This is a genomic window from Pseudomonas syringae pv. cilantro (genome assembly GCF_001293775.1).
In the GTDB taxonomy this organism is placed as follows: Bacteria; Pseudomonadota; Gammaproteobacteria; order Pseudomonadales; family Pseudomonadaceae; genus Aquipseudomonas; species Aquipseudomonas syringae_P.
Window position 1 is genome coordinate 109,177 of the sequence record NZ_LGLN01000067.1, and the last position, 56,810, is coordinate 165,986.

The 56,810-nt window shown below is 60.0% G+C and carries 53 protein-coding genes (1 of these 53 running past the window's edge); 22 read left to right on the top strand and 31 right to left on the bottom strand.

Going from position 1 to position 56,810, the window contains the following annotated elements; genetic code table 11:
* Positions 1-216 (top strand): hypothetical protein (locus tag ABJ99_RS29265; RefSeq protein WP_230081050.1); only part of this gene is annotated, 216 nt, incomplete at its 5' end.
* A gap of 23 nt (positions 217-239) precedes the next feature.
* Here ABJ99_RS29265 and ABJ99_RS17750 read toward each other — a convergent pair.
* From ABJ99_RS17750 to ABJ99_RS17775, 6 genes are all read right to left on the bottom strand, one after another.
* On the bottom strand, positions 240-1,193 hold the full coding sequence (locus tag ABJ99_RS17750; protein ID WP_054086926.1) for a sugar-binding transcriptional regulator: 954 nt from the start codon (positions 1,191-1,193) through the stop codon (positions 240-242).
* Between the two features lie 81 nt (positions 1,194-1,274).
* Positions 1,275-2,075 (bottom strand): SDR family oxidoreductase, encoded by an 801-nt coding sequence (locus tag ABJ99_RS17755; protein ID WP_054086927.1) that lies wholly within the window; start codon positions 2,073-2,075, stop codon positions 1,275-1,277.
* Between the two features lie 30 nt (positions 2,076-2,105).
* Positions 2,106-2,870, bottom strand: coding sequence for an SDR family oxidoreductase (locus ABJ99_RS17760; protein ID WP_054086928.1), 765 nt, complete (start codon positions 2,868-2,870; stop codon positions 2,106-2,108).
* A 31-nt stretch (positions 2,871-2,901) separates the two neighbouring features.
* Positions 2,902-4,431: a sugar ABC transporter ATP-binding protein gene (locus ABJ99_RS17765; RefSeq protein WP_054086929.1), complete on the bottom strand. Its 1,530-nt coding sequence runs from the start codon at positions 4,429-4,431 to the stop codon at positions 2,902-2,904.
* 15 nt (positions 4,432-4,446) lie between these two features.
* Positions 4,447-5,379: a sugar ABC transporter substrate-binding protein gene (locus tag ABJ99_RS17770; RefSeq protein ID WP_007249764.1), complete on the bottom strand. Its 933-nt coding sequence runs from the start codon at positions 5,377-5,379 to the stop codon at positions 4,447-4,449.
* 66 nt (positions 5,380-5,445) lie between these two features.
* Positions 5,446-6,447, bottom strand: coding sequence for an ABC transporter permease (locus tag ABJ99_RS17775; protein ID WP_054086930.1), 1,002 nt, complete (start codon positions 6,445-6,447; stop codon positions 5,446-5,448).
* 362 nt (positions 6,448-6,809) lie between these two features.
* Between ABJ99_RS17775 and ABJ99_RS17780 the strand changes: the two genes are divergently transcribed.
* Genes ABJ99_RS17780 through ABJ99_RS17790 form a run of 3 tightly spaced genes read left to right on the top strand, consistent with a single transcriptional unit; the run spans position 6,810 to position 10,074 of the window.
* The gene (locus ABJ99_RS17780; RefSeq protein ID WP_054086931.1) at positions 6,810-7,646 is read left to right on the top strand and encodes a transketolase; all 837 of its coding nucleotides are present in this window, start codon (positions 6,810-6,812) and stop codon (positions 7,644-7,646) included.
* On the top strand, positions 7,636-8,568 hold the full coding sequence (locus tag ABJ99_RS17785; protein WP_054086932.1) for a transketolase family protein: 933 nt from the start codon (positions 7,636-7,638) through the stop codon (positions 8,566-8,568). Before ABJ99_RS17780 ends, ABJ99_RS17785 begins: the two co-directional genes overlap by 11 nt.
* Positions 8,569-8,598: 30 nt before the next feature.
* A complete protein-coding gene (locus ABJ99_RS17790) occupies positions 8,599-10,074 on the top strand; it encodes an FGGY family carbohydrate kinase (RefSeq protein ID WP_054086933.1) in 1,476 nt (491 codons plus the stop codon).
* 314 nt (positions 10,075-10,388) lie between these two features.
* Here the strand turns inward: ABJ99_RS17790 and ABJ99_RS17795 are convergent, their stop codons facing one another.
* On the bottom strand, positions 10,389-10,748 hold the full coding sequence (locus tag ABJ99_RS17795; RefSeq protein ID WP_054086934.1) for a PAS domain-containing protein: 360 nt from the start codon (positions 10,746-10,748) through the stop codon (positions 10,389-10,391).
* A gap of 140 nt (positions 10,749-10,888) precedes the next feature.
* Between ABJ99_RS17795 and ABJ99_RS17800 the strand changes: the two genes are divergently transcribed.
* Together ABJ99_RS17800 and ABJ99_RS17805 are read left to right on the top strand one after the other, a co-directional pair.
* Positions 10,889-11,260, top strand: coding sequence for a hypothetical protein (locus tag ABJ99_RS17800; protein WP_054086935.1), 372 nt, complete (start codon positions 10,889-10,891; stop codon positions 11,258-11,260).
* A gap of 220 nt (positions 11,261-11,480) precedes the next feature.
* Entirely contained in the window at positions 11,481-12,053 is a 573-nt protein-coding gene (locus ABJ99_RS17805; protein ID WP_054086936.1) for a hypothetical protein, read from the top strand.
* Between the two features lie 214 nt (positions 12,054-12,267).
* Here ABJ99_RS17805 and ABJ99_RS17810 read toward each other — a convergent pair whose 3' ends face one another.
* The 7 genes from ABJ99_RS17810 to ABJ99_RS17840 form a co-directional block, all read right to left on the bottom strand.
* Entirely contained in the window at positions 12,268-13,425 is a 1,158-nt protein-coding gene (locus ABJ99_RS17810) for a hypothetical protein (protein ID WP_054086937.1), read from the bottom strand.
* A 111-nt stretch (positions 13,426-13,536) separates the two neighbouring features.
* Entirely contained in the window at positions 13,537-15,210 is a 1,674-nt protein-coding gene (locus ABJ99_RS17815) for a dipeptide ABC transporter ATP-binding protein (protein ID WP_054086938.1), read from the bottom strand.
* A 2-nt stretch (positions 15,211-15,212) separates the two neighbouring features.
* Positions 15,213-16,049 (bottom strand): ABC transporter permease, encoded by an 837-nt coding sequence (locus ABJ99_RS17820; protein WP_054086939.1) that lies wholly within the window; start codon positions 16,047-16,049, stop codon positions 15,213-15,215.
* The gene (locus ABJ99_RS17825; protein ID WP_054086940.1) at positions 16,046-16,999 is read right to left on the bottom strand and encodes an ABC transporter permease; all 954 of its coding nucleotides are present in this window, start codon (positions 16,997-16,999) and stop codon (positions 16,046-16,048) included. The genes ABJ99_RS17820 and ABJ99_RS17825 overlap by 4 nt, the downstream gene beginning before the upstream one ends.
* A 74-nt stretch (positions 17,000-17,073) precedes the next feature.
* Positions 17,074-18,708, bottom strand: coding sequence for an ABC transporter substrate-binding protein (locus tag ABJ99_RS17830; protein WP_054086941.1), 1,635 nt, complete (start codon positions 18,706-18,708; stop codon positions 17,074-17,076).
* Between the two features lie 93 nt (positions 18,709-18,801).
* The gene (locus tag ABJ99_RS17835; protein ID WP_054086942.1) at positions 18,802-20,031 is read right to left on the bottom strand and encodes a M24 family metallopeptidase; all 1,230 of its coding nucleotides are present in this window, start codon (positions 20,029-20,031) and stop codon (positions 18,802-18,804) included.
* Positions 20,032-20,085: 54 nt separating this feature from the next.
* Positions 20,086-20,967, bottom strand: coding sequence for a HalD/BesD family halogenase (locus tag ABJ99_RS17840; protein WP_054086943.1), 882 nt, complete (start codon positions 20,965-20,967; stop codon positions 20,086-20,088).
* Between the two features lie 140 nt (positions 20,968-21,107).
* Between ABJ99_RS17840 and ABJ99_RS17845 the strand changes: the two genes are divergently transcribed.
* Entirely contained in the window at positions 21,108-22,022 is a 915-nt protein-coding gene (locus tag ABJ99_RS17845; RefSeq protein WP_054086944.1) for a LysR substrate-binding domain-containing protein, read from the top strand.
* Here the strand turns inward: ABJ99_RS17845 and ABJ99_RS17850 are convergent.
* On the bottom strand, positions 21,960-23,195 hold the full coding sequence (locus tag ABJ99_RS17850) for an MFS transporter (protein ID WP_054086945.1): 1,236 nt from the start codon (positions 23,193-23,195) through the stop codon (positions 21,960-21,962). The genes ABJ99_RS17845 and ABJ99_RS17850 overlap by 63 nt on opposite strands.
* A gap of 371 nt (positions 23,196-23,566) precedes the next feature.
* Between ABJ99_RS17850 and ABJ99_RS17855 the strand changes: the two genes are divergently transcribed.
* From ABJ99_RS17855 to ABJ99_RS17875, 5 genes are all read left to right on the top strand, one after another.
* Positions 23,567-24,499 carry a LysR substrate-binding domain-containing protein gene (locus tag ABJ99_RS17855; RefSeq protein ID WP_054086946.1) on the top strand — a complete coding sequence of 311 codons (933 nt, stop codon included), beginning with the start codon at positions 23,567-23,569 and terminating at the stop codon, positions 24,497-24,499.
* A gap of 124 nt (positions 24,500-24,623) precedes the next feature.
* Positions 24,624-26,048: an aldehyde dehydrogenase gene (gene aldA, locus ABJ99_RS17860; protein ID WP_054087080.1), complete on the top strand. Its 1,425-nt coding sequence runs from the start codon at positions 24,624-24,626 to the stop codon at positions 26,046-26,048.
* Between the two features lie 79 nt (positions 26,049-26,127).
* Positions 26,128-27,450 carry an MFS transporter gene (locus ABJ99_RS17865; RefSeq protein ID WP_054086947.1) on the top strand — a complete coding sequence of 441 codons (1,323 nt, stop codon included), beginning with the start codon at positions 26,128-26,130 and terminating at the stop codon, positions 27,448-27,450.
* 18 nt (positions 27,451-27,468) lie between these two features.
* The gene (locus ABJ99_RS17870; RefSeq protein WP_054086948.1) at positions 27,469-28,686 is read left to right on the top strand and encodes a mandelate racemase/muconate lactonizing enzyme family protein; all 1,218 of its coding nucleotides are present in this window, start codon (positions 27,469-27,471) and stop codon (positions 28,684-28,686) included.
* A 58-nt stretch (positions 28,687-28,744) separates the two neighbouring features.
* Positions 28,745-30,352 carry a GMC family oxidoreductase gene (locus tag ABJ99_RS17875; RefSeq protein ID WP_054086949.1) on the top strand — a complete coding sequence of 536 codons (1,608 nt, stop codon included), beginning with the start codon at positions 28,745-28,747 and terminating at the stop codon, positions 30,350-30,352.
* A gap of 46 nt (positions 30,353-30,398) precedes the next feature.
* Here ABJ99_RS17875 and ABJ99_RS17880 read toward each other — a convergent pair whose 3' ends face one another.
* Positions 30,399-30,734, bottom strand: coding sequence for an ArsR/SmtB family transcription factor (locus ABJ99_RS17880; RefSeq protein ID WP_054086950.1), 336 nt, complete (start codon positions 30,732-30,734; stop codon positions 30,399-30,401).
* 59 nt (positions 30,735-30,793) lie between these two features.
* On the opposite strand from ABJ99_RS17880, the gene ABJ99_RS17885 reads away from it, so the two are divergent.
* From ABJ99_RS17885 to ABJ99_RS17895, 3 genes are all read left to right on the top strand, one after another.
* The gene (locus ABJ99_RS17885) at positions 30,794-31,885 is read left to right on the top strand and encodes an NADH:flavin oxidoreductase/NADH oxidase (RefSeq protein ID WP_054086951.1); all 1,092 of its coding nucleotides are present in this window, start codon (positions 30,794-30,796) and stop codon (positions 31,883-31,885) included.
* A 159-nt stretch (positions 31,886-32,044) separates the two neighbouring features.
* The gene (locus ABJ99_RS17890; protein WP_054086952.1) at positions 32,045-32,491 is read left to right on the top strand and encodes an Rrf2 family transcriptional regulator; all 447 of its coding nucleotides are present in this window, start codon (positions 32,045-32,047) and stop codon (positions 32,489-32,491) included.
* Between the two features lie 135 nt (positions 32,492-32,626).
* Positions 32,627-33,271 carry an NADPH-dependent F420 reductase gene (locus tag ABJ99_RS17895; protein ID WP_054086953.1) on the top strand — a complete coding sequence of 215 codons (645 nt, stop codon included), beginning with the start codon at positions 32,627-32,629 and terminating at the stop codon, positions 33,269-33,271.
* A gap of 35 nt (positions 33,272-33,306) precedes the next feature.
* Here ABJ99_RS17895 and ABJ99_RS17900 read toward each other — a convergent pair whose 3' ends face one another.
* The 11 genes from ABJ99_RS17900 to urtA all read right to left on the bottom strand — a co-directional run bounded on the left by ABJ99_RS17900 (position 33,307) and on the right by urtA (position 43,194).
* Positions 33,307-34,164 (bottom strand): urease accessory protein UreD, encoded by an 858-nt coding sequence (locus ABJ99_RS17900; RefSeq protein ID WP_054086954.1) that lies wholly within the window; start codon positions 34,162-34,164, stop codon positions 33,307-33,309.
* Positions 34,161-34,829: an urease accessory protein UreG gene (gene ureG / locus ABJ99_RS17905; RefSeq protein WP_054086955.1), complete on the bottom strand. Its 669-nt coding sequence runs from the start codon at positions 34,827-34,829 to the stop codon at positions 34,161-34,163. Before ureG ends, ABJ99_RS17900 begins: the two co-directional genes overlap by 4 nt.
* A 26-nt stretch (positions 34,830-34,855) precedes the next feature.
* Complete coding sequence (gene ureC, locus ABJ99_RS17910; RefSeq protein WP_054086956.1) at positions 34,856-36,568, bottom strand: urease subunit alpha; 1,713 nt, start codon at positions 36,566-36,568, stop codon at positions 34,856-34,858.
* Between the two features lie 3 nt (positions 36,569-36,571).
* Positions 36,572-37,267, bottom strand: coding sequence for an urease subunit beta (locus tag ABJ99_RS17915; RefSeq protein WP_054086957.1), 696 nt, complete (start codon positions 37,265-37,267; stop codon positions 36,572-36,574).
* 15 nt (positions 37,268-37,282) lie between these two features.
* Complete coding sequence (locus ABJ99_RS17920; RefSeq protein WP_054086958.1) at positions 37,283-38,014, bottom strand: urease accessory protein UreF; 732 nt, start codon at positions 38,012-38,014, stop codon at positions 37,283-37,285.
* Complete coding sequence (gene ureE, locus ABJ99_RS17925; RefSeq protein ID WP_054086959.1) at positions 38,011-38,451, bottom strand: urease accessory protein UreE; 441 nt, start codon at positions 38,449-38,451, stop codon at positions 38,011-38,013. Before ureE ends, ABJ99_RS17920 begins: the two co-directional genes overlap by 4 nt.
* Before the next feature lie 22 nt (positions 38,452-38,473).
* Positions 38,474-39,163, bottom strand: coding sequence for an urea ABC transporter ATP-binding subunit UrtE (gene urtE / locus ABJ99_RS17930; protein ID WP_054086960.1), 690 nt, complete (start codon positions 39,161-39,163; stop codon positions 38,474-38,476).
* Between the two features lie 2 nt (positions 39,164-39,165).
* Positions 39,166-39,903 carry an urea ABC transporter ATP-binding protein UrtD gene (urtD, locus tag ABJ99_RS17935; RefSeq protein WP_054086961.1) on the bottom strand — a complete coding sequence of 246 codons (738 nt, stop codon included), beginning with the start codon at positions 39,901-39,903 and terminating at the stop codon, positions 39,166-39,168.
* Positions 39,900-41,042, bottom strand: a complete 1,143-nt coding sequence (urtC, locus tag ABJ99_RS17940) for an urea ABC transporter permease subunit UrtC (RefSeq protein ID WP_054086962.1) — start codon at positions 41,040-41,042, stop codon at positions 39,900-39,902. The genes urtD and urtC overlap by 4 nt, the downstream gene beginning before the upstream one ends.
* A 1-nt stretch (position 41,043) precedes the next feature.
* Positions 41,044-41,946 carry an urea ABC transporter permease subunit UrtB gene (urtB, locus tag ABJ99_RS17945; protein ID WP_010209529.1) on the bottom strand — a complete coding sequence of 301 codons (903 nt, stop codon included), beginning with the start codon at positions 41,944-41,946 and terminating at the stop codon, positions 41,044-41,046.
* 66 nt (positions 41,947-42,012) lie between these two features.
* Positions 42,013-43,194 carry an urea ABC transporter substrate-binding protein gene (gene urtA / locus ABJ99_RS17950; protein ID WP_054086963.1) on the bottom strand — a complete coding sequence of 394 codons (1,182 nt, stop codon included), beginning with the start codon at positions 43,192-43,194 and terminating at the stop codon, positions 42,013-42,015.
* A gap of 950 nt (positions 43,195-44,144) precedes the next feature.
* On the opposite strand from urtA, the gene ABJ99_RS17955 reads away from it, so the two are divergent.
* From ABJ99_RS17955 to ABJ99_RS17965, 3 genes are all read left to right on the top strand, one after another.
* Positions 44,145-45,293: a transporter substrate-binding domain-containing protein gene (locus ABJ99_RS17955; RefSeq protein ID WP_054086964.1), complete on the top strand. Its 1,149-nt coding sequence runs from the start codon at positions 44,145-44,147 to the stop codon at positions 45,291-45,293.
* Positions 45,290-45,922, top strand: coding sequence for an ANTAR domain-containing response regulator (locus ABJ99_RS17960; protein WP_054086965.1), 633 nt, complete (start codon positions 45,290-45,292; stop codon positions 45,920-45,922). The genes ABJ99_RS17955 and ABJ99_RS17960 overlap by 4 nt, the downstream gene beginning before the upstream one ends.
* 91 nt (positions 45,923-46,013) lie before the next feature.
* Entirely contained in the window at positions 46,014-47,684 is a 1,671-nt protein-coding gene (locus ABJ99_RS17965; RefSeq protein WP_174518438.1) for an amidase, read from the top strand.
* A gap of 115 nt (positions 47,685-47,799) precedes the next feature.
* Here ABJ99_RS17965 and ABJ99_RS17970 read toward each other — a convergent pair whose 3' ends face one another.
* Positions 47,800-49,719 carry a DNA recombination protein RmuC gene (locus ABJ99_RS17970; RefSeq protein ID WP_054086966.1) on the bottom strand — a complete coding sequence of 640 codons (1,920 nt, stop codon included), beginning with the start codon at positions 49,717-49,719 and terminating at the stop codon, positions 47,800-47,802.
* A gap of 955 nt (positions 49,720-50,674) precedes the next feature.
* Here ABJ99_RS17970 and ABJ99_RS17975 point away from each other — a divergent pair.
* From ABJ99_RS17975 to ABJ99_RS29515, 3 genes are read left to right on the top strand one after another with little or no spacing between them, the layout of a single operon-like run.
* Positions 50,675-52,810, top strand: coding sequence for a methyl-accepting chemotaxis protein (locus ABJ99_RS17975; RefSeq protein WP_412032786.1), 2,136 nt, complete (start codon positions 50,675-50,677; stop codon positions 52,808-52,810).
* Positions 52,807-54,297, top strand: coding sequence for a chemotaxis protein CheW (locus ABJ99_RS17980; RefSeq protein WP_054086968.1), 1,491 nt, complete (start codon positions 52,807-52,809; stop codon positions 54,295-54,297). Before ABJ99_RS17975 ends, ABJ99_RS17980 begins: the two co-directional genes overlap by 4 nt.
* A gap of 54 nt (positions 54,298-54,351) precedes the next feature.
* Positions 54,352-54,477 (top strand): hypothetical protein, encoded by a 126-nt coding sequence (locus ABJ99_RS29515; RefSeq protein ID WP_007249734.1) that lies wholly within the window; start codon positions 54,352-54,354, stop codon positions 54,475-54,477.
* A 69-nt stretch (positions 54,478-54,546) separates the two neighbouring features.
* Here ABJ99_RS29515 and ABJ99_RS17985 read toward each other — a convergent pair whose 3' ends face one another.
* From ABJ99_RS17985 to ABJ99_RS17995, 3 genes are all read right to left on the bottom strand, one after another.
* Positions 54,547-55,002 (bottom strand): GNAT family N-acetyltransferase, encoded by a 456-nt coding sequence (locus ABJ99_RS17985; RefSeq protein WP_054086969.1) that lies wholly within the window; start codon positions 55,000-55,002, stop codon positions 54,547-54,549.
* Between the two features lie 60 nt (positions 55,003-55,062).
* Complete coding sequence (locus ABJ99_RS17990; protein WP_054086970.1) at positions 55,063-55,461, bottom strand: hypothetical protein; 399 nt, start codon at positions 55,459-55,461, stop codon at positions 55,063-55,065.
* 119 nt (positions 55,462-55,580) lie between these two features.
* Complete coding sequence (locus ABJ99_RS17995) at positions 55,581-56,459, bottom strand: MBL fold metallo-hydrolase (protein WP_054086971.1); 879 nt, start codon at positions 56,457-56,459, stop codon at positions 55,581-55,583.
* Between the two features lie 109 nt (positions 56,460-56,568).
* Between ABJ99_RS17995 and ABJ99_RS18000 the strand changes: the two genes are divergently transcribed.
* On the top strand, positions 56,569-56,810 hold the 5' portion of the coding sequence (locus ABJ99_RS18000) for a LysR family transcriptional regulator (RefSeq protein WP_054086972.1). The gene runs 643 nt beyond the window's last position; 242 of the gene's 885 nt are visible here — the first part of the coding sequence; it begins with the start codon at positions 56,569-56,571; its stop codon lies beyond the right edge, outside the window.

Below are 56,810 nucleotides of genomic sequence, written 5' to 3' on the forward strand. Positions count from 1 at the left end.
ATTGCAGGGAGCTTCCGCAGCTCGGGTTTCTTTTTGGTTGGCATACATGCACCTCTTACTCATGTTATGCCCAAACACAAAATTTCTGACACCCCCAGCTGGTCTATCGCTTTAATCACTGCCTCGCCAAGTGCGTTGCTTCTTTCTGGAGGCATCATTCATTGGGCAAAGCCTCCAGCGTCACTTCTGACCTATCCGGCGTCGGTATTCGCCTGAGACGCTGGAGACCACCTCATCCTTCACCCCCCCAACCCCCGCGCAGTCCCCACATCCGTAATCAACACATCCAGATATCCCCCCAACAACGCCCCCTTGATCGCCTGCACCTTCCTCACCCCTCCAGCCAACCCCAGCACCCGATTAATCGACCGCAACTTACCCAACCCCATCGACACTACACACTCCTCATCCTCTTCCAGCACCGGTTTCCCCTGCGCATCAAAGTACCGCAAGCAGATATCCCCAACCGCCCCACGCTCAGCGAGCACGCGCAGCATGTCTTCGGTGTAGTAGTTGCCGCTGTTGCGCAGCAGTTGTGAGGGTTCGAGTTCGCCGATGCCGACGATGGCGAGGGTGATGCTGTCGAAGCGGTGGAGGACTTCTTTGACTTCTTCCATTTCGACGATGCGTTGTTTGCTTTCCACCGACTGTTCGATGCTCTGCGACGGCAGGAGGAAGGCGGGGCAGTTGAGCAGGGTGGCCAGGCGTTGGGTCAGCAGGGTGGCTTCGAAGGCGCCTTTGTTGCCGACGCCGCCGAGCAGTTGCACGACTTCCTGGGCGCTCTGTTTGCCCGGCTGGGGGTGCATGTGGCTGACCATCGCGCGGATGGTGCTGCTCCACGAGGAGATGCCGATGTGGTCCTGGGCGCTGAGGCTGGTTTCCAGGTAATGCGCGGCGGCAGAGCCGATGGCTTGTTTGATGCTTTCTTCGTCGTCCGGCTCGGTGGCTTCGACGACGATCACCTGGCGTATGCCGTACATGTTTTGTAAGCGGCTTTCGAGCTCCAGATGCAGGCCTTGCGGGCGCATGACGGTGATTTTCACCACGCCTTCCTGCAAGGCGCGGCGCAGGGCGCGGCTGATGAAGGATTGGGACAGGTCGAGCCGGGTGGAAATCTCGGACTGTTTGAGTCCTTCTTCATAGTAGAGGCTGGCGATTTTGCTCATCAGCCGTTGTTCTTCGATCTGGCTCATGCAGGCCCCAAAAAATGATAGCGATATCCCAAGTGGCGGCGAGGATACCAAACTGGCAGCGGGTCGTGCCTGCCATCGCGGTCAGGACATGATCAGCCCGCCATCGATGTTGATCGCCTGGCCGGTCAGGTAGGCGGCGTCGTCCGAGGCCAGAAAGGCGACCAGCCCGGCGACGTCCGAGGGTTTGCCGGCGCGGCGCATGGGGATGTTGCGGACCCACTCGGCCATCAGTTCGCCTTTGGCATAGCGTTTTTCGTCGGTGCTGAGTATTTCGCCCCAGACGCGGTCGTTGTAGTCCCACATTTCACTTTCGATGATGCCGGGGCAGAAGGCATTCACCGTGATGTTGTGCCGCGCCAGTTCCAGCGCAAGGCTTTGGGTGATGCCGATCACGCCCATCTTGCTCGCGGCGTAATGGGGAGTGTAGATGAAGCCTTGGCGGCCCTGGCCTGACGAGGTGTTGATCAACCGCCCGCTGCCTTGTTTGACCATATAGCGGGCGGCTTCGCGGCAGCCGAGCCAGACGCCGGTGGTGTTGACCTGCAGGACCTTGTCGAAGTCTGCGCGGGGCATGCTTTCGCAATGGTCGATGGTGATGATGCCGGCGTTTTGCACCGACACATCGATGCTGCCGAAGCGCTCGTGGGCGCTCTGGTAGAGGCGCTGGATGTCGGCCTCGTCGGTGACGTCGATGCCAAGTGCCAGGCTGTTGACAGAGTATTCGCTGGCCAGTTGTTCGGAGGTGAACGTCACTCGTTCGAGGTCGTTGGAGGCCAGCACCAGGTTGGCGCCTTCCTGAGCGAAGCGCTCGGCGATGCCTGCGCCGATGCCTCGGCAGGCACCGGTGATAACCACGGTTTTGCCGCTAAAACGTTGATACATGGGTGTGCTCCAGTGATGGGCAGGACGGGCTCACCAGCAGACGAAGCCGCCGTCCACCAGCAGGTCGACGCCGGTGCAGAATGAAGAGGCCTGACTGGCCAGAAAGATTGCCGGGCCGACCATTTCGTCGACGCTGGCCATGCGCCCCATGGGCGTGGTCTGCTCGAATATTTTCACTTGCTCGGCCACTTCCGGGCGTGAATTCATGGGTGTGGCGGTGTAGCCGGGGCTGATGCAGTTGACCCGCAAGCCCTTGTTCGCCCACTCCATCGCCAGGCTTTTGCTCAGGTGGATGACGCCTGCTTTCGAGGCGTTGTAGTGCGCTTGCAGCAGCCCGCGATTGACGATGCTGCCGGACATCGAGGCGATGTTGACGATGGCGCCTTTGCCACGCGGCAGCATGACTGCCGCCTGGGCCTGGCAACTGAGAAAGATGCCGGTCAGGTTGATGTCGAGCATGGTCTGCCAGCGTTGCAGCTCCAGCTCTTCGGCGGCCTGGGCGTTGGCGATGCCGGCGCAGTTGACGGCGACGCTGAGCGCGCCCAGTTCGGTTTCGGTGCGCGCGATGGCGGCATCCAGCGTCGCGCGGTCGGTGACGGTGCCTTGCAGGGCAAGGGCGCGTCGGCCCAGTGCGTTGATGCGCTCTACGGTGCTGCCGATGCCTGTGCTGCCCGGCAAGTCAAAACATGCCACGTCCGCCCCGGCCTCGGCAAGGCCGACAGCAATGGCCTGACCGATACCGCTGCCAGCGCCGGTCACAAAGGCCACCTGACCATCAAGTCGAAAAAGTCGCATGTTGCTCTCCACGTAATCAGTGTGTTTGCACTCAGGCGGTGGCCATTTCCATGACTGACACCGGTGTCGCTTCGCCACGTTCAAGGATGCCCATCTGCCTGCCACGGCTCATGACCATGACCCGGTGCGACAGGCCCAGCACTTCGTCGAGGTCGGAACTGACCACGATCACGGCCATGCCGGTGGCTGCCAGTTCGGCGATCACCTCGTAGATTGCGGCCCGCGCACCGACGTCTATGCCTCGGGTCGGCTCGTCGAGAATGAACACCTTGGGGTTGCGGGCCAGCCATTTGGCGATGATGACTTTCTGCTGATTACCACCGGACAGGCTGTCGATGCGCTGCTCGGGCGCACCTTTCACGCCGAGGCGCGAAATGGCGTTGCGGGCAAACTCGTGCAGCCCTTTTGGCAATACCCAGTTACCGCTGTGCAGCAGGTCGGTGTTGCCGTAGACCAGGTTGTCTTCAATCCGGTGCTCGACCACCACGCCTTGTTGTTTGCGGTCTTCCGGCACCAGCACCACGCCTGCCTGAATCGCTTGCGAAGGCGAGCGCAGGTGAACGGTTTCGCCATCCAGCTGCATGTGGCCCTGAATATCCCGGGCTGCGCCGGCAATCACCCGGATCAGTTCGGTACGGCCTGCGCCGACTACGCCGGCGATGCCGAACACTTCTCCGGCGCGCACGCTGAAGTCGATGCCGTGCAGGGCGAACTCGCGGCAGGTCAGGTCCTTGACCTGCAGCATCACGCGATCCTGCGGGGCCTGAAGGGCAGGGAATATGCGCTCCAGACTGCGCCCGACCATTTGCTCGACCAGTTCACGCACCGGCACTTGAGCCGTGGCATGCAGCGCGATCTGGCGACCATCGCGCAGCACCAGAATACGGTCGGCGATCCGCGCGATTTCCTCCAGACGATGGCTGATGTAGATGAACGACACGCCCTCCGCTTTAAGGCGCTCGACCTGCTGAAACAGCAGCTCGGTTTCTTCACCGCCAAGGGCCGCCGTGGGTTCGTCGAGAATCAGCAGGCGTGCGTTCAGGGTCAGGGCTTTGGCGATCTCGACCAGTTGCTGCGCGGCCACGCTCAGGCCCTCGACCTTGCGCGACGCCGGCACATTCAGGCCGAGGCGTTCCAGCTGTTTTTGCGCCTGCGCTTGCATGTAGTCGCGGTCAACCTTGCCGTGGCGCATCGGCAGCCGCCCGACAAAGATGTTCTCGGCAATCGACAACTGCGCCAGCAGGCGAATTTCCTGATGGATCAGGCCGATACCGGCACCCAGCGCCGCACCCGGCGAGGCGGGCGCGTAATCCTCGCCGAGCCAGCTCATGGAGCCTCCCGTCTCAGGCTGCACCAGGCCCGCGATAATCGACGACAGGGTCGATTTGCCTGCGCCGTTTTCGCCGAGCAGGGCGAGCACTTCGCCCGGCCGCACATCGACGTTGATCTGCGACAGCACCTGCACCGGGCCGTAGGACTTGCCGATGTTGCGCAGGCACAGCACCGCCGCAGGTGGGACCTCAGGGTTGTGGGGCGTCGGGTTATCCAGAACAGCATGCATGGCGAACTCCCTGGCTCAAGGATGCTGTTGCAGGAAAGGCGCGACGTTGTCTTTGGTGGTCAGCACGGTTTCGAGCAGTTGTTCCTTGGGTACGGCTTTGCCAGCCTTGAGGTCCAGCGCAGAGGCAACGGCCATGCGGCCCATTTTCTGCGTCTGCTGGGTCATGGTCGCTTGCAGCACGCCGCTGTTCACGGCCTTGAGACCCGCCACGTCACCGTCGAAGCCGACCACCACCACCGGCTGCCCCAGATTGGCCACCTTCACTGCCTGCGCGGCACCCAACGCCATGGCATCGGCGCGGCCGAAGAACACGGTGATGTTCGGGTCACGCTGCAACAGGTCCTGAGCGACTGCAAAGCCTTTGTCCTGCGCCCACTCGGCAGGCTGTTCGGCGACGACTTTCAGGTCGGGGAAGCCTTTCAGGCCTTCCTTGAAACCTTTGGCGCGGTCGTTTTCCGGCGTGGTGCCCAACTGCCCTTGAAGGATGGCGATGCGGCCTTTGCCGCCCGTCACTTTGCCGACGTATTCGGCAAGCGTGCGCGCACCGGCAACGCTGTCGCTGGCAATAAATGTATCGCCGGGTGCGTCAGGCGCGTTGCGGTCCACGGCAATCACCGGAATCCCCGCCGCCTTGGCGGCTTTGACCGGCACACCAGCGGCAGTGGCGCCAGCCGGAATGTAGATCAGCGCGTCGATCTGACGGGTGATCAGGTCTTCGATCTGGCTGACCTGAGTCGAGGAGTTGCCCTGTGCGTCAACGGTGATGATCTTCACCCCGCGGGCTTTGCCTTCGGCTTCGACCGACTGTTTGATCTGGTTGAAGAAGTCAGCCTGCAGATTGGCCACGGCCAGGCCGATGGTCAGCTCTTTGGCCCAGGTCGAACCTGCGGTGGTGAGGGTGGCGGCGGCCAGAGCCGTGGCGAGCAGCAGTTTTTTGGTCATGAACATGGCGGTGACTCCTGATTTTATTGTTGGGGATGTCAACATCGGTCAAGCGCAAAACGGCACAGCTTCTTAATGAGCACTGTTGGAACGGCGACGCAAGGTATCAATGGTCACAGCAAGGGCAATGACCACGCCTATGACCACTTGTTGAATGAAAGGCGAAACACCAAGCAGGTTGAGGCCGTTGCGCAGCACGCCGATGATCAGCACACCGACCAGCGTGCCGCCGACGCTGCCGACACCGCCGCTGAGGCTGGCACCGCCGATGACCACCGCGGCGATAGCGTCCAGTTCCAGCGTCAGCCCGGCACTGGGTTGCGAGGAGTCGAGGCGGGCGGCCATGGTCACGGCGGCTATACCGGCCAGCGCACCGCTGATGGCGTACACCCACAAGGTGATGGCGCGCACCTTGATCCCCGACAGCCGCGCCACTTCAGGGCTGCCACCAATGGCGTACAGGTTGCGACCGCCGGCCCGAAAGCGCAGGAACACCCAGGCCACCACCAGCATGACCAGAAACAGCCCGACCGTAGCCGATAAGAAGCCGAAATGACGCACCGTGGCCAGGCTGGTGAACCACTCGGGATAACCGACGATCTGCCGGCCCTCGGTGAGAATGTTCGCCAGGCCGCGGGCGACCGACATCATGGTCAGCGTGGCGATGAAGGCGGGCAGTCGGGCGTAGGTAATCAACAAGCCGGACACCAGGCCTGCGAGCATGCCGGTCGCGATGGCCACCGGGATCGCCAGGCCCAGCGCCAGGCCTTGATCCTGATACAGCCAGCCGAGCATCATCATCGAAAAAGCCAGTACCGAACCGACTGACAGGTCAATGCCGCCGATGACGATCACCGCAGTCATGCCGATGGCGAGAATGCCCAGCACCGTTACCTGATCAAGAATGTTCAGGCCGTTGCGCAGGGTGAAGAAGAATTCGGAGCTGAAGGAGAAGACCAGCACCAGCAACGCGAGGCCGATCAGCGGGCCACCGATGTTATTGGGCAGCAGCTTGAGCAACCCCCCACGGCTCTGCGGCTTGACGGCCTGATGCACTGGCGCTTTGGCGTCCATAGGGTTCTCCGGATTTATTCTTGTAGGAGTTTTTCTGGCTGCTTGAATATATATGCATGCCTGACTGTTAATTCAGATTCCAGCCGTGGCGCGATAAAGTCAAGCGGTTTAATTTTCTTCACTTTCGATCAGTGAACGCTTTTCTGCCCTGAAAACCCCTCGGTAGAAGCCTGCGTTGGTAATTCCACACGTTCTTCAAAAGGCCTATCGGCATTCTTTTTTGTGTTTCCGCGTCGGGTCTGCTTGACCTGCAAGACGATCAGCGTCTAAATATAAATATATTTTCAGCGCTGAATAAATATTCAAGAGCTTTACATAACAATAAATATTCGCCGCGTGGCCAGCCCCACAGGAGCCGCTCCATGAATGCCTTCCGCTACGATGCCCAGCAGATCAAAGAACAGGCACGCCTGATCAGACGCAATGTCATCACCCTGAACGCCGGATCGCCCGCGGGAGGGCACACGGGGGCTGATCTTTCGGAAACCGACATCCTCGCCACGTTGTATTTCCGGATTCTCGACATCAGCCCCGAGCGCATCGAAGATCCGGCGCGGGATATCTACATCCAGAGCAAAGGCCACGGGGTCGGCGGGTTGTATTGCTGTCTGGCCCAGGCCGGTTACATTCCCGAAGCGTGGCTGCCTGAATATCAGCACTTCAATTCGCACCTGCCGGGCCACCCGGTGCGGCAGAAGACGCCAGGCATCGAACTCAATACCGGCGCGCTGGGTCACGGCCTGCCGGTTGCGGTGGGCCTGGCGCTGGCGGCGAAAATGTCCGGGAGCAACAAGCGAATTTACGTGCTGACCGGCGATGGCGAACTGGCGGAAGGCTCGAACTGGGAGGCGGCGATGGCAGCCGCCAAGTACGGCCTGGACAACCTGTTCGTGATCGTCGACAAGAACAAACTGCAGCTGGCGGGTTTGACCGCAGAGATCATGCCGCTGGACCCGCTCGACGTAAAATGGGCCGCGTTCGGCTTTGCGGTCAGCGAGTGCGACGGAAACGACGTCGAACAACTGGTCAGCACCCTGGAGCAGATGCAGACGCGTAAGGGTGCGCCTCAGGTGCTGATTGCCCACACCATCAAGGGCAAAGGCGTTTCGTTCATCGAAGCTCGGCCCGAATGGCACCATCGGGTGCCCAAAGGCGACGAAGTCAGCGCAGCGCTGGAGGAGTTGAATCATGGCGAGTGAACATTTTGCCAGTGTCATGGTGGAAGCCTTTATCGCTGCCGTCGAAGAAGGCCTGGACCTGGTGCCGGTGGTCAGCGACTCGACCTCTACCGCCAAGATCGCCCCCTTCATGCAGCGCTTCCCGGAGCGGGTCATCAACGTCGGGATTGCCGAACAGTCGCTGGTGGGCGTCGCCGCCGGGCTGGCGCTGGGCGGCAAGATAGCTGCCACCTGCAACGCCGCGCCGTTCCTGATTTCCCGGGCCAATGAACAGGTCAAGGTCGACGTGTGCTACAACCAGGCCAACGTCAAAATGTTCGGTCTCAATTCAGGCACCAGTTATGGGCCGCTGGCCAGCACCCATCATTGTCTGGACGACATTTCGGTCATGCGCGGCTTTGGCAACGTGCAGATTTTTGCCCCGTCCGACCCGTTGGAGTGCCGGCAGATCATCGATTACGCGCTGCGTTATCACGGCCCGGTGTACATCCGCCTCGACGGCAAGCCGCTGCGTGAACTGCATGACCCCGGCTATCGCTTCGCGCCCGGAAAAGTGGATATCCTGCGCCGTGGTTCAGACCTGACCATCGTCGCACTGGGTTCGGTGGTGCATGAGGCGGTCGACGCTGCGGCGCGGCTGGCGGAGCAGGGGCTCGACGCGCAGGTCATCAACCTGTCTTCGATTCGTCCGCTGCAACGTGATGCGCTGCTCAGCGCCCTGAGCGGCAGTCGCGGGGTGATTACCGTCGAAGAACATAATATCAACGGCGGGCTTGGCAGCCTGGTGGCCGAATTGCTGGCCGAGAACGCACTGGGTATCACCCTGATTCGCCTTGGCATCGGTGATGGCGAATACGCAGCAGCGGGTGCCCGTGAGCCGACTCGTGCCTTGCATGGCATTGATGCGGACGGCATTGTCGCGGCGGCTGAACGTTTGCGTTAGGGGTATTTCTGTATGTCGAGTACTCAGAACATGAACGAACACTCCCCGCTGATTCTGGCCATCGATGAAGGCACCAGCAATGCCAAGGCCGTGCTGGTCAACCCATTGGGGCAAGTCGTCGCCCGTGGCTCGCGGCCTTTGAGCATCAGCCACCCGCAAGCCGGTTATTCGGAACAGGACCCGCTGCTGATCTGGCAAGCCACGCTTGAGGCGATTGCAGACTGCATGACTGGTTTACAGCGGCCGATCAGCGCGCTGGCCATCAGCAATCAGCGTGAGTCGGTGGTGGCGTGGGACCGGGCCAGCGGGGCACCCTTGTCGCCGTGCATCAGTTGGCAGTGCCGCCGTTCGTTGCCGCTGTGCAATGAACTGCACGCCCAAGGCCACGAAGCCATGATTCTGGGCAAGACCGGGTTGGCCCTCGACCCGATGTTTTCCGCAGGCAAAATGCGCTGGATTCTCGATCATCTGGACGACGGTCACGCTCGCGCAGCGGCGGGAGACATCTGCCTGGGAACAGTCGACAGTTGGCTGCTCTGGAAACTCAGTGGCGGAAAGGTGTTTGCCACCGACTACTCCAACGCAGCCCGTACCCAGCTGTTCAACCTGCAGAGCTGCGACTGGGACCCGCAATTGCTTGAGCTGTTTTCAATCCCAGCCGCTGCGCTGGCCACCATTCAACCCAGCGCAGGCCTTTTTGCTCATACCGTGGCGGTCGGCGGGCTCGACGCCGGCATTCCGATTCTGTCGATGATCGGCGATTCGCATGCGGCGCTGTACGGGCAGGGCGGTTTCGCTCCCGGACTGGTCAAGGCCACGCTCGGGACCGGTTCTTCATTAATGACGCCAATGGCCGGGCCCATTGCTTCTCGCCACGGCCTGTCGACTACACTGGCCTGGCACGATGGCGCAACGTCGACCTATGCAATGGAAGGCAACATTGTGCACACCGGCGCTGCGGTGCAATGGGCTGCGCGGCTGGTGGCCGGCGAATCCATAGATGCCCTGAGCGAACAGGCCGCGCAATTGACCGACAATGGCGGCGTCTACTTTGTGCCGGCGCTATCCGGTCTGGGCGCGCCACACTGGCAGGCCGGCGCCCGAGGGCTGATTTGCGGCCTGACGGAAGGCAGTTCTGGCGCACACATCATGCGCGCGGCTCTGGAGTCCATCGGCTATCAGATTCGCGATGTGTTCGACGCCATGCAGGCCGACATCGGCAGCCCGCTCAAGGAGCTTTGGGTAGACGGCGGAGCGACCCGCAACCGCTGGCTCATGCAATTTCTCGCCGACCTGCTGCAACGTCCGGTCATCCGCAGCCTGTCACCGGAAGTCTCGGCACTGGGCGCCGCACACCTGGCAGGCAAAGCCCTCGGCCTCTGGAATGACGCCGCCGACCTGCAAGCACTGGAAAGACAGCGCGAACGCTTCGACCCCGTTCCCGGCAGGGATCTGGAGGGTGTGTATCAGGAGTGGCAGAAGGCTTTGGGGCGGGTGATGCGTTGAGCAATGCTCCGAGGTGATCGGCCCTTGGTCTTTCGCTCTGTGCGAACGAACTGCATACTCAGCGCGCCCGGATCTGCCATCAGACGATAGACCGATGCCGTGCGTTTTGGCCGTCGGTAAGGGCGTGATATCGGGAGAGAGTACGGATAGCTGATGTATCGTTCCGGGTGCACAGCGCGCCACTCATTTCCTTGGCAGGCGAATTGAACAGGTGTAAGACGTCCGAGCGTTGTGCCTGCCAGCGCCATCAAAACCTCACTACAACGCTTCACGGTCTGACTCTTCACCGCCTGCCTTGCCTGCTCTTCCATGACTTAATAATACCCAAGCATGCGCAACGCTTCAGCCGACTTCATTACAGGAGCAAGCCGCGACTCCAGTTCCAAAAACCATTCTTGCCAACCCCACGAGCCGTCTGGCTTTTGAATGAGGTACTGTGATTCCCAGTCCCGCCCCCGTGAAACTGCATCTGGAACCGAGCGCGACAGGCGAGTGAGGTCTGTTTGAGTGAAACCGGTTTCCATCAGAAATCTTGCCTGGCAAAGCGCTTCCTGATAATGAGGCGTTTGAGCAAGACCCAACTGCATAGAAACAGGAAGCAGTGCGACAAGACCTTGTTCAAGCAGTTGCAACTGTTGGATGCGCTCCGCTTCGGTGTAGCGGTATTCGGTCATTCTCTTGCCTGGAACTCGGGCTGGGACGCTGGATATTAACCAGTCGACGTAAAACAGCCAACAGGTGCGTGCACCTGATCTTTTGTCGCGTTGACCCGTTAAGCTGTGCGCGGGATAAGGCCAGGTGAAGGGAATATCTTATGAGCGATGTATGGCGTCTACTCTCCTCAACGTCTTTTTTTGAAAAGCTGTGTGCCAGTGAATCCGACTGGGACAGCGTGCTTGATGGCAGAGAGGACGAAGGCTTTGATCAGCTTTGGACCAGCCATCATGCTGCTTTACTGGCAACGCCCCTGACTCCTGAAATGACTGAGGGCATTACCCGGCTCAGGGAGCATGCATTCAAGGAAGTGTTTTCAATTTCAAGAAACGCTGATCTTGCAGGGTACGTCTCTGATGACGTCGGTTTGATTGCACACCACATGGCAGTCGAGGCACCTGCTTCATGGGTGAATGGATTACTCGAAAGTTACGTTCGCGGTGAATTCCCGCACGAGCCCTTTATCCGTTAGCAACGAGTCCGTTTTTGATTATGGCTGGGTGTGGAGTGGAACAGATCGACAGCTTCGCTGCCCATCGCAGCCGTAGTAACCCCCGCAAGCGCCTGCAGCCCTGCGGGCAGAAGGCGTTCTTCGTAGTCGGTCAGGTTTATGTATAACCATGAGCTCTAGCCCAGAATTTCTCTGATTTCCAGCCGTGCGGCACTTGCCGCTACTTCTTTCGGATAGATGCATGAAAACTCGGGCAAAAATCGAAGCCTTCATTTCCGGTGCCGCCATCTTCGATCCTCTGGTGCTGAGCCGATTTGCCGCGCAATTCTGTCCAGGCGTAGATGATCTGTTTACGTTCTTCATCGCGGAGCGCGAAGTAGGGCGCCTTGCTGTGCAGAGTGGCGTTGTTCTACCGATGTACGAGATCCCCGAAGAGCACTATCTGTTCAGGCTGCGTGGCGTGGGCGATCGTCCACTTGTTGAGCACTCTGACAGAGTTTTTCTGCACAGCGGCATACCGTTGAGGGTCGAGTCTGGTCTGCTGATTGTTGCCGATCTGTACGCGCTCATGGACTGGGACCCCGAGTTCTTTTTGAATTTCAGAGAGCAGCGCCATCGAGGCCTTGGAAACGCCGATTACCTTGACGTTTCTCAAGGGCTTTATTCAATAAGCATAGCGGGCTTTGATGAGTCGAATGGCGAGTGCCCCCGTCTGATTTACGAGCTGGCTATCGACCCTGTTGATACGTTACCTGTACTGCATGAGTTCGCGCATTTTGATGATTGGGATTTCGCAATAAAGAGGTCCCTATAAGCGCAAAGAGAACGTGCCCTTCAAGCTTCTGCCCGTAGGGCGTGGGAGCGAACTTGTTCGCGAAGACGGTAGTTCAGACGATGGATTTTCGATGAATATACCTGTCCTTTCTTGAACAAGCGAAGCGTCGCGCGGTTCACTCCCATTGCCTTCGGCCAGAATCAAAAACGGACTTATGTATCACCCTGATCACAAGCCCTTGAAACACCCCACCTCAAAAGTAATACCCGATATTGGTATACAACTGATTCTCCCACTGGTCGCTGCCGCCAGCGCCGAGGCTCTGGGTGTAGCTGCTGCCGCCGATGTACGGGTCGTTCTTGCCGTGCAGCCATTCCGTGGCGATCCATAGTTTGCTGAATGAGAACGAGGCCCCAAGGATCATCCGCTGCGACGTTTTGAAGTCGCTGGCGGATTTGTCGAAGGCGCTGTAGTTGGCGTACAGCTTGACGCCGCTGATCTGATCGAACAGGAACTTGCCTGCGACGTCGTAGCTTGCATCGGCGACGTACAGGTTGCCGCGACTGGCGACGTTGTAGGTGCCATCGTAGCCACCGAGCGTCACCAGTTCGTCGCTGCCGGGGTTGCGTGGCGACATCTGCTGACGTGCGGCTTGCAGTTGCACGCCCCACGGGCCATTTTTGCCCAGGTAGTGCACGGCCACGGCGTTGCGTCGGCCATCGTCATTAGTGTCACGGTTCTCCAGTGTCGAGGTCAGACCAGAAACCCCGACTTCGGATTTCCATGGCCCCAGGTCCAGCGCCTTGGCCACGCGCAGCACCACGGTGTTGCGTTCCTGATTATTGCTGCCATCGTTGACGTAACTGTCGGCCTCGGACACGACGCTGGAGTAGGTCGCACCATTGCTGGTGCCTTTGCCTTGCCAGGCAGGGCGCAGGTAGTAACCGGCCTGAATATTCCAGTCGCCGCTTTGCTGGATGTACTTGGCGCCGATCTCTTCCAGGTCCTCCACGCCGATCACGTTGCCCAGGGTCTCGTAGAACGTACTGCCGAAGTACGGCTGCAAACCGAAGGGCACCTGATTGAGGCCTACCTGCACCTGCTGGTCGGGATTGAATTTGTAACCAATCCATGCCGCCTCGGCGAACTGAACATCACCGACATTGTTGGTGTATTGATACGGGTAGGCTCGCCCGTAGAACCGGTATTTGGCCGCACCTATCCAGGCGTCGGAGGTGTATTTGGCGGTGAGGAACGCGGTGTCGAAGTTGAACTTCTGAATGTCGCGATCCGGGTCATAGTCCCAGCGCGCACGCACAGCGCCGCCGAGGTCAAGGTTGTCGGTGACCTGAATCGCCAGGGCGGGTGCTGCAAGGCTGCCGAACACGGGGATCAGCGCAATGGAACGCATGGCACGAGAGGTGGTTGTACGCACGGTGATACTCCTGGCTATTGATTGTTGTGGGCAGCAGCAGCCCCGGCCGCTGCGAATGCAGCGGCATGGGGAAAGGTTTTTATTGATTCAGCGGGCGTGCGGTCGAAGCAGTCTCGGCGGCTCTGTAACCGTTGACTCAGGCGCCACAGGTACCGAAGGCATTGCCGAGGCACCGGGAGCCGCCGCCAGCAAGGTTTGGGTGTAGGTATTCTGCGGTCGCAGCAGCACCTGTTCCGCGCTGCCGTACTCCACCACTTCACCTTGGTGCATCACCGCGATGTAGTCGCTGATCTGCGCGGCCACCCGTAAGTCATGGGTGATGAACAGGATGCTCAGGTTGAGGCGCTGTTGCAGTTCGGCAAGCAGCTCCAGCACCTGTTGTTGCACCGAAACATCCAGTGCCGAAACGCTTTCATCGGCAATCAGCACTTCCGGGCGCATGGCCAGCGCTCGGGCGATGCCGATGCGCTGGCGCTGGCCGCCTGAAAACTGCCGGGGTTTGCGCTCCAGCGCGTCACGCTTGAGGCCAACCTGCTCAAGCAGATCGCCTGCCTCGGCCCAGGCATCCTTGGCCGACAGCCCACGCAACCGGGCGGCGCGAGCGATGATGTCGCCCACCCGATGGCGCGGGTTTAGCGAGCCATACGGGTCCTGGAAAATCATCTGGATACGCCGCCGGTTGGTAGCCAGGGCCTTGCCGCGCAACGCGAGAAAGTCCGTGTCACCGACCCAAACGTGCCCGCTGTCGCTGTCCACCAACCGGATCGCCGCTTTGACCAGCGTGCTTTTGCCTGACCCGGACTCGCCGACAATCGCCAGGGTCTTGCCGCGTGGCAGTTCCAGCGAGACGTCCTTGAGCGCCTGTACCGAGCGGCCGCCAACGTTGTAGGTCTTGGTCAGGTGTTCGATGCGCAAGGCCATTTCGCCGTCGGCGCTTGGGGCGTGCAGTTCGGGGTGCAGCGCCGGGACGGCGGCGATCAGCTTGCGCGTATAAGGGTGTCGGGGCGCATTGAGGACCTGATCACGCTCACCGATTTCCACCAATACGCCGCCTTCCATGACCGCGATGCGATCAGCAATTTCCGCGACCACGCCAAAGTCGTGAGTGATGAACAAAATGCCGTGCTGGCCCCGACCGCGCAGGTCGCGCACCAGTTTCAGCACCTGTGCCTGAGTGGTCACGTCCAGTGCCGTGGTCGGTTCGTCGGCGATCAGCAGGTCCGGGTTCATCGCCAGCGCCATGGCGATCACCACCCGCTGGCACTGGCCGCCCGAGAGCTGGTGGGGAAAGCTGTTGGCTATTCTTGGCGGGTCGGGTAACTGGGTGGAGTCAAGCAGTGCCAGCATGCGCTCGCGACGCTCGGCGGCAGGCATGTTTGGCGCGTGAATGTCGAATATCTCTTCAACCTGCTGGCCGATCCGGATGGCCGGATTCAGCGCCGCCATCGGCTCCTGAAAAATCATCGCGATACGATTGCCGCGCAGCTGACGCAGGGTTTTTTCGTCCATGCGGCAGATGTCATTGCCTAGAAAGTCGATGACCCCCTCGCTGTGCCGCAGGCCCTTGGCGTAGTCGCCCATGATCGCCGCCGAGAGCACCGATTTGCCCGAACCGGACTCGCCGATGACACAGAGGATTTCGCCCTTGTACACGTCCAGACTGATGCCCTGCACCGCATGACTGCGATCGGCACCGGGAGGCAGTTCGATAGAGAGGTTTTCCACCCTTAGCACTTGTTGCGGGTTGTGTGGCTGGTTCATGCTCAGCTCCTTGTGCCGTTCTGGGCATGTTCGTCCAGACCGTCCGCCAAGAGGCTCAGGCCCAGCATCAGGGTGGAGATGGCAATGCACGGGAAGATCACCAGGTGCGGGAAGGCGATAGCCATGCCGCGGCCTTCGTTGATCATGCCGCCCCAGTCCGGGGTCGGCGGTGGCAGGCCGAGGCCGAGAAAACCGAGTGCGCCGATCATGATCGCGGTGTAACCGATGCGCAGGCAGAAATCGACGATCAGCGGGCCGCCGCAGTTGGGGAGGATTTCCACCAGCATGATGCGCAACGAGCCCTCGCCCTGGGTTATGGCGCTGAGTACGTAATCGCGCGAGCGGATGTCGATGGTCAACGCCCGCATGATCCGGAAGATCGCCGGGGCACTGGTAAAGGTCACGGCAATCAGGATGTTCAGCGCCGAAGCGCCAAGGGCAATGATGATCACGATGTACAACACCAGCACCGGGAACGACAGCACGGTGTCGGCGACGTACGACAGCAAGGCATCGACCCAGCCATTGAAATAGCCCGCACACAGGCCCATCGCGATGCCGACGAAAAACGCCGTGAGCGTCGCCAGAATCGACCAGAACAAAACGGTGCGCGTGCCCCAGATCAGCCGCGACAGAATGTCCCTGCCGATCATGTCGGTGCCCAGCAGAAAGCGCATGCCGCTATCGTCCGGGGTCATCGGTGTCAGCAGCGGGATGAAGCTTTTCAGGGGGTCGTGGGGTGCCAGCCAAGGGGCGAAAAGCGCCATCAGGCACCAGCCGCCGACCAGCAGCAGGCCGAGCAGCGCCAACGGGTGTTTGAAGGCTTTGAGCAGGTTCACTGGCCACCTCCGCCGAGGCTGCGCAAGGTGATGCGCGGGTTGAGCCAGGTGTAGGCCAGGTCCGAGAAGATCTTGGTTGCGCCCACCACCAGCCCGCTGATCATGGCGCAGGCTTCGATCAGGTAGACGTCATGGTTCAATGACGCGGTGTAGAGCAGCGAGCCAAAGCCTTTGTATGCAAAAAATACTTCCACCACGATCACGTTCGACAGCAACCACGGGATGTAGAGCATGATCACCGTAATGGGCGCTATGAGCACGTTACGCAGTGCATGGCGCAACACAATGCGTGAGGTGGAGGCGCCTTTCAGGCGTGCGGTACGGATGTAAGGCGTCTGCATCACTTCGACCATCGAAGCCCGTGTGATGCGCGCCAGATAACCGATGCCGAACAGGCACAGCACCATCAGCGGCAGCGCCAGTTCCACGGCGTTGAACCCGTCGCTCATGCTGCTCACCCCCGGCAGCCAGTTGAGCCAGAACACGAAGACGGCCGAGACGAATACTGCGCTGGCGAAATCCGGAATCGAGGTGGTCACGATCGACAGAAACGACACCAACCGATCCACCGCCGAGCCCTGACGCACGCCGGCCAGAATGCCCAGCGTCAACGCCACGGGCACCATCACCAGCAGGGCCAGCCCGGCGAGCATCAGGGTTTGCCCCAGGTTGGGCAGTAACAGGTCAATCACCGGCTCGCGAAAATGCACCGAGGTGCCCCAGTTACCGCTGACAAAGTCCTTCAGCCAGACCAGATATCGCCAGACGAAGGGTTGATCGTAACCATGCTCCACCAGCCACGCGGCGCGCTGGTCGGCGGCGGAGTAGGGGCCGAGGACGTTGATGGCAACGTCTTCGATGTTCAGTTCCAGGGCCAGAAACACGATCATCGACACTGACAGCAGCGTCGCTGCCAGCGCCAATAACTTGCGCAATAGAAATTCAGCCATGCTTGCACGCTCCGGCTAATCAAGGGATGGCGGCCCGCCGCACCAGGGTGGGAGGGCTCATGAGGGGCGCGTTATCAGGCGCTCAGCCAGACTTCATCCATCGGGTAAAAGTCCGATGGGTGTACCTTGAAACCCTGGACTTTCTTGCTGGCGGCGGTGAATTTGTCGCCCCAGAACGGCTGCACCACCACGCAGGCGTCCTGCAGGATCTGCTCGACGCTTTGCATCGCCAGCGCGCGCTGTTTGGGGGCGATGATGCCCATGGCCTTGTCCAGTGCGGTGTCGAAAGCCGGATCGCTGTAGTGGCTTTCGTTCCAGGCCGCGCCGCTGCGGTACGCCAGTTCCAGAGACATCACGCCCAAGGGGCGATGAGCCCAGTACGTCAGGCTGAACGCCGCCTTGTCCCAGATCGGCCAGTATTGCGTGGCGGGTATCACTTTGAGGTTGATGCGAATACCGGCCTCGGCGCAGTTTTGCTGCAGGATTTGCCCGCAGTCCTGCTCGTAGCGGCCTTGGGTGTTGCCGATGATCAGGTCGATATCGATGCCGTTCGGGAACCCGGCTTCACCGAGCAGCTTCGCCGCCGCCGCCACATCCCGGGTGCGTTTGGGCAGCGGGAAATATTCCGGGTGGGAGGGCGAAACATGATGGTTTTCACCCAGCGTGCCCATGCCCCGATAAGCGATCTTGAGCATCTGCGCGTTGTCGGCACAGAGCGTTATGGCCTTGCGAACACGAAGGTCGTCAAACGGTTTCTGGTCGCAGGCCATGCGCATCACGATGGTTTGCGCCGATTTACAGGTCAGCAGCTGCGCACTCGGCAAGCGCTTGGCCAGGTCCAGTTCGGCCACGGTCACCCGGTACAGCACATCTACTTGCCCGGCCTGCAAGGCGGCCAGATGGGTGGAAATATCGGTACCCATGTCGACATAGCGCAGCTCGTCGAGGTTGGCCGGTTTGCGCCAGTAATCAGCCCGTTTGGCAAAGGTCGCCTGCTTGTTGACGGCGAACGAGACCAGTTTGAACGGGCCAGTGCCCAGCGGGTTTTTCGTCCAGTCTTCACCGGCCTTGAAGCTGCGGTGAACGATGGCGCAGGTGAATGCGTTGAGCATTTCCGGGATGGCCAGCATCGGCCGCTTGAGCAGCAGACGAAACTGGAAATCACCGAGCTTTTCAAAGGCGCTAATGTCCTGGAAGGCGGTGCGGTTGACCGACTTGGAATCGGCGGCAATCCAGCGCTCGATGTTGTGCTGCACGTCCTCGACGTTGAACGTGTCGCCGTTGCTCCACTTCACGTCCTTGCGCAGGTTGAAGGTCCAGGTCTTGAGGTCTTCGGAAGGGCTCCAGCTTTCGGCCAGATAGGGGTGAGTGATGTTGTCGGCATCGACCCAGGTCAGGTATTCCAGCGAGTTGCGCAACAGGTTCGAGGCTTCGATCCAGGTGATCAGCATCGGGTCCTGGATTTCCTGGATGGCGCAGGCAAACCGCAGGCTGCCACCCTGGCGAGGCGGCGTGGTGTCGGCAGCCTCGGCCGGGTTATCAAACAGGGCACTTCCCAGAAAACTACAGGCGCTGGCTGCCGTGATGCCCAGCAACGTGGCGGTACGCAGAAACTGCCGGCGGTTGATGTCGCCGTTCTTGACTTGGGTGCACAGCGCATCTACCGCTGGGTGCGGCAGCTCGCCGCCCAGCGTCATTAACTCTTTCATAGGCCTCTCCGATAGCGTGCAACTATGCATTTTTCGACTGGCCGCGATTGTCGTGAGCGGGCAGCGCGGTCGGTTTTTGACGAGCCGAGGCTGTCAGCGCGGCAGCAGGCGTGAATCGAACGGGTAGTCAGAGAGCAATTCGATGCCGTTTTCGTGGATGTAAATCTGCTCTTCAAGCTTGACCCCCTCACCGCCAGCGTCGTGCCCGATGTAGCTCTCCACGCAAATGGTCATACCGGCTTCAAACACCCCGTCGTAGCCCAGCGAATCAATGTCTTCGCGGTGCACCACATAGGGGTATTCACCGGTCATGCCAACCCCGTGCACCAGCGCAAAATAACGGTTGGCCTTGTAGTTGTCGGGGATCTTCCAGGCCAGTTCTGCGTACTCCTTGAAGCTGCGCCCGGCCTTGAGCATTTCCACGTTGGTCTGCACCTGCTCATAGGCCAGTTTGTAGAGCTCCTGTTGTTTGGCCGTCGCGGCTTGCTCGCCACACAGGAAGGTCCGCGAAAAGTCCGCGTAGTAGCCGAAGCGCCCAACCACGTCGGTGTCCAGTGCGACCAGATCCCCGGCTTCGATGGGGCGTGTGCTGCATTCCTGAAACCACGGGTTGGTGCGCGGGCCAGACGCCAGCAACCGGGTTTCGATGTAGTCGCCATCAGTGGCAATCACATGCTGATGCAGGTGCGACCAGAGTTCGTTTTCGCTGATGCCGGGCACCAGTTTGCTTTCCATCAGGCGCACGCCTGCCTCGGTCGCCCGCAAACTGGCGCGGATCATCTTCAGTTCGTTGGGCACCTTGATGCAGCGTGCCCGCTCCAGTGGCTCCTGAGCGTCGAACACCTGATAACCGAGCTTTTGCAGTTCAAACGCCGCAGCCGAGGTGGCGCTTTCGATGGCGATACGTTTGTTGGCGCTGCCGCAGGTGCGCACCAGTTCATCAATTTCGGCGGCCCAGTCGGCGGTGACGTTGGTGAGGAAACTGTCGCAGAAATAATAGGAAATCGCCTTGGCCGGGCGGACTTCGTCAACGGTGTTGAGGGTTTCTGCGAGGTGCAGACAGCCCCCGAACTCGAAGATCACCACCGGGCCTTCTGCCGGAATAAAGGCATAACGCGCCGGGTTGCGGGCCGAGTACACCTGCATGTTGCGCGAGCCAGTGGCGTAACGCATGTGCGTGGGGTCGAACAGCACGCAGGCGGCGTAATCGCGTTTTTTCAGTTCATTGCGTACCCGTTGCAGACGGTCCAGCTGGATTTGCTGAATCTCGTCATAGGTCGGTTCGCAGTCGGCGGGGTTGCGGTTCGGGCCGGACAGGCTCATGGGCGTTCCTCACAGGGCAATACGGTTATTTTTTCGAATAGTTTTAGTGATGCTTCAGTCGAGCAACTGGTCGCTGCGCACCCGGTTGCGTTCGGCTTGCAGGTGCGCTTCGGACAGGCGTCCGTAAAGCTGTTTGGTGCGTTGGGCGCGGCCGATGATTCCGGGCTTTTCCGAGTAGGCGAAGATCGCGGTGTTACGTTCGGTTGCACCTTCGACGCGAGTGACCCGATGGACCGAGAAGCGGCCTTTGAAAATCTGCAGGTCGCCGGGGTTCAGCTCCAGTTCCTGCACCCGGCTGCGGTCATCGCCGCGCACCACATTGCCCACCGCGCCGAGGTTTTCCTCGGTGCGCGTGCGGATCATCGGTGCGTACTCGAACAGGCCGCCAGCCTCGGGCTTCTGCGTCATCATGCTGACGATGAATTCGTTGGTGTCGAAGTGCCAGGGCTGCTCGGTGCCTTGCGGCATAACATTGATGACCAGGCCCGCGAACGGGTCGGCGTACTCGTAGATCTCTGGCTCGTTGAGGCAGGCGCCGATGAAGCGCTTCATCATCGGCGAGACGTACAGGCGATGAATGATCGCGTCCGGGCCAATCATGTCGCGTGTCACGAAGCCGCTGGTGCGCTCCATGAATGTGCGCCTGGGATCATCCTGGGGCAGGGAGGGGTCGTCTTCGGTGAAGTAGGCGTTGACCTTGCGCACCGAATAAAACGTCTTGTCCGAGAGCGCCTGACCTTCTGCGCGAGCCTGTTCCAGCGCTTCGGGGCGCAGGAAGTTTTTTAGCAGGCAGCAGCCGTCTTCGGCGAGTTCGGCACGGGCGTGTTCAATCAGTGCCTGCAATCGGACATGGCCCGAATCATGTATGGGGTATAACTCGGTATTAATAATGTCGCAGATATCGCCTACTTCGGCGTCGGCAAGCTGAAGACTCATGCAGGGCTCCTGAAACTGTAAACAAACGGTATTTTCGGGGCGGGTTTCAACGGCGTTTTGCGTTGAGTCGATAGTTGCTTAAAGAGGTGTGAAGTGGAAATTACAAGTTGTGATCGAATCCATCGGCAGGGGCGATAGTTATGTCAGGCGAACTCGACGGGACCTTGCTTAAAGTCTTTGTGGCTATTATCGAATGCCACGGTTTTTCCGCGGCGGCCGAGCGCCTGCATAAAACCCAGTCGACCATCAGCCAGAACCTGCAACGCCTGGAAGAAATCGTCGGCACACCGCTGGTGCAGCGCAACAGCCGGTCGGTGAGCCTGACGCCGGGCGGTGAGACGTTTCTGATCTACGCCAGGCAAATTCTCAAGCTGCATGCGGATGCGATCAATGCCGTGCACCTGGCGAACGATCAGGTGTGCATTCACGTCGGCATGCCGGAGGATTACGCGCAGTGCTGTCTGGCCGAATTGTTGCGGGATTTTCAGGCGCAGTTCCCGCACGTGCGGCCGGATATCTGCTATGAGATGTCGACCGCACTGGTCAGCCGCCTGTTGCGTGGCGAGCTGGATCTGGTGCTGGGGGTGCAGCACGCCAACCTGCAGCAGGGCGAATACTTGTGCGATGAGCCGCTGGTGTGGGTGGCCGCGCAGGGTTGGCGGGGGGCCTCAGATCAGTCAGTACCGTTGGCGGTGTACGCCGACGGCTGTGCCTTTCGTGCCAACGCTGTGCAGGCACTGGCCGAAGCCGGACGACCCTGGCATGTGGTGTACACCAGTCAGAGCCCGCGCGGCATCGGCATTGCCATCGAACAAGGGCTTTCGGTGGGGGTCACCGCCAGGCGTCTGGTGCCGCCGGGCTGGCAGGTCCTCGATGAAGCGCAGGGCTTCCCGCCGATCGAGTCCGCGCGTTTGATGTTCTGGCGCTCGGCTCGCTGCCAGGAGCAGGCGGTAGAGGCCTTGGTGGAGATCCTCTGGCGTCACCTGGGCAGTTCAGAGCTGCTCGCTCAGCGTGGGCTCGCTGCGTTGGCGACGGGCCATCAAACCCAGCAATAGCAGGCTGGCCGCCACCCAACAGAGGATCCAGCCGTGCACCAGCGCAAACTGCCCGGTGGCTTGCAGCAGCCAGCCGCACAGCCCGTTGCCGGTGGCGCTGCCCAGGCCGAATCCGACCATGCTCAGGCTGACCACCTGCAGGCTTTGCACCGGGTCCAGCCGTGCACCAAGGTAGGCCGCCATGAGGCCCCACACCGGGAAATAAAACACTGCAAACAGCCCGGCTACCAGCCAGGTCACGCCCATGCCTGGCTGCCAGAGCAAGGCAAGCATCGCGATGCCGAACGCGCCGATGCTCGATACCATCACCCGCAACGCGCCCCAACGGTCGGCCAGCGAACCCAGCAGCAGGCCGCCGACAACCCCGCCGATGCCGATCAGCGTCCACAATGCCCCGGTGGTCTGCGCATCGGCGCCCAACCGTTCGCTGGCGAACGCTGAAAGAAAGTTCAGAAACGGTCCGCTGATCAGGCCGATAAAAGCGCTGAGCAGCAGAATCTGTAGCGCTACCGGCTGTTTCAGGCACAGCTGCAACCATTGCCCCAGCACCCGGCGCAGCGACGGTGCGTGGCGGTGCCGGTCAATTCTTTCTGCGCGCAGTGGCGGCAGCGCCCAGAACGTCAGCAATGTGACAATCAGCGTCAGACCGGCACACATCAGCCAGAAGTGCTTCAGGGAAATACCTTGCAGCGAGGCAATCAGCACACCATTGAGACAGATCGCAAACGCCGCGCCCGAAGAGGCCAGCCCCAGCACCCGGCTGCGGTGCGAGGCCGGAATCACTTCAGTGGCCAGTGCAGCGATGGCATTCCAGTTAGCAACCGCACAGGCCGAAACCAGCGCCAGGCACAGCGCGAACGGCATTACCCACGGCGTCACCACTGCAAGGGCAAGCAGTAGCGGGCTGAGGGCTATGGTCAGCAGCACCATGCTGCGCGGGCTGATCCAGGCGGCGGCGATGCCGCTGGCAATCGATGCGCCCATATAAAACAGTTGCAGCAACGCAGCAATGGCGGCGGCCTGACGGTAGTCGAGCTCAAAAACCTGACGGATCTCGGGCAATAGAGCCGAGTACAAAAAAATACTGAAACCGTGGGTAGTGGCATTACAGGCGGTGAACACCAGAGCAAGCAGGCCGATACTTCGTGCAGGTAACTTCTTCGCGGATGGCATAGGGCTGGCTCGATCAGGCTGATTGCAAGAGTGCAGGAAGAAGTTGCACTGCCAGCAATGAGCAAGTGCGGTGACGTATCGAGAGTTGTTTCAATGTCAGGCTAGCGCTTATATAAATAAAACAGCCAGCGCTTAATTCTCATGATGCCGGTGCGAAATACTCATGCCATTTAGTTGTTTGCGACAATGTGCATAACAAAAACGACTCTTTGTCAGGCAATAAACAGCGTTTTGAATCAGTCGGTCCTGATTTCAATTGCCTTGGCAATTCGCCAATCACTCGATGCAACACAAAAAAGCATGTTACTCGGGATATTTCTGTCAGGGCGTGGGATGCTTGGCGCTGATCAGCACCTGCGCGAGTAACCTTCATGAAACGCAAAATGCCCGCGCTCAACGCGCTCAAGGCCTTCGAAGTGGCTGGCAGCACCGGCAGCTTTACCCGCGCAGCAGAACTGCTCAATGTCACCCAGAGCGCGGTCAGCCGACAGTTGCGTCAGCTGGAAGAGCAGCTTGGCGAAAACCTGCTGGAACGGCGTCATCATCACCTTGAACTGACCAGCGCGGGCCGCGTCTTGTTGCGCGCGCTGCACCAATCCTTCGACAAGATCGAGCTGACGGTGCGCAGCATCCAGCAAAAATCCCATGCCAACCGTCTGCACATCAACGCGCCGCCGACCTTCACCAGCCGCTGGTTGATGCCGCGCTTGGGGCGCCTGCGCGAGAAGCACCCGGAGCTGGAATTAAGCATCACCACCCAACTGCAGGACAGCCTGGCGGAAACCGGCACGCTGGATTGCGCCATTCGTTTTGGCGATGGCGAATGGGACGGTCTGGACAGCTCCCTGCTGATTCAGGAAAGGCATATCGCGGTGTGCGCGCCATCCTTGTATGCGCGTGAATCGAGCGAAGGTGTGATTGACCTCAACCGCCTGACGTTGCTGCATGTGCTGGCCAGTGAAGACCAGCGCTACCTGACCTGGAAACACTGGCTGGACGCGGCAAAAATCAGTGGCGTCGACACCCAGGGCGGGTATGAATTCGACCTGCTGGACCTCGCCATTCGCGGTGCCATCGAGGGCCTCGGCATTACCATTGCCGACTGGCACATGGTGGCGTCGGAGCTTGCCAGCGGGCAGTTGACCCAGATGCTCAACGTGCATGTGGAAGGCCATCAGTCCTACTGGCTGGTGACCCGGCCGGAGCAAACGTCGATGCCACAGTTGCAGGTGTTCAGCCGCTGGCTGCAGGAGGAAATCTGGTTGGCGCAACGGCAACTGGAGCCTTCCACTGCCGCGACTTGAAGCGGGCTGGATCGATGTAACCTGCATTTTTTGAATGTTTAGCCGCTCAATAAATCGTTTGTTCAGCGCCCTCGGGATACCAAGACTGTAGGGACTGGATAAAAACAACGATGGGCGAATGCACATGCGATCCGAACGAAATTTTGTAAACGGTCAATTCATCGAGTCTGCCAGCGATGCGCTGATTGCGGTCTACAACCCGGCGACCGAAGCGCTGGTGGGGCACGTTTCGGCGGCCACCACCATTGAAGCGACCGCTGCGGTAGCGGCTGCCGCCATAGCCCAGAAAACCTGGGGCAAACTGACCAGCATCGAGCGTGCCGAGCACCTGCGGGTCTTGGCCGATGCACTGGATGACTGTGCTGAAAATATCGGCAAGGCACTGGCTGCCGAGTCCGGCAAAAGCCTTGCGGACGCCAGCAACGAAGCGCGTTATGCCGCGCAGATCACCCGTTATCACTCCGAGTGGGCGCGGCGCATCGAAGGCGAGATCATCCCCAGCGATACCCCGGACGAAAATCTGCTTCTGCACCGTGCGCCGATGGGTGTGGTCGCCTGCCTGATTCCGTTCAACTACCCTGTGTATACCTTGCTGCGCAAAATCGCTCCGGCGCTGATTGCCGGCAACACCGTGGTCGTGCGGCCGAGCAACAACACGCCGATCTCGGCCTTTGAGATCGCCAAAGCCGTGCAGCAATCGGGTCTGCCTGCGGGTGTGGTGAACATTCTGACCATGGACCACGCCACCGCCGCTGCAGTGTGCACCCACAAGGCGGTCGCTATGATCACCCTGACCGGCAGCGTCAACGCCGGGCGGGTCGTACTGGATTACTGCAAGACCAACATCGCCAAACCCTCGCTGGAGCTGGGCGGCAAGACCCCGGCAATCATCGAAGCCGACGCTGACCTGGAAGCCGCTGCCACTGCTATCGTGGCGTCCAAGACCACCCATTGCGGCCAGTTGTGTACGGCGGTAGAGCGGGTGTATGTGCAGGAAAGCGTTTACGACGCATTCCTTGCGCTGCTCAAAAGCAAGATCAGCGCCGTGCAGTTCGGCGACCGTTCCAACGACGCCAGCCTGATGGGCCCACTGGTCAGCGCCAGCGCGCAACAGAACATTCACGCCATGGTCGAGCGAGCGATAGCCGACGGTGCGGTGCTGGAAGTCGGTGGTTTTATCCCGCAGGGCAGTGGCTATTTCTACCCGCCGACGCTGCTTGGCAACTGCCGTCAGGACATGGAAATCATTCAGGAAGAAATCTTCGGCCCGGTGCTGCCGGTGCTCAAATACCGCGACATCGATGAAGCACTGGCGATGGCCAACGATCACCAGTTCGGCCTGTCATCGGTGCTCTACACCGAGCGCTACCGCACCACCCTGAAAGTGGCCAACGCCATCGAGGCCGGCGAGTTGTACGTCAATCGCACCCCGGCCGACCCGTATCAGGGCTTTCATGCCGGCTGGAAACGCTCGGGCCTGGGCGGCGATGACGGCAAGCACGGCATGCTCGAATACACCCAGACCCGCCTGGTGGTCATGAAGTACTAGCGCGGCAGCCACACGCACTCATCCAATAAAAATAATCATCAAGGGCGCCCGTTTCATCGGGCAGCCCGAGGTCGCACACATGTCCAAGCCTGCAGCCACTGTTGCCGCTGTTCCGGGTCCGAACACGGGTTCAAAAATTCAAAGCGACACCGGACGTCGTTATTTCCAGCTGATGTTGCTGGTGCTGGCCGCAGGCGCGATCTACCCGATCCTGTACCTGCGTCAGGTTTACCAGACCACCATGCTTGAGGTGTTTCAGATCGACCACAGCCAGCTGGGCTATCTGTACTCGATGCTGGGGACGATCTTCCTGCTCAGCTATTTGCCCAGCGGTTGGCTGGCAGACCGGATTGCGCCGCGCTTTCTGATCTTCTTTTCGCTGGTGGCCACCGGTGTGCTGGGGCTCTGGTATTCCACTGTGCCGTCGATGACCGGGCTGATGATCATCTTCGGCTGTTGGGGGCTGACCACCGGGCTGACGTTCTGGGCGTCAGTGCTCAAGCGGGTAAAGATGATCGCCCATCACACTGAGCAAGGCCGCTTCTTCGGCATCCTCGACGGCGGGCGCGGACTGGTCGAAGCTTTGCTGGCGACGGTGGCTCTGGCGCTGTTCGCATTCGCCACCGAAAGCCGTGGCCAGTCGTCCAGCGAAGGCTTCAAGCATGTGGTTTACCTATATGCCTTCACCTGTATCGCCATCGGTTGTGTGCTGGTGCTGGTGCTGGTCAAGGACCCTGCGTCCCTGCAAGACACCGCCGCAGTGGAGAAGGGCAAATACAACCTGCTCAGTGACCTGATGACGCTGGCGAAAATCCCCGAGCTGTGGCTGGTGACGGCGATTGTGTTCTGCGGCTATCACCTGTTCTGGGCCACTTATAGCTTCTCTGACTACCTGCAAGGCAACGGCATGACCGCGATCATGGCGGGCACCATTACCACCCTCAAGTTGTGGATGCGGCCGATTGGCGGCCTGGGCGGCGGTTTTCTGGGTGACCGGTTCTCGAATATCTCGGTGCTGATTGTCGCGCTGACCCTCGCCACTCTGGCTATGGTTGGCCTGATCGTCTTCCCGGCGATCAACAGCCTGGGGCTGCTGATCGGCACCGTGATTTTCATCGGCCTCATGGCGTATGCGATTCGCGGCCTGTACTGGGCAATCCTCGACACTTGCAACATTCCGCTGCGCATCACCGGGCTGGCCATCGGCATTGTCTCGGTCATCGGCTACTTGCCGGACGCCTTCATTCCGCTGATCAACGGCTACCTGACCGAGCACTTTCCCGGCGCGCCCGGTTACCGCCTGTATTTCGGTTACATCGCCTTTGTCGGCCTGCTCGGGATCCTTGCCGCCCTGAGTCTGCGTGCCCGCATCAATCGTAAATCCTTGATCCAGAGTCTTTGATACAGACAGGTGCCTGAGATGAAAATCGTTGCCCTTGAAACGCACATCGTTGCTGTTCCGCCTCCCCATATCGGTGGCATGTACTGGCTGTTCGTCAAACTCAAGACCGATTGCGGCATTGAAGGCGTGGGTGAAATCTACGCCGCCACGTTCGGCCCGAAAGCCATGCTGCCGATCATTGAGGACGTGTTCGAGCGTTACCTGCTCAACCATGACCCGCATCACATCGAGCGCTTCTTCCGACAGGCCTATTCCAGCGGTTTCACCCAGCGCCCGGACCTGACCATGATGGGCGTGGTCAGCGGCCTGGAAATGGCCTGCTGGGACATCATCGGCAAGGCGGCAAACAAGCCGGTGTACGAACTGTTGGGGGGCAAGGTCAACGAGCGCCTGCGTTCTTACACCTATCTGTACCCGGTGAACAGCCAGGGCGAGTATGACTACGACGACCCGGACCTGGCTGCCGAGTGCGCAATTGAAAACATGAACAAAGGCTTCACCGCCGTCAAATTCGACCCGGCCGGGCCTTACACCGCGTACTCCGGGCACCAGCTATCGCTGGAAGTGCTGGAGCGCTGTGAAACGTTCTGTCGCAAGATCCGCGAAGCCGTCGGTGACAAGTGCGACCTGCTGTTCGGCACGCACGGGCAAATGGTGCCGTCCTCAGCCATTCGCCTGGCAAAACGTCTGGAAAAATACGACCCGCTGTGGTTCGAAGAACCGGTGCCGCCCGGCCAGGAAGAGGCCATGGCGCAGGTTGCGGCCAAGACCACCATCCCGATTGCCACGGGCGAGCGACTGACCACCAAGTACGAATTCTTCAAATTGTTGCAGGCAGGCGGCGCTTCGATTCTGCAGATGAACGTAGCCCGCTGTGGCGGCCTGCTGGAGGCCAAGAAGATCGCGAGCATGGCCGAGGCTTACTACGCGCAGATTGCCCCACATCTCTACAACGGGCCTATTGGCGCTGCGGCAAGTTTCCAGCTGGCGACCTGTACGCCGAACTTCCTGATTCAGGAAAGCATCATGACCTGGGGCGGTTTCCATGCCCAAGTGCTGACCCGACCGCTGCAATGGGAGGACGGTTACATCATCCCGCCCACCGAGCCGGGCCTCGGGGTGGAGCTGAACATGGACGTGGTGCGCAGGCATTCGCCGTACACCGGCGAGCGCCTGCATCTGCAAATGGCCGCGACCCCTGCTGATGTGAAAGATACATCGCCAGCCAGAGGCTGACGGGATTGCCCGTCCAGTATTGGGCGGGTTCGATAACAGACTTATGCGGTAACCGTGCATGACATACGACTACATCATCGCTGGCGCAGGCTCGGCCGGTTGCATCATCGCCAATCGGCTCTCGGCCTCCGGGCAATACAGCGTGTTGCTGCTGGAAGCGGGCGGCAAGGACAGTTCGCTGTGGTTCAGGATCCCGGTCGGTTTCGCCAAAATGTATTACAACCCGACCTTCAACTGGATGTATTACAGCCAGCCGCAAAAGCAACTGAGCAATCGGGAAATCTATGCGCCGCGCGGCAAGGTGCAGGGTGGCTCGGGCTCGATCAACGCGATGGTCTATGTCCGCGGGCAGGCCCACGACTTCGATGACTGGGCGGCCAACGGCAATGACGGCTGGAGTTTCAAAGACGTGTTGCCGTACTTTCGCAAGCTGGAAAACCACCCGCTGGGCGACAGTGAATACCATGGCGGGAGCGGGCCGATTGGCATCACCCCGATGACGGGCCATACCCACCCGATCTGTGACGTGTTTCTGAAAGGTTGCGATGAACTGGGTTATCCGCACAGTGACGACTTCAACGGCCCGAACTTCGAAGGCTCGGGTATCTACGACGTCAATACCAAGAACGGCCAGCGCAGCTCCAGCAGTTTTGCTTATCTGCACCCGGCGCTGAGCCGCCCGAACCTGACGGTCGAGCACTACGCGCTGGTCGACAAGGTCATCTTCGACAACCAGCGGGCTACGGGTATTTCCGTGACCCAGCGCGGGGTGGTTCGCACCTTCAGCGCCCGCAAGGAAGTGATCCTCTGTGCCGGTGCGGTCGACACGCCGAAGATACTGCAACTGTCCGGCGTGGCAGATCAGCACTTGCTGGCCAGGCACCAGATACCACTGGTCAGACACCTGCCAGCGGTAGGGCAGAACCTGCAAGACCACCTGTGCGTGAGCTACTACTACAAAGCCAGCATCCCGACCCTGAATGATCAGCTCGGCTCGTTGTTGGGACAATTCAAGCTCGGTCTTGAATACCTGCTGACCCGCAAAGGCGCGTTGGCCATGAGCGTCAACCAGGCAGGCGGCTTCTTCCGCGGCACCGACGCCCAGGCCCATCCGAACCTGCAACTGTACTTCAACCCGTTGTCTTACCAGATCCCGAAAAACAACAAGGCCAGCCTCAAACCCGAACCGTACTCAGGCTTCCTGCTGTGCTTCAACCCGTGCCGCCCCACCAGCCGTGGAAGCATCGAGATTGCTTCGAACAATCCGCGCGAAGCGGCGCTGATCGACCCCAACTACCTGAGCACGCAAAAAGACATCGACGAAGTGATTCAGGGCAGCCGCCTGATGCGCAAAATCATGCAGGCCCCCGCACTCAAGCGCATCACCGTCGCTGAAGTGCTGCCAGGGCCCGTGGTCGAAACCGATGAGCAGATGTTGCAGTATTTTCGCGAGAACTGCGGCTCGATCTACCACCTGTGTGGCTCCTGCGCGATGGGCTCAGACCCGCAAACAACAGTGGTGGACAAACACCTTAAAGTCCATGGGCTGGAAGGGCTGCGGATCGTCGATGCCTCGATCTTTCCGAACGTCACCAGCGGCAATACCCACGCGGCGGTGCTGATGGTGGCGGAGAAGGGGGCTGATCTTATTTTGCAGGATGCGTGAGGTTATCCCGGGGCTCTGCTGAGCTGGCGAACCGAAACGGCCGTGCTCACCGTTGCGCCAGAATACTTCCCAGCAACCCCGGAAAGCGACTCTCCAGCACCTGCGTGCGCAACGAGTTCATGTGCGTGGTGCCGATGTTGCGCGTTTGCACAAGCCCGGCATCGCGCAGCACGCGGAAGTGATGGGACATGCTGGACTTCGGTCGGCCACCGTCCAGTTCGCCGCAGGTGGCTTCGGTCACACCCGCCAGGCAGCGCACAATGCCCATGCGCACAGGGTCGCTCAAGGCGTACAGCACGCGTTCGAGGGTGAGGTCTTCAGGTTCGGGATGTTGGAAGGTTCGCATGGGGGGCATGATATCAAGGCTTCCGTTTATTGCCATAGTTCGATTACCATCGAACAACTGAAAACCAAAGTCATCTGGCCTACGGGAGCTTTCCAATGTCTGCATTGTTCGAACCCTTCAAACTGAAAGACGTCACGCTGCGCAACCGAATCGCCATTCCACCGATGTGCCAGTACTCGGCAATCGACGGAGTTGCCAATGACTGGCACCACGTCCACCTTGCCAGCATGGCGCGTGGTGGTGCGGGTTTGCTGGTGGTTGAAGCCACCGCCGTTGCGCCGGAAGGGCGCATTACTCCGGGCTGCACCGGTATCTGGAACGATGAGCAGGCGCAGGCATTCGTGCCGATCGTCAAAGCCATCAAGGACGCCGGTTGCGTGCCGGGCATCCAGATCGCCCACGCAGGCCGCAAGGCCAGCGCCAACCGCCCATGGGAAGGCGACGACCACATTGTCGCTTCCGATTCGCGTGGCTGGGACACCATCGCCCCGTCGGCCATTGCGTTCGGTGCCAACCTGCCGAAAGTGCCGCGCGCTATGACCCTGGAAGACATCGCCCGCGTTCGTCAGAACTTCGTCGATGCTGCCCGTCGTGCCCGCGATGCAGGCTTTGAGTGGATCGAACTGCACTTTGCCCACGGTTATCTGGGGCAGAGTTTCTTCTCCGAGCACTCCAACCAGCGCACCGACGAGTATGGCGGCAGCTTCGATAATCGCAGCCGGTTCCTGCTTGAAACGCTGGCGGCGGTACGTGAAGTCTGGCCAGAAAACCTGCCGTTGACGGCACGTTTTGGTGTGCTCGAATACGATGGTCGTGATGAACAGACCCTCACCGAGTCGATCGAACTGGCGCGTCGCTTCAAGGCTGGTGGTCTGGACCTGTTGAGTGTCAGCGTCGGCTTCAGCACGCCGGACGCCAACATTCCGTGGGGCCCAGCGTTCATGGGGCCGATTGCCGAGCGTGTGCGTCGTGAAGCGGGTATCCCGGTCACCAGCGCCTGGGGTTTTGGTGAGCCTAAGCTCGCTGAAGGAGCGGTTAAATCCGGCCAGCTTGATCTGGTCTCGATAGGCCGTGCGCACTTGGCTGACCCGCATTGGGCGTACTTCGCAGCGAAAGAACTGGGCGTCGAAAAGTCGGCCTGGACCTTGCCTGCGCCTTACGCGCATTGGCTTGAGCGTTATCGCTAACGTATAGCAATGACTGGGCGGCATCGTTCACCGGTGCCAGCCCGGCATATCGGGCAGCCATCCGTACGCGAACCGAAACTATCTGAAACAGAATGTTGACAGTCGAAATTAAGTGTAATAATGTCGTCGACACATTAAGCATTAAGCGGATTCCTCACCATGCCAACCAGTAGTCGTTTTGTGGTTGCCGTCCATACGCTGGCCGCTCTGGCCGTCAGCGACGGAAGGCCGCTACGTTCCGAAGATCTTGCCTATTCGGCAAATACCGGCGCTGTGGTGATTCGTGGGCTGCTGTCCCGGCTGAGTACAGCGGGGCTGACACGTTCGCAACTGGGTGCTGGTGGCGGTGCCTTGCTGGCCAGGCCTGCAGAGAAGATACGCTTGCTGGACGTTTACGAAGCGGTCGAGGATACCGAGCTGTTCTCGTCACACCGGGTGGCGCCCTGCGAAAAATGTGCTGTCGGGGGCAATATCCTGGAAGCCCTGGCACCCACGCTGGGTCGCGCTCGTACTGCACTTGAAGATGAGCTCGCGAAAGTGACGGTTGCCGACATCGCAGCAGAAGTGGCGCGCCTTGGTAAATTCACTGTCCCGTTAACATGGTGACAGTTTTGATAATAAATGTCGGTGTGACGTAAACATATCGTTATTTAGAGTTTCACCGGTCCGGATTCACTCACAACGCTGTTCGTTTCAAAACGACTTACCTTTTCCAACCCTTCACACAATCAGGAACACATCATGACTATTGGTATTATCGGTTCTGGCGCGCTGGGCTCAGGCATTGCTCGTATCCTTGCCAGCAAAGGCATTTCAGCCATTATTTCAAACAGTCGCGGCCCTGAGTCGCTTGCCTCGCTGGTCAGGGAGCTCGGCGGGTCCATCAAGGCGGGCACCGTAGAAGAAGCCGCACGTGCAGATATCGTCTTCGCGGCAGTGCGCTGGGTGGATGCGGAAAAAGTATTGAGCAGCTTGCCGGCCTGGGAAGGGCGCATCGTGATTGACGCAACCAATCCTGTGGAATTCATCGATCCAGACTCGCCGGATGCGAAGGACCCGACTAACCCGCTTGCAGCCTATGGCATCAAGGCGGTAGATCTGAACGGCAAGTATTCAAGCGAGATATTTCGTCAGTTCGTTCCGGGCGCGCGGGTCGTCAAGGCGTTCAACCACCTTGATGCCAATGTGTTCTCGGCGCCTGACGTAGCAGACGGCAAGCGCGTGCTCTTCTACTCGGGTGATGATGCAGCGGCAAAAGCAGAAGTGCGCAAGATCATTGAGGACACCGGCTTCGTTCCGGTCGATCTGGGCACCCTTGATGTGGGCGGCCCGCTGGCATCGCTTCCGTTCGGTTCGCTCGCTGCGCAGAACTTTATCCGGGTCTGACAGGATATTGATGCAAGGAACCTGATCAGTAAGCTTTATTTGCGCCGCACCCGCGGCGCAATGCCGGTCAGTTGCTGGCGAGCGCACGCCCAGGCCAGGTGCAGGGCGCTGCGCAGTGCCACGGCATCGGCGGTTATGATGCGCACCGACACGCCACAATCGTTCGGCAGGGCGCTGACGCCCAGATAGCTCTCGGGAACGACGCGCAATGCGTCGCGCAAGGCCCGTTTCACATCCTCCACAGGCAAACCCTGACCCACCAGCATGAAAGTCGCCAAGGCCTGCAGCTCTGCGCTGACCCCCGGCAAACGACGGTGCAGGTCTGCGCCGGTCAACGCCAGTCGGTCACCGGCCAGTAACTTGCCGGCCGGGCACCGTATGTGCAGATCGGCGCGATAGAAGCCGGGTAATCCTGCGCTGCCTGGCGGGACGTGCAAGCAAAACGCGTCGCAGAGCATCACCCGTGCGTTTTGGTGCAGCGTGACGTTTACCACACTGTGCAGTCGTGCCTGCGGGAACAGAATGGTCGCCATCGGCAGGTATTCCAGCAGTGCGCCGGTTTCGGCAGTCAGGGTGACGGTCTGCCGCGCGGGCTGTTCAAGCATGCTGTGCGCGACCGTTGCCGCGCCGGTGCTGACATGCACTTGCGTGTGCGGCCCGGCGTGCAGTTGCAGGTGCAGCGTTTCCCCGGCAAAAAGGCCGCCCGAGCACGACTGCAGATAAATCGCCGCCATGCCGGGCGGGTCTTGCGGCAGCTTCAGCGTGCGCCCGAGGTGGAAGGGGTAGCCGACCTCCTGATGAGACACATAACTGGCACCTGAAGGCGCTTTGCTGAAGGCAATGTGTGCGGTGGTTTTTTTGCAGACGGGCAGCAACGCTGAATGGGCGTTCATGGGCGATCAAACAGGACGGCGCGACTGATGGCTTCGACCACTTCATCCACGCCTTCACCGGTGGCGCAGTTGGTGAACAGCACCGCTCTGCCGTTGCGCGCGTCTGCAGACTCGCGACGCATGCGCGGCAGGTCGACGCCGACGTAAGGTGCGAGGTCATATTTGTTGACCACCAGCAGGTCACAGTTCAAGACGCCGGGGCCGCGTTTGCGCGGGATGTCATCACCGCCCGCCACGTCGATAACGAAGATCCAGAAGTCCACCAGGTCCAGCGAGAAGGTCGAGGCCAGGTTGTCACCGCCGGATTCGATAAGCACCAGGTCGAGATTGCCGAAACGTGCTTCCAGTTCGTCAGCCATTTGCAGGTTAAGGGTCGGGTCTTCGCGGATGGCTGTGTGCGGGCAGGCACCGGTTTCCACGGCGCGCACCCGCTGCGGGTCGATCAGACCACTGCGCTGCACGCGCTCGGCGTCTTCGCGGGTGGCCAGGTCATTGGTGATGATCGCCAGCTCGATGCCACGCGCGATAAAACGCGGAATCAGCTGTTCCAGCAAACGGGTCTTGCCCGAGCCGACCGGGCCGCCGATCCCGACGCGCGCGGCGCCGGGGTGGGGGTGGGGGTGTACGTCGGTGTGCAGGGCAGGTGTATTCAAGGGCAGGCTCATGGTCAGGTGTCCTGTGCGGTAGGGTTTCAGCGCAGCATGTAGCGCTGCGCGAGGGGCACTTCGCTGACCGGTTCGCAATAAAGACGCTCGCCGTCGGCATACACATCGAAGGTTTGTGGATCAACGCGGATGTCCGGGCAGGCATCGTTGTGCAGCATGTCGGACTTGCGCAACGTGCGGGTGCCGAACGCAGGCAGCAGCTTTTTCTTGAGCCCCAGTCGAGTAGCAGTGTTGGCCTCGACGGCCAGGCGGTTGACGAAATTGACCGACAGCGCCTGTTTCGCTTCACCGAATGCGCCCCATTGCGGGCGCATCACCAAGGGTTCGCAGGTGTACAGCGAGGCCGCAGAATCGCCCATCACGCCATGCACGATGAAGCCGCCCTTGACCACCAGCTCCGGCTTGATGCCGAAGAACGCCGGGCGCCACAGCGCCAGATCGGCCAGTTTGCCGGGCTCCAGCGAGCCGATGTAGCTGTCGATGCCGAACACCCGCGCAGCGTTGATGGTGTATTTGGCGATGTAGCGCTTGATCCGCTCGTTGTCGCCCAGTGCCGTGGTTTCTTCCGGCAGACGGCCGCGCTGATCCTTCATTTTCGATGCCAGTTGCCAGGTGCGGCAGATGACTTCGTTGATGCGCCCCATGCCCTGGCTGTCAGAGCCGAGGATCGAAATGGCCCCGGTGTCGTGAAGAATGTCTTCGGCAGCGATGGTCTGCGGGCGCACCCGTGATTCGGCGAACGCCACGTCTTCCGGCACATCCGGGTTGAGATGATGGCAAACCATGATCATGTCCAGGTGTTCGTCGAAGGTGTTCACCGTGTAAGGGTTGGTCGGGTTGGTGGAGGAGGTAATGCAGTTGCTTTTGCCGGCCACGCTGATGATGTCTGGCGCATGCCCGCCGCCTGCGCCTTCGGTGTGATACATGTGGATGGTGCGGTCGCCGATGGCTGCCAGGGTGTCTTCTAGAAACCCTGACTCATTCAGCGTGTCGGTGTGCAACTGGACTTGAAAGTCGTACTCGTCGGCGACTTTCAGGCAGGTGTCGATCACCGCCGGCATGGCGCCCCAGTCTTCATGGATTTTCAGCCCCAGACAGCCGCCGCGCAGTTGCCCGAGCAGCGATTCGGGCTTGCTGGAATTGCCGCGCCCTAGAAAGCCGAAGTTGATCGGCCACGCTTCGGCGGCCTGTAACATCTTGCCGACATTCCATTCGCCGCCGCAGTCGATACCCACGGTAATCGGCCCCAGCGAGCCGCCGATCAGTGTGGTCAGGCCCGCCGCCAGCGCGTGATCGCAAAGCTGCGCCGAATCGAAATGCACATGCACGTCGATGCCGCCGGGGGTGACGATCAGGCCCTCGGCATCACGCACAGTGGTGGCGACGCCGCAGATCAGTTGCGGGTGTACGCCGTCCATGATCTGCGGATTGCCCGCCTTGCCGATGGCGACGATCTTGCCGTCCTTGATGCCGATGTCGCCTTTGACGATGCCGATCACCGGGTCGATGATCAGCGCGTTGCAGATCAGCATGTCGAGTGCCCCGTCGGCGCTGTCATGACCGGGCATCAGGCCCATGCCGTCGCGCAGGGTCTTGCCGCCGCCGTGCAGGCATTCATCACCAGGCACTGAGTGGTCGAATTCGACCTCGGCCAGCAACGCGGTGTCGCCCAGGCGTACCGCATCGCCGGTGGTGGGGCCGTACATGGCGGCGTATTCCTTACGGGTCATCGTCGCCATGCTTCAGATTCCCTTGAAATGCTGGGCGCGGGCACGCTCCAGCGCTGCGCGTTTGCAGGCCGGGTCGTGCAGGTTGCCATTGGTCAGGCCGCTGAAGCCGTGAATGTCGCCAGTGCCACCGAACTGCACCAGTTGCACCTCGCGCAACTCGCCTGGCTCAAAGCGCACTGCCGTGCCGGCGGGAATGTCGAGGTGCATGCCGAAGGCTGTTTCGCGGGGGAAATCCAGCGCCTTGTTGACCTCGAAGAAGTGGTAGTGGCTGCCGATCTGCACCGGCCGGTCGCCGGTGTTGATCGCGCGCAGGGTCGCTGTCGGGCGATCGCTGTTGAGCTGGATGTCGCTGTCTGGCGACAGTATTTCGCCAGGTGTCGGCATGACCGCCAGCGGCAGCTTGCCTGGCCGGATCGGCTGGTGCACGGTGACCAGTTTGGTGCCGTCGGGGAAGGTGCCTTCGACTTGCAGCACCGGCAGCAGGTCGGCAACCCCCGGCATGACGTCGTCGGTGTTGAGGAGGGTCGAGCCAAAACCGATCAGCTCGGCGACGCTGCGACCTTCACGCGCGCCTTCAAGAATTTCGTCGGCGATCAGCGCCGAGGCTTCCGGGAAGTTCAGGCGCAGGCCCTTGCCACGGCGTTTGCGTGACAGCTCGGCAGCGGTGTACAGCGTGAGCCGTTCAAGCTCGGTCGGAGTCAGCAACATAAGGGGATTCCCGGTTCAGTTGGCAAACAGGCGCAGGTCTTGGGTTTCGTGGCGCATCACAGCGATTTCGGCCATGGGCGTGAAGCCGCAGGCGTCGTCCGGGTCTGGCGGCTCCAGCGCCAGCAGTTCAGTGATCAGCGGCTGGATATCGGTCAGCACGCGCTGCGCATCAATGTGGCCCATCACCCCGAGACGCACGGCGGCGCTGACCAGTCCGGTACACAAGCCGTGCGCGGCAGCCAGCTGGCAGTGCTCGCGGTGCATGCCCAGACGGTTCCAGAGCAGGCCTTGCACCACTGGCAAATGCCCCGACGTGTTGCCCGCCAGCACCTGTTGCTGATAACCCGCCGCACCCGGCGTACCCAGCGCGACATGCACGCCCAACAGCGCTTGCCCGACACGCCGGGAACCCTCGCGCAATTCCTCGGCGAGGGTCATTGCTTCAATTTGCATGTCCATGTCTATCAGCGCAGAAACGTCATCGGCAGCATTCCATGCCGCGAGCAGAAACACCCGCTCAAAACTGTTCCAGCGATGGCGCAACTGGCCTTCGACAAAACCGCGCACCTCGGCGCTGCGGTCGAGGCGAATGGCCCGTTGACGACGTCGCGCGGTGATCTTTTCGCCTGCCCCCAGTCGTCCATCGGCCACCAGTGTTTCCAGCCCCCACGACCACGCCACTGCGCCTCCGGGAAAGAAACTGTCGGCCTGTTGCAGGGCCAGCAGCAGGCTGCTCCAGGCATTCATGCGCGTCGCACCCGGCCGTCGGCGAGCATCGGCGCCAGGCGTTCAAGGTAATCCGCTTCAGGCCCATTGAGCGGGATCTGCAAGGTGTCACCGGCAAAGCGCACCGCCCAGTGCATGTTGCCGGCGAAGTAGCCCAGTTCCAGCGCTGCCGCCGAGTCCCTTGGCAGCAGGTCGAGGTATCGCCGATCCTGCATCTGCACAACGATGGCGCGCTGACTGTCGAGCATCAGCACCGAGCCGTTACGCAATTGCTGATGGCGCTCCAGGCGGATGGCGCAATCGGTGCCCCGATCGCTGGCCAGGCGCAGACGATGCCGCTGGATGTCGCTGCCCGACAGGCTCAGGGTTTCGACCTGGCCGGCGTGGCTCAGGTCGTGCAGACGGTCGGCGAGGGCAGGGTCGCTGGCCTGGCCGAGAATGCGGTCGAGTATCAGCATGGCGATGGCTCCGGTAGACGGCTCAGATGGTCAGGTAGCGCAAAATGCGCTCGCGATCGACGGTTTCGCGGACTTCGCTGTGCACGAATTCGCCTTTTTCGATGATCAGGTAGCGGTCCGCCACAGCCATGGCGAACGACAGCACCTGCTCGGAAACAATCAGCGAAAAGCCGCGCTCCTTTTTCAGCAGGTTGAGCGCCTTGGCGATGTCCTTGATGATCGACGGCTGAATGCCTTCGGTGGGCTCGTCGAGCACCAGCACCTTGGGGTTGGAAACCAGCGCCCGCGCGATGGCCAGTTGTTGCTGCTGGCCGCCGGAGAGGTTACCGCCCTTGCGACGGCGCATCTCGAACAGCACCGGGAAGTATTCGAATATGTAATCGGGAATCGGCGCGGCGGGGGCGTCCTGCATGCCGGTGAGTATATTTTCCTCGACGCTCAGGTAGGGAAAGATCATCCGCCCCTGCGGCACAAAGCCGACTCCGGCAGCAACGCGCTCGTAGCTCTTGCTGCCGGTCAGTTCCTGTCCGGCCAGCGTGATGCTGCCGCTGCGGGCTGGCAGCATGCCCACCAGGCTGCGCAACAGCGTGGTCTTGCCCATGCCGTTGCGGCCCATGATCGCCAGCGATTCGCCTGTCGCAAGGTCCAGGCTAAGGTCGCGCAACACGTGGCTGTCGCCGTAATACACGTTGAGGTTGGAGACGTTCAGCATGTTCAGTGCCCCAGATAGACGTCGATGACGCGAGGATCTTTTTGCACCTGATCCATCGAGCCGTAGGCCAGGGTCTTGCCCTGATGCAGGACGGTGACTTTGTCGGCCACCGATTTCACGAACTCCATGTCGTGCTCGATAATCACCATCGCGCGGCCTTTGGCGATGAGTTTGAGCAGCCCGGCGGTTTTCTCCCGTTCGCCTGCGCTCATGCCGGCCACCGGTTCATCCAGCAGCAGCAATTCCGGGCGCTGCATCAGCAGCATGCCGATCTCCAGCCACTGCTTCTGGCCATGGGACAGCAGCCCGGCCTTGCGCCCCAACTGGTCCTTGAGAAAGATCATCTCGGCGGTCTGTTCGATCTCGCTGTTCAGCGCAGCATTCTTGCCGGCGAACAGGCAATTGAAGATGCCGCGTTTGTCCGGCGAGGAAATATCGAGGTTTTCGCGCACGGTGAGGTCTTCGTACACCGACGGGTTCTGAAACTTGCGCCCCACGCCTGCGCGGGTGATCTGGTATTCGATCATGGTTTCCAGTTGCAGGTCCTTGAAACGAATCCGGCCTGCGCTGGGGCGGGTTTTGCCGCAGATCATGTCGAGCAGGGTGGTCTTGCCCGCGCCATTGGGGCCGATCACCACGTGTACCTGGTTTTCCTCGACATAGAAGTTGAGGTCATCGACCGCCTTGAAGCCGTCGAACGACACGGTCAGGTCTTCGACACTCAGTAACATTCCGCTCATGACTGCACCTCCTTGTTGCTCAGGCGTTGCAGCAGACCGGCCAGCCCGGTTGGCAGGAACAGCACCACGCCCATGAACAGAAAGCCGATGAAGTATTGCCAGAAACTGACGAAGTTCTCCGACAGGTAGGTTTTTGCCGCGCCGATCAGCAACGTGCCGTACACCGCACCGACCAGTGACAGGCGGCCGCCCAGCGCGGCATAGATCACGATTTCAGTGGACGGAATGATGCCCACCAGTGACGGCGAGGCCAGACCGACCTGCAAGGTGAACATCACGCCACCCAACGCCGAGATCAGCGCCGCCACGGCAAAGATGAACGCCTTGAACAGCGCGGTGTTGTAACCGGAAAAACGCACCCGGTCTTCGCGGTCGCGGATTGCCACGATCACTTTGCCCAGGCGGCTGCGCAGAATGAACCCGCACATCGCTACGCTGGCCAGCAGCAACAGCGTGGTGATCAAGTAGAGAATCCAGGGTGTCTGCTGCGTTTGCAGGCTCAGGCCGAACACGGTCTTGAAGTCAGTCAGGCCGTTGACGCCACCGGTGTAGCCCTGCTGGCCGATGATCATGATCGACATGATCGAGGCCAGCGACAGGGTGATGATCGAGAAGTACACGCCGCCGACGCGCTTCTTGAAGTACGCGTAGCTGAACAGAAACGCCAGCAGCGCGGGCAGAATCAGAATCGCGGCCAGGGTGAAGGTTGCCGATTCGAAAGGCTTCCACCACCAGGGCAGGGCTTCGACGCTGTTCCAGATCATGAAGTCCGGCAGTGCCGAGCCATAGAATGCGGCGAGGGCGCTGGCCGCTTCGTCGGTGGCGGTGGCTTCCAGCTTCAGGTACATCGCCATCATGTAACTGCCCAGACCGAAGAAAATCCCCTGGCCGAGGCTGAGAATGCCGCCGTAACCCCAGATCATCACCATGCCCACGGCGCAGAACGCCAGGCTCAGGTATTTGCCCGCCAGCCCGAGACGGAAGTCGCCCAGTATCAGCGGCAGTACCACCAACAACAGAAGGGAGAGCCAGATCAGGCTGTAACGCTCGATCAGCGCCAGCCAACCCGCGCTCAGCCGGCCCGATCGTGCCGCGTTGACCGGCGTCGCGGCCAGCGGCTTTTCAGTCATGTTGTTCATCTCAACGTCTCACTTTCGTGGCGAACAGGCCGTTGGGGCGGAAGAACAGCAGCACGATGACCACCAGCAAGGTGATCGCCTTGGCCATGGAGCCGGTGGTGAGGTATTCCAGCGAAATCTGCGTCTGGCCGATGGCGAACGCGGAGAGGAACGTGCCGAGCAGGCTTTCGACGCCGCCGAACACCACCACGATGAAGGTGTCGACCAGATACTGCTGGCCGCTCACCGGCCCGGTGGAGGCGAGCATGGTGAACGAGCTGCCGGCGATGCCCGCCAGGCCGCAGCCCAGCGCGAAGGTCACCGAATCGACCCGCGCGGTGTTGATCCCGGCGGCACCGGCCATCGCCCGGTTCTGGGTCACAGCCCGGATGCGCAGGCCCCAGCGGCTGCGGTACAGAAACACAAACACGGCTGCGGCGATGACAAAGGTCAGGCCGATGATGAAAATCCGGTTGAGCGGTAGTTCCAGTCCCTCGCTGACTTTCCACGCGCCCTGCAGCCATTGCACGGTGGGCACGCTGACTTCCTTGGGGCCGAATACCTGGCGAAATAATTGTTGCAACACCAGCGACAGGCCCCAGGTGGCCAGCAGCGTGTCCAGCGGGCGGTTGTACATGAAGCGAATGAAACAGCGCTCCAGCAGAAAACCGAAGGCAAACGTCACCAGGAAGGCCACCCCGATGCCGATGATGAAGTACCAGCCCATGAGCTCGGGAAAATAGCGCTGAAACACCACCGAAGTGACGTAGGTCGCGTATGAGCCCATCGCCATCAGTTCACCGTGGGCCATGTTGATCACGCCCATCAGGCCGAACACGATGGTCAGCCCGAGTGCCATCAGCACCAGCACCGAAAACAGCGAGAACCCGCTGAAGACTTGCATTACCAGCGTATCGAGAGTCATGCCGTCGTTACCTGTGGCTGCACATTGACGAAAGCGGGCGCGAAGCAAGGCGCGCCCGGCCCGGTATCAGAGTTTCGGAAACGGGTTGGGCTCGATGGGCGCGGACTCGTAGATCACGTCCACCTGGCCCTGCGCATTGAGGGTGCCGATCCGGGCGCGTTTCCACAGGTGGTGGTTGTCCTTGTGCACCTTGATGTCGCCTTCGGGCGCGTCGAGGGTCATCTCTGAGGAAGCGGCAATGACGGCCGGTACATCAAAGCTGCCGGCTTTCTCGACCGCTTTCTTCCACAGGTACACCGCCGTGTAGGCCGCTGCCATCGGGTCGCCGACCACGCGCTGCTGGCCGTAGCGTGTCTTGAAGGCCTGGACGAATTTCTCGTTGACCGGGTTTTTCAGGCTCTGGAAGTAGCTCATGCAGGTCAGGAAACCGACGAGGTTTTCCGCACCAATGCCGGTGACTTCTTCCTCGGTGACGGCCAGCGCCATGAGCGTCTGGTTACTGCTGTCGATCCCGGCGGCCTTGAGCTGTTTGTAGAACGCCACGTTGGAGCCGCCGACGATGGTCGACAGCACGATGTCCGGTTTGGCGACCTTGATCTTGTTGATCACCGAGGAAAACTCGATGGCCCCCAGCGGCAGGTAATCTTCGCCGACAATCGAGCCGCCCTGTTTAGTCACCGAGGCCCGCGCCAGCTTGTTGGTGGTGCGCGGCCAGATGTAGTCTGAGCCGACCAGATAGACGCTTTTGCCTTTGTTGGCCATCAACCAGGTCACGGCGGCCAGGGTTTGTTGCGAGGCTTCCGCGCCGGTGTAGATAATGGCCGGGGATTTTTCCAGCCCTTCATAGAAGGTCGGGTAGTAGAGCAGGCCCTTGTTGCGTTCGAAGACCGGCAGCACCGCTTTGCGCGACGCCGAGGTGAAGGCACCAAAGGTCACCGCAACATGGTCGTTCTCCAGCAGCTTGCGCGCTTTTTCGGCGAAGGTTGGCCAGTCGCTGGCACCGTCTTCGATGATCGGCTCGATGGTTTTGCCCATCACTCCGCCATTGGCGTTGATCTCCTCGATGGCGAGCTTTTCGGCGTCGACTACCGAGGCTTCGCTGATCGCCATGGTGCCAGTCAGCGAGTGAATAATCCCGACCTTCACAGCGTCAGCCGCCTGCGCCTGACTGATCAGGGAAAACGGCAACAGGCTTATCGCGCCCAGCAACAGAGCATGCTTGATCAAACGGCGTTTGTCGTTGTGCATTCAGTTCTCTCCCAGGAATAAAAAAAGCCCGACGCCCCGGCCAAATCAATGGGCGGGAGGTCGGGCTTCTGTGCCGAATCTGGCGGGACAAACTGTGTCCGATCCAGTCGTACGCGAGGTGTCTCCCTACTTGCCAAGGGGGCGTAGGGCAAACAGCTGGCGCGATGTCTCAAGAGAGACTTAGCAAGGGCAGTGCCAAGTGCAGAAACAGCCTTTTACACCAGAAATCGAGTGTTGGCGCAGAGCGTCCCTTCATCTATTGCACGAAAAAAGCCATGCGCCGCTTTGGCGCGAACCGGGGTTCTGCGCACCAAAAACGTGAGGCTGCGCACTTTTTTTGGGAAATTCGCACAGCTTTTGTGGGAGCGAACTTGTTCGCGAAGGCTTTATTTCAGGCGATACATCTTCAGTGGATGTACCGGCCTCTTCGCGAACAAGTTCGCTCCCACAGGTACGCATTTCAATCGATCAGTTAGCGATCATTTCCTTTCACCACCACTGCGCATCCGTACTTGGGGCGCACTCTTTGTACGAACCGGGCGCTTTGCGTGCTCGCGAAAGGCTTAGCTGCAGTTAGCGAACTTGTTCGCGAAAGCGATGTGTCATGCGACACAACCCTTGCGAATGTACGCCCATCCCTGCAAACAAATGCCTGTTACGTCAGTACCGGCCCAGCCAGCAGACACACAAATCATCAACACCCACACACCACGCATGGCCCGCTATCTGCATGACTGCCAGCAGATACCCTCGCAGGGTCCCTTGTCACACGCCCATTCTCGGCAGGTGTGGAAGGTCCCTCGCATGACTGGTCCTGACACTGTCGTCACGCCAGCCCCAGGCACAACCGCCTGAGAGCCACCGTTGAATCCACGGTTTTTCGCTCAGCACTCTTCCAGACCCCGGCCAACAACGGGCGTCTCAACTCACGTTGAACAAGGTTTATAGGCATGGTTAACCCGTCGATCCGCATAGGAGGTCTGTTTTCCAATACCGGTGTTACCGCTGCCGGTGAGTGTTCAACGATGCGCGGCGCACAGTTTGCTATCCATCAGATCAACGCAGCCGGTGGCGTGAATGGCCGCCCTCTAGAGCTGATTCTGCGCAATCCCGATTCCACCCCTGCGCTATTTGCCATGCACGTCGAATCACTGATCCGCGAAGAAAACCTGCGGTTTTTCTTCGGCTGCTACACCTCGGCAGCGCGCAAGGCTGTACTGCCGGTGGTTGAACGTTACAACGCGTTGTTGCTGTATCCGGTTTACTACGAGGGCTTCGAGTATTCGCGCAACATCATCTACACCGGGGCCACGCCGAACCATAACGCCGTGCCGCTGGGCAATTACATGTTCGACCACTTTGGCAGCCGTGTGCTGATGATCGGCTCCGAGTACGTTTACCCCTACGAAACCAATCGGCTGATGAGCGACCTGCTTTATGAGCGCGGGGGCAGCAAGCTGGGCGAATATTACCTGCCGCTGAAAAACGCCCGGGCCGAAGATTTCGCCAGGTTGATGGTCAAGGCCCGCGAGTTGCAACCGTCGTTTATCTTCTCCACGGTGGTGGGTGAAACCATGGCTCATTTGTATCAGGCTTATGCCGACGCAGGCCTTGACCCGGCCGTCATGCCGATTGCCAGCGTGACCACCAGCGAAACCGACATCCAGCAGATGGGCGTTCATCTGGGCACCGGGCACATCTCGGCGGCCACCTATTTCCAGTCGATCGACACGCCGCTCAATCGCCAGTGCATTGCGCAATACCGGGAAATGTTTGGCCAGCATCAGGTCACCGACCGCTGCTGGGAGGCTGCCTATTTTCAGGTTCACCTGCTGGCCAAGGCGATAGCCCGCGCGGGCAGCACCGAAGTGGAAGAGGTGCTGCAGACCATGCTCGGCCTGGAATACGACGCGCCGCAGGGGCGCGTGCGTATCGATGAGCACAATCACCACACCTACCTGCATTCGCGGATCGGCCGGGCCAACGCCGAAGGGCAGTTCGACATTCTTTACGAAAGCCAGAACGCGCTGAAGCCCGGTCCCTACGCCGTTGCGCCGGATTTCAGCGGCTGGTCCAGCCAGACCGGGAGGCGTCCATGACCCTGCGTGCCGCAAAAAAGCGCCTGCGCAACGACAGCGCAGGCAGCATCAAGGACCTGCGCGACATCAGCGTGCTGGTGATGCACCCGGACGATGAAGACGGTCGCAACCTGATCGCCCAGTTACAGCGCATCGGCTGTCAGGTGCGCGTGCAGTGGCCGATTCCGGAGCGCTTGCACAGTGAGGCCGACGTGATTGTGCTGGCGGTGTCACCGGAAAGTCTCTCGACCAACACGCCGTGGCTGTTGCACAGCGCGACGCCGCCGATCATCCCGGTGATCGCCTATGAAAACCCGATCATCGTCGAGGCACTGGTGCAGCTCAACGCCTGCTCGGTGATTCCTTCGCCGGTCAGGTCGTTCGGCTTGCTGACGGCGCTGACGATCACCTTGAGCCAGGCGCGCAAAACCCGCGAGCGGGAAAAACATGTCAAGCGTCTGGAAGGGCGCATGGCGGTGATGCGGACCGTGCAGCAGGCGAAAATCATCCTCATGGAAACCAAGGGGCTCTCGGAAATAGACGCTTACAACGCGTTGCGTGACCAGGCCATGGCCAAGCGCGAGCCGGTGGAAAAGATCGCCGAGGCGCTGGTCAAGGCCCATGAATTGTTTCAAAAAGCCTGCTCCTGAGCAGGCGTTGATGTGACGAGCTACGAGTGTCGGGCCTGTCGCCCGATCCTCTTCTGCGCGGACGTTTGCCATACGCCCTGAACCGGTAGGTATGGAACACCGCGTGGCGACCGGTATGGACAACGACGTCCTCCGGATCGAGCCAAGGCCTGTGCACGCCGCACCGGCGGCTCCAGCCAATGACTGCCCGACCTCGGGCGGCCCTTACCGTTATCTGGAGAACATCATGTCTGTAAAACGCCCCGTCAAAGCCGACTTTCTGATCGCCGCCCAAGACCACGGTTACGACCTGTCCGACAGCCAGATAGAATCGTTTCTGAGTCTTGCCGACGAAACCCTGACGTCCTACGAAGCCATTGACGCGCTGTATGCGGCGCATGTGGCGCAGCCCACGCCGGTACGTGAGCACAGCAAACCGGCAGATGCCGACAACCTGCATGGCGCCTGGTATGTGAAAACGCACATTGCCGGCGCCGCCGGTGGTCCGTTGGCGGGCAGAACAGTGGTCATCAAGGACAACGTCTCGGTGGCCGGCGTACCGATGGCCAACGGCTCGCTGAGTCTGGATGGCTACGTGCCGTCCGAAGATGCGACCGTGGTCAAACGCCTGTTGGCGGCTGGTGCGACGGTGGTCGGCAAGTCGGTGTGCGAAGACCTGTGCTTCTCCGGTGCCAGCTTTACCTCGGCCAGCGGTGCGGTGAAAAACCCGTGGGACCTGACCCGCAATGCCGGCGGCTCGTCCAGCGGCAGTGCCGTGCTGGTTTCGCTGCAAGAGGTCGACATGGCCATCGGTGGCGATCAGGGCGGTTCGATCCGCATGCCGTCGGCGTGGAGCGGCATCGTCGGCCATAAGCCGACGTACAGCCTGGTCCCTTACACCGGCGCTTTTCCTATTGAACGCACCATCGATCACGTCGGCCCGATGGCCAACAACGTGCGCGACTGCGCGGTGATGCTCGACGTGATCGCCGGTGCCGACGGTCTCGACTCAAGGCAGAAGAATCCGCCAGCGGTGAGCTGTGTCGCGACCCTGGATCAAGGCGTTGCGGGCCTGAAAATCGGCTTGTTGCGCGAAGGTTTCGCCATTCCCGGTATGTCCGAGCCGCAGGTGGACGCACTGGTCAAAGCTGCCGTAGCGCAACTGGAAAGCCTTGGTGCCACGGTCGGCGAAGCCAGCGCTCCATGGCACCACGGGGTGGCGCTGGACCTATGGAACGTCATCGCCACTGACGGCGCGGCGTACCAGATGCTGCAAGGCAATGGCTACGGCATGAACGTCGATGGCTACTACGACCCTGAGATCATGAGCTACTTCGGCGCCAAGCGTCGCGAGCACGCCAATGCGTTGTCCAGCAGCGTGCGTGCCGTGGCGCTGACCGGGCATTACAGCCTGAAAAACCTGCACGGCGCGTCCTACGCCAAGGCGCGCATGCTGGTGCCTGAACTCACCCGCCAATACGACGAAGCGTTCAAGGATTTCGACGTACTGGTGATGCCGACCATGCCATTCGTGGCGACCCCGTTGACCGCCGCTGATGCGCCGATTGAAGAGTACGTGCACAGCGCGCTGAACATGCTCGCCAACACCGCACCGTTCGACCTGACCGGCCACCCGGCCACCTCGATCCCGGCCGGTCTTGCCGACGGCCTGCCGGTCGCGATGATGATCGTCGCACCGCGTTTTCAGGATGCCTTGGCATTGCGCGTTGCGCAGGCCTACGAGCAGGTTCGCGGCGTGTTTCCGAGGCCACCGCGTGGCTGAACAACGATAGCTATCGTTGAAGTTCGTAGAAGGCCTGAACCCGGTTTAGGCCTTCTGCTTTCCGAGACACTATCGACGCTTGCGTGCCGGGTCAGTTGCCCATCTGTTGCTCGCTTCAGGTGTTGGCTGCACCTTCAACCGGCAGTATTGCCAATTCGCTTTCCAGCTCTTCATCATCCCCGATTGCAGACGCTGGCAAGCGCTTGGAGACCGTTACGCCCAGCGCGACAAACTTGTCCACGGTTTTGGTCAGGCTGCCGTGATCCCCTTTCAGTGTGGTGATGCTTTCGTTATAGCTTTTCTGAACCGATGCAATCTGGTTGCCCAGTTTGTCCATTTTTTCTACGAAAACCCGCAACTTGTCGTAGACCTTGGACGCCATGGTAGCGAGCTGTAACGTGCTGCTGTTCTGGCGCTGGATACTCCACAGGTTTGAAACGACGCGAAGTACCGGCAGCAATGTTGTGGCCGTGATGATCGCGATGCGTTTTTCATAGGCTGCCTGAAACACGCCCGGGCTGTGCTCTGCGGCGACCAGATAGGCCGGTTCGACTGGCATGAACAAAAATACGAAGTCAGGCGAATTGATGCCGTTAAGGTCGGTGTACTTCTTGTCGGAAAGACCATTTATGTGATTTTTCAAGGCAAGAACGTGTGCAGATAAAGCTTTGGTACGATCTTCGTCAGTTTCGGCGGAGACGTACTCCGTATAGGCGACCAGTGACATTTTGCTGTCAATGATGATGTGCTTGCCCTCGGGCAAATTGACAACGAAGTCCGGTCGATTATTTCCGGCCTCGTCATTCTTGAAGTTGGCCTCACGGTGATACTCGAACCCTTTGCGCAGGCCGGCCTGTTCAAGCAACATTTCGACCTTTTGCTCGCCCCACGTGCCCTGCAGCTTCTTGTCGCCTTTGAGCGCCTTGGTAAGGTTTGATGCCTCTGTGGTGATCTGGGCGTTCAGCTCCATCAGCTTGACCAGCTCGTTTTTCATCGAGCTTTGTCCTTGCACGGTATCTGAGTGAACCTGATCTACCCGCTGGCGAAACGAGTCAAGTTGATCCTTGAATGGTTTCAGCAACGTGTCCAGGCCTTGGCGACTTTGTTCGGAGAAGCTCTGCTGCTTGCTGTCGAAAATCTGATTGGCAAGGTTTTGAAACTCTTGCTTGAGCTGAACCTTGTTGTCTTCAAGGAGCTGCAGTTTCTCGGCCGCCGAGTGCTGGTCACGCGCGTGACGCATGTTGACTTCTGCAAGGCCTTGCTTGGCGAGGCTCAACTCATCTCGCACGACGCCCAACTCTTTATCACGCTGTATTAACGTGCCACGCAGTACATCAAGTTGCTCTTTCTGTTCCGCTGCCTGACCCAGCTGTTCACGCTGTTTTTTGAATTCTTCCTCGGCTTTTTCGAGACGGGCTTGTGAGTTGGCGTGGGCCGCCTTCAATTCCAGCAGTTGATTTGCCTGCTCGGCGCTTTGTCCGAGTTGTTCGCCTTGCTTTTGCAATTGCAGTTGAGCCGCTTCCAGCCGTATCTGATACTGGGCCAGTGTCTGCTTGAGCTCCTCTAATTGTCGTGTCTGTTCCTGACCCTGACCAACTTGCATCCTGAGTTCGCCGACCTGCATTCTCAGCTTGTTGGATTCCAGGCTGCGATTTTCGGCGAGGGTGGTCACCTCAGTAAGTTGCTCGACTTTGTCGGACATGCGCTGCTTTTCTGCTTCCAGCGACGCCTTGAGCTCTCCCACCTGAATACTGAGTTGTCTTTCGACATCCCTTTGACGCGCAAGCTCTTCGCTAACTATCGTCAACTCACGTTGGTGCTCGTCCTGCTCATGAAGTAACTGTTGTTCTCGCTGGTGCGTGAGCGCAGCATCATTCAACAATTGCTGATGTTCAGCTTGATGTGCAGCCTTCAGTTCGGCGAGCTGTTGTGCCAGCCTGCTGGATGCAATGCGACTGCTGATCCAGAAGCCAATAGCCAGAAACAACAAACTGAAAAGCCCGATCAGAGCCGGTGTGAAATATTGCTGTGCCATCGGTACGTCCGTTTATCGCTGGGTTAGGATCCAAAATGATGGCGCGTTGTCAGTTGTCTGAGAACTGCAAAACTCGCTTTCGAACGGAGGCACTCGAATATTTTGCATAGCGAAGGCACAAAATCGTTATCAGGGCGTCCAGATATCGATATCAGTGTCTGCGAAGGTCGAGTCGTACGCGGTGGACAGCACGTCGAGCAGGGATGCGCTGAGCCGCTCGCCCAGCGACCGCAGCAAGGACGGGTTGTGCTAGGCTTCTGTCATCAAGGTGCCGGCTTGCCACCAGACCATAGGTCGAACTCACGACATCCTGCCACTGGTCGAAACGCTCTCTGGCTGGCGGCCAGTCAACGGGAAAGATCACGGCCATGCTTGCCTCATCATCGGGAGCCTGTGGCGGAGGGTTTGTAAAATGGAAGTTACCCGATAAAGCCCGATGTGAAATATCCATTGGACGCTTCAGGCCGGTGAAGAAAATAATTTATTTATCTGTGATCCGGCCGATATATCCGTACGTAAGCTGCGGTCTGCTTGTTCAAGCCTTCTAAAACAGGGGTCTCATGGATCCGCGTCTAGCCGGACTTTCATTTTTGCTCACGTTGGGATGGACAGGTGCCGTTTTTTTGGTCATCTGGTATTTCGCCTGAGGCAAGCACACGTTTTCAGGCGCGTCAGGGCGTTATATCGCTGTCGTGTCAGACAGCATTGGAATGCCTGCCGGGCAGTAAAAAGTTCAGTTGTGGTAACGGCAATAATAGAGTTGCTTGTGTGCTGAGCTAAATGTCAGCACTTGCAGTTTGCGCTATGGAGGGCATTGAGAAACACGATTATGCGGTTTGACCGGCAGGCTCCACATTCAGGCGACGCGAACTTTTGACCTGATCTATATCCACCGGCGCTCCGTTCCAAACACTCCATAGATGTTTACTGCCGAGTTTTTTATATGTCGACCACAATGATAGAAAGTGCCCTTATAGAAAACATCCCTGATGACGCCGGGGTGCAGCTGGACCTTCACTCGCTGATGACCGCCATTGACCGCTCGCAGGCGATGATCGAGTTCGATCTTGAAGGCAATATCCTGCGGGCGAATGCCAACTTTCTCGACTGCGTCGGCTATCGGCTGGAAGAGGTCCAGGGTCGCCATCATCGCATGTTCTGCACGCCTGAATATGCGTCCAGCGTCGAGTATTCGACGTTCTGGGAGAAACTCGGCAAAGGCAACTTCGACGAAGGGCAATATAAGCGCTTGGGCAAGAATGGTCGCGAGATCTGGTTGCAGGCCACCTACAACCCGATCTTCGATAAAGAAGGTAACCCGTTCAAAGTGGTGAAGTTCGCCGCTGACGTGACTCAGCAGCGCAAGACCAATGCCGAGTACGAGGGCAAGGTTGCCGCTATTGATCGCTCGCAGGGTATTATTGAATTCGATCTGAACGGTCGGGTGCTCAATGCCAATGAAAACTTTCTCAAAGTTCTGGGTTATCGCCTCGATGAGATCCAGGGCCAGCATCACCGCATGTTCTGCGACGACGATTACCTGAACAGCCCGGCCTATCGCGCGTTCTGGGCCAAGCTGGAACGCGGCGAATATGATTCCGGGGAATACAAACGCGTCGGCAAGAATGGTCGCGAACTGTGGATCAGCGCCACCTATAACCCGATCTTCGACCCGGACGGCCGCCCGTATAAAATCGTCAAGTTCGCCAACGACGTCACTGAAAGCCGTGCGCGTCAGGCCGAGTTCGCGGGCAAGGTTACGGCCATCGAGCGCTCTCAGGCCGTCATCGAGTTCGACCTGACTGGCAAGGTGCTGACAGCTAACCGCAACTTTCTGACGGTGTTCGGTTACGAACTGGATGAAGTCGTTGGCGAACATCACCGCATGTTCTGCTCCGAGGAATTCGTCAGCACGCTGCAGTACCGTGAGCTCTGGGAAAAGCTGGGACGTGGCGAATACGACGCCAACGAGTACAAGCGCAAACGCAAGGACGGCAAGGAAATCTGGATTCAGGCGACCTACAACCCGATCTTCGATGCGCAGGGCAAGCCCTATAAAATCGTCAAGTTTGCCCTCGACGTGACCGAGGCCAAGGAAACCAGCGTCGAGGACAAGGGCAAGGTTAACGCGATCGATCGTGCCCAGGCGGTCATCGAGTTTGACATGGCTGGCAACATCCTCGCGGCCAACGCCAACTTCCTCAAAGCGCTGGGTTATGGCTTGCAGGAAATCAAGGGCCAGCACCACCGGATCTTCTGCGAAGAGGAGTATGTGCGCGGCACGGCCTATCGCGAGTTCTGGCACGGGCTGGGGCAGGGCGAGTTCTACTCCGGGCGCTTCATGCGGGTGAGTAAATACGGGCAGAAGATCTGGATTCAGGCCACCTACAGTCCGATTTTCGATCACGACGGCTTGCCGTTCAAAGTCGTGAAGTTTGCCACCGACATCACCCGCCAGGTCGAGATGGAGCAAGCCATCGAAGCCAAGACCCTCGCTATGCGTGAATCGGTCAAAGCGCTGATGAGTGCAATTTCCTATGTTGCGCAGAGCACTGACACCGCCACCGAACTGGCCCGCCTGACCCGCGAGCAAGCCAGCCGTGGCTCGCAGACGCTGGTCAAGGCATCCGATGCGATGAGCATGATCGCCAAGTCGGCCGAAGGCATTCAGGACATCATTCAGGTGATCAGCGAGATCGCCAGTCAGACCAACATGTTGGCGTTCAACGCCGCGATCGAGGCTGCGCGCGCCGGTGAGCACGGGCTGGGGTTCTCGGTTGTCGCCGACGAAGTGCGCAAGCTGGCTGAAAAGTCCTCGCGGGCGACCAAGGAAATCAACAAACTGATTCTGGAAACGGTCAGCCGTATCGAGTCGGGCAACGAGATCTCGCTGACGGCCGGCGAGGCGTTCGAACACATCGTGGACGGCGTCATGCAGACTACCCAAGCCATCGACGGCATCAACAGCGCGACCGAAAAACAGCGCCTTTCGGCGCAGCAAGTCGAAACCCTGATCACTGAGTTGCACCAGGCCAACCTGACCGGTTACACCGAAACACTGGACAAGGTGTCCGTCGGACAACCTGCATGAGCAGCCTGACTGCCTATGGTGTGGTGCAGATCAACGGCGTTCATCTCGCCGTTGTCGCGGACGCGTTGATGGAGGCGGTGCACTGGCCGGAAAACCTGCAGCCGCACCCGTTGACCCGTGGTGCGCTGTTGGGGGTGTTTACTTTGCGTGGCAAGCCAGTGCCGCTGGTGGATTTGCGTGGCGAACTGGCGCAGAGCGACGAGGTTTCTTCGCCGACCCGGCTGGTAGCGATCCTCAAATACAGCGGTGGCTATCTGGGGCTTGCGATTGACGCGGTGTGCGACATTCTCAAGGCCCGTGATTCACAGTTCAGCCCGATGGGGCCGGGTGGCTCCAGCGTCGGGCTGCTGCCTTCGGTGCTGCTGAGCGCAGAAAATGCGCGGATGATCTACAAGCTGGACCTGGATGTGCTGACCCGTTTGCCGGGCGTGCTGTTCGTCGCGGACCCTGGCGCGCAAGTGCTGAATGATCAGGCGCAGGCTGCCAAAAGCCACCTGCTGCATTATCTGGTGTTCGAGTGCGACAGCCGTCATTTCTGCATCGATGCCAGCGTTGTGACCGAACTGGTGGACAATCCCGAGATATCGCCATCGGATTTTGCCAGTGACTGTTGCTTCGGGGTCACGTCGGTACGTGGCACCAGGGTCCCGGCACTCAACCTGTCGGAAGTGCTGGGTCTGGATCACCTGCGCCAGACATCCAAGCCGCAACTGCTACTGCTGACCGCTCCGGATGGTCGGGTGTGCGGATTCGGTTATGACCGAATGGTGGCTATTCAACGCCAGGACCCGGGCAGTCTGCTGGCAGCGCCGGCCTACGGTTTGCCGCACCCTGAATTGTTCGCCGGGGTGATGAACCTGGAAGAGGGCAAGCAGGCGCTGTTGCTCGACCACCCGAGGTTGTTGCAGCGTCCGGAAATCAGGAGTTACACCCAGGTCTACCAGCATGACGTCAAGCCGGTGCAGGCTTCACACGATGTCACCAAGGCCATGTTGCGCCATGCCTGCCTGTTGTTCGATGCGCCGACGCGCTTTGTCGCGCCGTTGAGTCAGATTGTGGAAATCATGAGCGTGCCCACGCAGTTGATCGGTCTGGCGCAACCCGAGACTCATCTGCTGGGCCAGTTCAACCTGCGTGGAGAGCAAGTGCCGCTGATCTGCCTCAGCAGCCTGTTGGGCGAAGGCACGCAACCTCAGGACGAAGCGTCGCGGGTGCTGATCGTGCGCGGCGAGCGCCTGTGTTTCGGTTTCGCGGTGAGCCGTGTCGATGCTATCGATGCGTTCAACCAGTTTGATCCGTCCATGCTCGATCAGGGCTGGCGGGCTAACGTCGGCAAGGGCATTTCGGTCAACGACCGGGTTCGTTCGCTGGTCAGTGTGGGCAGCCAGGAACGCAGCTGGCGCGCGACCCTGCTCGACTTGCAGGGGCTGGCCAGGCAACTGGAGTGCAGCGTCGCGCAACGCAAGGCAGCCTTGCAATCGGTCTGAACTGAATGCGTCGCGTGTGGCCTTACGAAATATCCACACACGGAGTATCCAGTCATGACCGAGAAAAAAGACGAGAAGCAACCAGAACCGGCAAGCGACGTGCCCGCGCATTCCACGCCGGAAGAAAAGGAACGCCTGAAAGACTTCAACAAGGACGGCATCCCGCCAGGAGCCTGCTGACCGCGCTTGTGTGTGCGTTGCAAAGCGCCCGGCCTTTTCAGGCCGGGCGTTGTCGTTTCAGCGCGTTATTCATTCACTGCCGTTGGCAAACTCCAGTAGCCCGGCGCCTTCCATCCGGTAACGCACCCATTCGCTCTGCGGCGCAGCACCGATGGCCTCATAGAATCTGATGGCGGGTTCGTTCCAGTCCAGTACGCTCCATTCCAGACGGCCGCAGTCATTGGCTANTCGACCCGCGCCGACGCTGCGTTGCTCCGGCGTGATGTACAAGTCTTCCAGATAGACGCCGTTGCGCCCCAGCCAGGTTGAGTAGCTGTAGAAATACACGGCGTAGCCGATGGGGTTGCCGCCGCTCAGGCAGATGAGCGCCTTGGCGGGCGCGTTGTCGGCGAACAGGGAGCGTTGAATGTCTTCGGCACTGGCCTTGACCTCATGCCCGGCGCGCTCGTAGATAGCAAGTTCGGTAATGAACGCCAGAATCTGACTGACGTCAGCGGCAGTGGCGGGGCGGATTTCGAGGGACACGGAGGCACTCCTTGGCTGATGAGCGCAGCATGATAGCCGCAGGCGTCAGTCAGTCGATAGTCACGCGTCGCGCAGCAAGTCGTTGGCGTTGAGCAGTTGGTAGGCGATCTGCGGACGTGCTTCAAGGGCGCGACGGATGGCGGCGGGGATCGATTGACGGGTCTTGCGACACAGCCCTATTTTCTCTTCGACGACAATGCTGATGCCGCGCATGGTGCGGACCTCATTGAAGCCCGGCGCGACGTCGACGCGCACGCCCAGTTGCTCGTAAATCTTGCGCTGCATGTGTGCCAGGTCTTCCAGGCTTTCGATGCGCTGCAGGCGTTCGATCAGGCTTTTTTCGGCGTCACGGGTCAGCAGCAGTACCCGCAGGTCGGCGTCTTCCGCGTCCAGCCGTTCGCGCTTGCAGTCGCAAGCGCCGGGCGGGCAGGGGTTACGGATTTTGACAGGGGCATTCATGGACGCAGCATAGCGATTGACGAGGGCGTCTGACCATACCCGTGTGGCGCTTTCACGCCGTATTCAGGCAGGTCAGCGCCCACTCTTGACGCTGCGGTAACGGGTTTACCCGTGGCCGATCAATTAGGCCACTTCATCTCGCCCTTGATGACCTTGGCGCTCAGTTCCAGCGAGCTCGGCTCGGCGAGTTGTGGCCAGGCGCTCTGCATGGCGTCGATCAGTGCCTTGGAATCCTTTGCTTTGGCGGCTTGTTGTTCAAAGGATTTCAGGTAGTCGGCGGTGAAGGCAACAGCCTTGGTGCCTTGGGGAATTTGCCCGATGATATAGTGGCCTGGAATGACGGTGGCCGGTTTCAGCGCTTCAATGCTTTTGAGTGTCACGAGCCAGTCCTGACGCGACTTCGGGCTCTGCGTGTCGGCGATCCAGACGTGAATGCCGCTCGAGACCACAACACCGCCAACCACGGCCTTGAGCGATGGAATCCACACGTAACTGCGCTCCGGGGCCGGGCCGTCCAGGCCTTTGATTTGCAACGGCTGACCTTCAAGCGTCAAGTGATCGCCTTCGAGCACGTCGGGCAGGACCAGCCTCGCCGGTGCGTTGCCCTTGAGAATCGGGCCCCAGTAAGCGAGTTTGCCCTGCATGGACGCTTTGATCGCTTTGACCGTCGGTGCGCTGGCGACGATCTTCGCGTCCGGGAACGCGGTCTGGATCACGTCCAGACCAAAGTAATAGTCCGGGTCGCTGTGACTGATGTAGACCGTGGTGAGTTTCTTGCCGCTGGCCTTGATCTTCTCGACCAGCGCCTGAGCATCATTGCGCTGGAATTGCGCGTCGATCAGCACTGCATCGTGCTTGCCGGTGATCAGTTCGGAGGACACCGGGAAAATGGCTTTTTCGGCCGGATTGTAAACGTCGATCGCCAGCGGATCGGCGGCGTTGGCAACGAGAGGAAACAGGACGGAGAGGGACAGGGCAAACAGGGAGTTGCGCAACATCGGGCACGACCTTTTCAGTGGGCAGAGACAATGGCGCTATATTAGGTTGCTTCAAGTGAAACAAAAGCCTCAGTATCGGCAATTATGGGTTGCGTAGATCGGATGAATCATGGACCGGATCATGGCGGCGCGGGTGTTTATCGCCATCAACGAACGAGGCAGCCTGATCGCTGCCGCTGAGGCGCTGGATATGTCACGGGCGATGGTCACCCGCTATCTGGCGCAGATGGAGCGCTGGGCGGGAGCGCGACTGTTGCACCGTACAACGCGCAAGCTGGGGCTGACCGCGTCCGGGCAAGTGACCTTGCTGCGCTGTCAGCAACTGCTTGAACTGGCCGATGCGGTGCCTCT

Coding starts and splice junctions, on each gene's coding strand:
- ABJ99_RS17750 (WP_054086926.1), bottom strand. CDS start 1,193: ATGAGCCAGATCGAAGAACAACGGCTGATGAGCAAAATCGCCAGCCTC.
- ABJ99_RS17755 (WP_054086927.1), bottom strand. CDS start 2,075: ATGTATCAACGTTTTAGCGGCAAAACCGTGGTTATCACCGGTGCCTGC.
- ABJ99_RS17760 (WP_054086928.1), bottom strand. CDS start 2,870: ATGCGACTTTTTCGACTTGATGGTCAGGTGGCCTTTGTGACCGGCGCT.
- ABJ99_RS17765 (WP_054086929.1), bottom strand. CDS start 4,431: ATGCATGCTGTTCTGGATAACCCGACGCCCCACAACCCTGAGGTCCCA.
- ABJ99_RS17770 (WP_007249764.1), bottom strand. CDS start 5,379: ATGTTCATGACCAAAAAACTGCTGCTCGCCACGGCTCTGGCCGCCGCC.
- ABJ99_RS17775 (WP_054086930.1), bottom strand. CDS start 6,447: ATGGACGCCAAAGCGCCAGTGCATCAGGCCGTCAAGCCGCAGAGCCGT.
- ABJ99_RS17780 (WP_054086931.1), top strand. CDS start 6,810: ATGAATGCCTTCCGCTACGATGCCCAGCAGATCAAAGAACAGGCACGC.
- ABJ99_RS17785 (WP_054086932.1), top strand. CDS start 7,636: ATGGCGAGTGAACATTTTGCCAGTGTCATGGTGGAAGCCTTTATCGCT.
- ABJ99_RS17790 (WP_054086933.1), top strand. CDS start 8,599: ATGAACGAACACTCCCCGCTGATTCTGGCCATCGATGAAGGCACCAGC.
- ABJ99_RS17795 (WP_054086934.1), bottom strand. CDS start 10,748: ATGACCGAATACCGCTACACCGAAGCGGAGCGCATCCAACAGTTGCAA.
- ABJ99_RS17800 (WP_054086935.1), top strand. CDS start 10,889: ATGAGCGATGTATGGCGTCTACTCTCCTCAACGTCTTTTTTTGAAAAG.
- ABJ99_RS17805 (WP_054086936.1), top strand. CDS start 11,481: ATGAAAACTCGGGCAAAAATCGAAGCCTTCATTTCCGGTGCCGCCATC.
- ABJ99_RS17810 (WP_054086937.1), bottom strand. CDS start 13,425: ATGCGTTCCATTGCGCTGATCCCCGTGTTCGGCAGCCTTGCAGCACCC.
- ABJ99_RS17815 (WP_054086938.1), bottom strand. CDS start 15,210: ATGAACCAGCCACACAACCCGCAACAAGTGCTAAGGGTGGAAAACCTC.
- ABJ99_RS17825 (WP_054086940.1), bottom strand. CDS start 16,999: ATGGCTGAATTTCTATTGCGCAAGTTATTGGCGCTGGCAGCGACGCTG.
- ABJ99_RS17830 (WP_054086941.1), bottom strand. CDS start 18,708: ATGAAAGAGTTAATGACGCTGGGCGGCGAGCTGCCGCACCCAGCGGTA.
- ABJ99_RS17835 (WP_054086942.1), bottom strand. CDS start 20,031: ATGAGCCTGTCCGGCCCGAACCGCAACCCCGCCGACTGCGAACCGACC.
- ABJ99_RS17840 (WP_054086943.1), bottom strand. CDS start 20,967: ATGAGTCTTCAGCTTGCCGACGCCGAAGTAGGCGATATCTGCGACATT.
- ABJ99_RS17845 (WP_054086944.1), top strand. CDS start 21,108: ATGTCAGGCGAACTCGACGGGACCTTGCTTAAAGTCTTTGTGGCTATT.
- ABJ99_RS17850 (WP_054086945.1), bottom strand. CDS start 23,195: ATGCCATCCGCGAAGAAGTTACCTGCACGAAGTATCGGCCTGCTTGCT.
- ABJ99_RS17855 (WP_054086946.1), top strand. CDS start 23,567: ATGAAACGCAAAATGCCCGCGCTCAACGCGCTCAAGGCCTTCGAAGTG.
- aldA (WP_054087080.1), top strand. CDS start 24,624: ATGCGATCCGAACGAAATTTTGTAAACGGTCAATTCATCGAGTCTGCC.
- ABJ99_RS17865 (WP_054086947.1), top strand. CDS start 26,128: ATGTCCAAGCCTGCAGCCACTGTTGCCGCTGTTCCGGGTCCGAACACG.
- ABJ99_RS17870 (WP_054086948.1), top strand. CDS start 27,469: ATGAAAATCGTTGCCCTTGAAACGCACATCGTTGCTGTTCCGCCTCCC.
- ABJ99_RS17875 (WP_054086949.1), top strand. CDS start 28,745: ATGACATACGACTACATCATCGCTGGCGCAGGCTCGGCCGGTTGCATC.
- ABJ99_RS17880 (WP_054086950.1), bottom strand. CDS start 30,734: ATGGCAATAAACGGAAGCCTTGATATCATGCCCCCCATGCGAACCTTC.
- ABJ99_RS17885 (WP_054086951.1), top strand. CDS start 30,794: ATGTCTGCATTGTTCGAACCCTTCAAACTGAAAGACGTCACGCTGCGC.
- ABJ99_RS17890 (WP_054086952.1), top strand. CDS start 32,045: ATGCCAACCAGTAGTCGTTTTGTGGTTGCCGTCCATACGCTGGCCGCT.
- ABJ99_RS17895 (WP_054086953.1), top strand. CDS start 32,627: ATGACTATTGGTATTATCGGTTCTGGCGCGCTGGGCTCAGGCATTGCT.
- ABJ99_RS17900 (WP_054086954.1), bottom strand. CDS start 34,164: ATGAACGCCCATTCAGCGTTGCTGCCCGTCTGCAAAAAAACCACCGCA.
- ureG (WP_054086955.1), bottom strand. CDS start 34,829: ATGAGCCTGCCCTTGAATACACCTGCCCTGCACACCGACGTACACCCC.
- ureC (WP_054086956.1), bottom strand. CDS start 36,568: ATGGCGACGATGACCCGTAAGGAATACGCCGCCATGTACGGCCCCACC.
- ABJ99_RS17915 (WP_054086957.1), bottom strand. CDS start 37,267: ATGTTGCTGACTCCGACCGAGCTTGAACGGCTCACGCTGTACACCGCT.
- ABJ99_RS17920 (WP_054086958.1), bottom strand. CDS start 38,014: ATGAATGCCTGGAGCAGCCTGCTGCTGGCCCTGCAACAGGCCGACAGT.
- ureE (WP_054086959.1), bottom strand. CDS start 38,451: ATGCTGATACTCGACCGCATTCTCGGCCAGGCCAGCGACCCTGCCCTC.
- urtE (WP_054086960.1), bottom strand. CDS start 39,163: ATGCTGAACGTCTCCAACCTCAACGTGTATTACGGCGACAGCCACGTG.
- urtD (WP_054086961.1), bottom strand. CDS start 39,903: ATGAGCGGAATGTTACTGAGTGTCGAAGACCTGACCGTGTCGTTCGAC.
- urtC (WP_054086962.1), bottom strand. CDS start 41,042: ATGAACAACATGACTGAAAAGCCGCTGGCCGCGACGCCGGTCAACGCG.
- urtB (WP_010209529.1), bottom strand. CDS start 41,946: ATGACTCTCGATACGCTGGTAATGCAAGTCTTCAGCGGGTTCTCGCTG.
- urtA (WP_054086963.1), bottom strand. CDS start 43,194: ATGCACAACGACAAACGCCGTTTGATCAAGCATGCTCTGTTGCTGGGC.
- ABJ99_RS17955 (WP_054086964.1), top strand. CDS start 44,145: ATGGTTAACCCGTCGATCCGCATAGGAGGTCTGTTTTCCAATACCGGT.
- ABJ99_RS17960 (WP_054086965.1), top strand. CDS start 45,290: ATGACCCTGCGTGCCGCAAAAAAGCGCCTGCGCAACGACAGCGCAGGC.
- ABJ99_RS17965 (WP_174518438.1), top strand. CDS start 46,014: ATGGAACACCGCGTGGCGACCGGTATGGACAACGACGTCCTCCGGATC.
- ABJ99_RS17970 (WP_054086966.1), bottom strand. CDS start 49,719: ATGGCACAGCAATATTTCACACCGGCTCTGATCGGGCTTTTCAGTTTG.
- ABJ99_RS17975 (WP_412032786.1), top strand. CDS start 50,675: ATGATAGAAAGTGCCCTTATAGAAAACATCCCTGATGACGCCGGGGTG.
- ABJ99_RS17980 (WP_054086968.1), top strand. CDS start 52,807: ATGAGCAGCCTGACTGCCTATGGTGTGGTGCAGATCAACGGCGTTCAT.
- ABJ99_RS29515 (WP_007249734.1), top strand. CDS start 54,352: ATGACCGAGAAAAAAGACGAGAAGCAACCAGAACCGGCAAGCGACGTG.
- ABJ99_RS17990 (WP_054086970.1), bottom strand. CDS start 55,461: ATGAATGCCCCTGTCAAAATCCGTAACCCCTGCCCGCCCGGCGCTTGC.
- ABJ99_RS17995 (WP_054086971.1), bottom strand. CDS start 56,459: ATGTTGCGCAACTCCCTGTTTGCCCTGTCCCTCTCCGTCCTGTTTCCT.